At 60.0% G+C, this 54766-nt stretch carries 60 protein-coding genes and 6 pseudogenes (2 of these 66 cut by a window edge); 33 read left to right on the top strand and 33 right to left on the bottom strand.

Going from position 1 to position 54766, the window contains the following annotated elements:
- The 6 genes from OWC48_RS19315 to OWC48_RS19290 all read left to right on the top strand — a co-directional run.
- Positions 1-356 carry the final stretch of a hypothetical protein gene (locus tag OWC48_RS19315; RefSeq protein WP_282521383.1) on the top strand. The gene continues 373 nt to the left of window position 1, outside the view, so 356 of the gene's 729 nt are visible here — the last part of the coding sequence; its start codon lies beyond the left edge, outside the window; its stop codon occupies positions 354-356.
- Between the two features lie 101 nt (positions 357-457).
- Positions 458-1012: an AbiJ-NTD4 domain-containing protein gene (locus OWC48_RS19310; protein ID WP_282521382.1), complete on the top strand. Its 555-nt coding sequence runs from the start codon at positions 458-460 to the stop codon at positions 1010-1012.
- Positions 1013-1149: 137 nt separating this feature from the next.
- Entirely contained in the window at positions 1150-1332 is a 183-nt protein-coding gene (locus OWC48_RS19305) for a hypothetical protein (protein ID WP_282521381.1), read from the top strand.
- A 503-nt stretch (positions 1333-1835) separates the two neighbouring features.
- Complete coding sequence (locus OWC48_RS19300) at positions 1836-2138, top strand: hypothetical protein (protein WP_282521380.1); 303 nt, start codon at positions 1836-1838, stop codon at positions 2136-2138.
- A gap of 65 nt (positions 2139-2203) precedes the next feature.
- The gene (locus tag OWC48_RS19295; RefSeq protein WP_282521379.1) at positions 2204-2461 is read left to right on the top strand and encodes a hypothetical protein; all 258 of its coding nucleotides are present in this window, start codon (positions 2204-2206) and stop codon (positions 2459-2461) included.
- An 84-nt stretch (positions 2462-2545) separates the two neighbouring features.
- Positions 2546-3214 (top strand): hypothetical protein, encoded by a 669-nt coding sequence (locus tag OWC48_RS19290; RefSeq protein WP_282521378.1) that lies wholly within the window; start codon positions 2546-2548, stop codon positions 3212-3214.
- Between the two features lie 18 nt (positions 3215-3232).
- On the opposite strand, the gene OWC48_RS19285 is transcribed toward OWC48_RS19290, so the two are convergent.
- From OWC48_RS19285 to OWC48_RS19270, 4 genes and pseudogenes are all read right to left on the bottom strand, one after another.
- Entirely contained in the window at positions 3233-3550 is a 318-nt protein-coding gene (locus tag OWC48_RS19285; RefSeq protein WP_282521377.1) for a hypothetical protein, read from the bottom strand.
- On the bottom strand, positions 3534-3920 hold the full coding sequence (locus OWC48_RS19280) for a hypothetical protein (RefSeq protein ID WP_282521376.1): 387 nt from the start codon (positions 3918-3920) through the stop codon (positions 3534-3536). Before OWC48_RS19280 ends, OWC48_RS19285 begins: the two co-directional genes overlap by 17 nt.
- A gap of 366 nt (positions 3921-4286) precedes the next feature.
- Complete coding sequence (locus OWC48_RS19275) at positions 4287-4691, bottom strand: hypothetical protein (protein ID WP_282521375.1); 405 nt, start codon at positions 4689-4691, stop codon at positions 4287-4289.
- Between the two features lie 5 nt (positions 4692-4696).
- A pseudogene (locus OWC48_RS19270) lies at positions 4697-5061 on the bottom strand (hypothetical protein).
- A 125-nt stretch (positions 5062-5186) separates the two neighbouring features.
- Between OWC48_RS19270 and OWC48_RS19265 the strand changes: the two are divergent.
- Together OWC48_RS19265 and OWC48_RS19260 are read left to right on the top strand one after the other, a co-directional pair.
- Positions 5187-6121: pseudogene (locus tag OWC48_RS19265) on the top strand (Ku protein).
- A 136-nt stretch (positions 6122-6257) separates the two neighbouring features.
- The gene (locus OWC48_RS19260) at positions 6258-6875 is read left to right on the top strand and encodes a cell envelope biogenesis protein TolA (RefSeq protein WP_282521374.1); all 618 of its coding nucleotides are present in this window, start codon (positions 6258-6260) and stop codon (positions 6873-6875) included.
- Between the two features lie 57 nt (positions 6876-6932).
- On the opposite strand, the gene OWC48_RS19255 is transcribed toward OWC48_RS19260, so the two are convergent.
- Complete coding sequence (locus tag OWC48_RS19255; protein WP_282521373.1) at positions 6933-7100, bottom strand: hypothetical protein; 168 nt, start codon at positions 7098-7100, stop codon at positions 6933-6935.
- Positions 7100-8020 (bottom strand): non-homologous end-joining DNA ligase, encoded by a 921-nt coding sequence (ligD, locus tag OWC48_RS19250; protein ID WP_282521372.1) that lies wholly within the window; start codon positions 8018-8020, stop codon positions 7100-7102. The genes OWC48_RS19255 and ligD overlap by 1 nt, the downstream gene beginning before the upstream one ends.
- A 104-nt stretch (positions 8021-8124) precedes the next feature.
- Here ligD and OWC48_RS19245 point away from each other — a divergent pair, with 104 nt between their 5' ends.
- On the top strand, positions 8125-8313 hold the full coding sequence (locus tag OWC48_RS19245) for a DUF3606 domain-containing protein (RefSeq protein ID WP_282521371.1): 189 nt from the start codon (positions 8125-8127) through the stop codon (positions 8311-8313).
- Positions 8314-8338: 25 nt separating this feature from the next.
- Here OWC48_RS19245 and OWC48_RS19240 read toward each other — a convergent pair whose 3' ends face one another.
- A complete protein-coding gene (locus tag OWC48_RS19240; RefSeq protein ID WP_282521370.1) occupies positions 8339-8617 on the bottom strand; it encodes a hypothetical protein in 279 nt (92 codons plus the stop codon).
- 294 nt (positions 8618-8911) lie between these two features.
- On the opposite strand from OWC48_RS19240, the gene OWC48_RS19235 reads away from it, so the two are divergent.
- The 9 genes and pseudogenes from OWC48_RS19235 (at position 8912) to OWC48_RS19195 (ending at position 20675) form a co-directional block, all read left to right on the top strand.
- Positions 8912-9955: an IS110 family transposase gene (locus OWC48_RS19235; protein WP_282521369.1), complete on the top strand. Its 1044-nt coding sequence runs from the start codon at positions 8912-8914 to the stop codon at positions 9953-9955.
- A 788-nt stretch (positions 9956-10743) separates the two neighbouring features.
- Entirely contained in the window at positions 10744-12507 is a 1764-nt protein-coding gene (locus OWC48_RS19230; protein ID WP_282521368.1) for a DUF3363 domain-containing protein, read from the top strand.
- A 23-nt stretch (positions 12508-12530) separates the two neighbouring features.
- Positions 12531-14516, top strand: a complete 1986-nt coding sequence (locus OWC48_RS19225) for a conjugal transfer protein TraG (RefSeq protein WP_282521367.1) — start codon at positions 12531-12533, stop codon at positions 14514-14516.
- Between the two features lie 6 nt (positions 14517-14522).
- The gene (locus tag OWC48_RS19220) at positions 14523-14948 is read left to right on the top strand and encodes a CopG family transcriptional regulator (protein ID WP_282521366.1); all 426 of its coding nucleotides are present in this window, start codon (positions 14523-14525) and stop codon (positions 14946-14948) included.
- Between the two features lie 117 nt (positions 14949-15065).
- Positions 15066-16400, top strand: coding sequence for an MFS transporter (locus OWC48_RS19215; RefSeq protein ID WP_282521365.1), 1335 nt, complete (start codon positions 15066-15068; stop codon positions 16398-16400).
- A 230-nt stretch (positions 16401-16630) separates the two neighbouring features.
- A pseudogene (trbB, locus tag OWC48_RS19210) lies at positions 16631-17530 on the top strand (P-type conjugative transfer ATPase TrbB).
- A 1-nt stretch (position 17531) separates the two neighbouring features.
- Positions 17532-17858, top strand: coding sequence for a TrbC/VirB2 family protein (locus tag OWC48_RS19205; protein ID WP_282521364.1), 327 nt, complete (start codon positions 17532-17534; stop codon positions 17856-17858).
- Positions 17858-17977: pseudogene (locus tag OWC48_RS19200) on the top strand (conjugal transfer protein); the annotation flags it as partial. The gene OWC48_RS19205 and the pseudogene OWC48_RS19200, both read left to right, overlap by 1 nt.
- 1687 nt (positions 17978-19664) lie before the next feature.
- Positions 19665-20675 carry an alpha/beta fold hydrolase gene (locus OWC48_RS19195; RefSeq protein ID WP_282521363.1) on the top strand — a complete coding sequence of 337 codons (1011 nt, stop codon included), beginning with the start codon at positions 19665-19667 and terminating at the stop codon, positions 20673-20675.
- On the opposite strand, the pseudogene OWC48_RS19190 reads toward OWC48_RS19195, so the two are convergent.
- A pseudogene (locus tag OWC48_RS19190) lies at positions 20659-20924 on the bottom strand (hypothetical protein). The gene OWC48_RS19195 and the pseudogene OWC48_RS19190 sit on opposite strands and share 17 nt — an antisense overlap.
- 217 nt (positions 20925-21141) lie before the next feature.
- On the opposite strand from OWC48_RS19190, the gene paoA reads away from it, so the two are divergent.
- From paoA to paoC, 3 genes are read left to right on the top strand one after another with little or no spacing between them, the layout of a single operon-like run.
- Positions 21142-21711, top strand: coding sequence for an aldehyde dehydrogenase iron-sulfur subunit PaoA (paoA, locus tag OWC48_RS19185; protein ID WP_282521362.1), 570 nt, complete (start codon positions 21142-21144; stop codon positions 21709-21711).
- Positions 21708-22658, top strand: coding sequence for a xanthine dehydrogenase family protein subunit M (locus tag OWC48_RS19180; protein ID WP_282521361.1), 951 nt, complete (start codon positions 21708-21710; stop codon positions 22656-22658). Before paoA ends, OWC48_RS19180 begins: the two co-directional genes overlap by 4 nt.
- Positions 22658-24877 (top strand): aldehyde oxidoreductase molybdenum-binding subunit PaoC, encoded by a 2220-nt coding sequence (gene paoC / locus OWC48_RS19175; RefSeq protein WP_282521360.1) that lies wholly within the window; start codon positions 22658-22660, stop codon positions 24875-24877. Before OWC48_RS19180 ends, paoC begins: the two co-directional genes overlap by 1 nt.
- A 633-nt stretch (positions 24878-25510) precedes the next feature.
- Here the strand turns inward: paoC and OWC48_RS19170 are convergent.
- Positions 25511-26671: a sensor histidine kinase gene (locus tag OWC48_RS19170; RefSeq protein WP_282521359.1), complete on the bottom strand. Its 1161-nt coding sequence runs from the start codon at positions 26669-26671 to the stop codon at positions 25511-25513.
- A gap of 1230 nt (positions 26672-27901) precedes the next feature.
- Here OWC48_RS19170 and OWC48_RS19165 point away from each other — a divergent pair.
- Positions 27902-28096 carry a hypothetical protein gene (locus OWC48_RS19165; RefSeq protein WP_282521358.1) on the top strand — a complete coding sequence of 65 codons (195 nt, stop codon included), beginning with the start codon at positions 27902-27904 and terminating at the stop codon, positions 28094-28096.
- 22 nt (positions 28097-28118) lie between these two features.
- Here the strand turns inward: OWC48_RS19165 and OWC48_RS19160 are convergent.
- Positions 28119-28542 (bottom strand): annotated as a pseudogene (locus OWC48_RS19160) (Ku protein); the annotation flags it as partial.
- Positions 28543-28898: 356 nt separating this feature from the next.
- On the opposite strand from OWC48_RS19160, the gene OWC48_RS19155 reads away from it, so the two are divergent.
- Positions 28899-29156: a hypothetical protein gene (locus tag OWC48_RS19155; protein ID WP_282521357.1), complete on the top strand. Its 258-nt coding sequence runs from the start codon at positions 28899-28901 to the stop codon at positions 29154-29156.
- Between the two features lie 259 nt (positions 29157-29415).
- On the opposite strand, the gene OWC48_RS19150 is transcribed toward OWC48_RS19155, so the two are convergent.
- The 10 genes from OWC48_RS19150 to OWC48_RS19105 form a co-directional block, all read right to left on the bottom strand.
- Positions 29416-29631 (bottom strand): hypothetical protein, encoded by a 216-nt coding sequence (locus tag OWC48_RS19150; protein ID WP_282521356.1) that lies wholly within the window; start codon positions 29629-29631, stop codon positions 29416-29418.
- 112 nt (positions 29632-29743) lie between these two features.
- Complete coding sequence (locus tag OWC48_RS19145; protein ID WP_282521355.1) at positions 29744-30667, bottom strand: DUF72 domain-containing protein; 924 nt, start codon at positions 30665-30667, stop codon at positions 29744-29746.
- A gap of 3 nt (positions 30668-30670) precedes the next feature.
- Entirely contained in the window at positions 30671-31399 is a 729-nt protein-coding gene (locus OWC48_RS19140; RefSeq protein ID WP_306664386.1) for a cell envelope biogenesis protein TolA, read from the bottom strand.
- A gap of 551 nt (positions 31400-31950) precedes the next feature.
- A complete protein-coding gene (locus OWC48_RS19135; protein WP_282521354.1) occupies positions 31951-32454 on the bottom strand; it encodes a ferritin-like domain-containing protein in 504 nt (167 codons plus the stop codon).
- A gap of 62 nt (positions 32455-32516) precedes the next feature.
- On the bottom strand, positions 32517-32831 hold the full coding sequence (locus OWC48_RS19130) for a hypothetical protein (protein ID WP_282521353.1): 315 nt from the start codon (positions 32829-32831) through the stop codon (positions 32517-32519).
- Complete coding sequence (locus OWC48_RS19125; protein WP_282521352.1) at positions 32828-33466, bottom strand: cysteine hydrolase family protein; 639 nt, start codon at positions 33464-33466, stop codon at positions 32828-32830. Before OWC48_RS19125 ends, OWC48_RS19130 begins: the two co-directional genes overlap by 4 nt.
- Before the next feature lie 276 nt (positions 33467-33742).
- Positions 33743-34240, bottom strand: coding sequence for an NUDIX domain-containing protein (locus OWC48_RS19120; protein ID WP_282521351.1), 498 nt, complete (start codon positions 34238-34240; stop codon positions 33743-33745).
- Positions 34241-35950 (bottom strand): DNA polymerase/3'-5' exonuclease PolX, encoded by a 1710-nt coding sequence (locus tag OWC48_RS19115; protein WP_282521350.1) that lies wholly within the window; start codon positions 35948-35950, stop codon positions 34241-34243.
- A gap of 318 nt (positions 35951-36268) precedes the next feature.
- Entirely contained in the window at positions 36269-38161 is a 1893-nt protein-coding gene (locus OWC48_RS19110) for a PAS domain-containing sensor histidine kinase (RefSeq protein ID WP_282521582.1), read from the bottom strand.
- Positions 38162-38346: 185 nt separating this feature from the next.
- On the bottom strand, positions 38347-38544 hold the full coding sequence (locus OWC48_RS19105) for a hypothetical protein (RefSeq protein ID WP_282521349.1): 198 nt from the start codon (positions 38542-38544) through the stop codon (positions 38347-38349).
- 135 nt (positions 38545-38679) lie between these two features.
- Here OWC48_RS19105 and OWC48_RS19100 point away from each other — a divergent pair, with 135 nt between their 5' ends.
- Positions 38680-39372, top strand: a complete 693-nt coding sequence (locus OWC48_RS19100) for an HAD family hydrolase (RefSeq protein ID WP_282521348.1) — start codon at positions 38680-38682, stop codon at positions 39370-39372.
- Positions 39373-39486: 114 nt separating this feature from the next.
- Positions 39487-39816: a hypothetical protein gene (locus tag OWC48_RS19095; RefSeq protein WP_282521347.1), complete on the top strand. Its 330-nt coding sequence runs from the start codon at positions 39487-39489 to the stop codon at positions 39814-39816.
- 384 nt (positions 39817-40200) lie between these two features.
- On the opposite strand, the gene OWC48_RS19090 is transcribed toward OWC48_RS19095, so the two are convergent.
- Positions 40201-41040, bottom strand: coding sequence for a hypothetical protein (locus OWC48_RS19090; RefSeq protein ID WP_282521346.1), 840 nt, complete (start codon positions 41038-41040; stop codon positions 40201-40203).
- Positions 41041-41169: 129 nt separating this feature from the next.
- Between OWC48_RS19090 and OWC48_RS19085 the strand changes: the two genes are divergently transcribed.
- The 3 genes from OWC48_RS19085 (at position 41170) to OWC48_RS19075 (ending at position 43167) form a co-directional block, all read left to right on the top strand.
- Positions 41170-41625, top strand: a complete 456-nt coding sequence (locus OWC48_RS19085; RefSeq protein ID WP_282521345.1) for a low affinity iron permease family protein — start codon at positions 41170-41172, stop codon at positions 41623-41625.
- Positions 41625-42182, top strand: coding sequence for a DUF1003 domain-containing protein (locus OWC48_RS19080; protein WP_282521344.1), 558 nt, complete (start codon positions 41625-41627; stop codon positions 42180-42182). Before OWC48_RS19085 ends, OWC48_RS19080 begins: the two co-directional genes overlap by 1 nt.
- Positions 42183-42345: 163 nt before the next feature.
- Positions 42346-43167 (top strand): ribonuclease HII, encoded by an 822-nt coding sequence (locus OWC48_RS19075; RefSeq protein ID WP_282521343.1) that lies wholly within the window; start codon positions 42346-42348, stop codon positions 43165-43167.
- Positions 43168-43198: 31 nt separating this feature from the next.
- Here OWC48_RS19075 and OWC48_RS19070 read toward each other — a convergent pair whose 3' ends face one another.
- From OWC48_RS19070 to OWC48_RS19040, 7 genes are all read right to left on the bottom strand, one after another.
- A complete protein-coding gene (locus OWC48_RS19070) occupies positions 43199-43402 on the bottom strand; it encodes a hypothetical protein (protein ID WP_282521342.1) in 204 nt (67 codons plus the stop codon).
- 451 nt (positions 43403-43853) lie between these two features.
- Positions 43854-44474: a general stress protein gene (locus tag OWC48_RS19065; RefSeq protein ID WP_282521341.1), complete on the bottom strand. Its 621-nt coding sequence runs from the start codon at positions 44472-44474 to the stop codon at positions 43854-43856.
- Between the two features lie 36 nt (positions 44475-44510).
- A complete protein-coding gene (locus tag OWC48_RS19060) occupies positions 44511-44831 on the bottom strand; it encodes a hypothetical protein (RefSeq protein WP_282521340.1) in 321 nt (106 codons plus the stop codon).
- A 373-nt stretch (positions 44832-45204) separates the two neighbouring features.
- Entirely contained in the window at positions 45205-45720 is a 516-nt protein-coding gene (locus OWC48_RS19055; RefSeq protein WP_282521339.1) for a ferritin-like domain-containing protein, read from the bottom strand.
- A gap of 442 nt (positions 45721-46162) precedes the next feature.
- Complete coding sequence (locus tag OWC48_RS19050; protein ID WP_282521589.1) at positions 46163-46315, bottom strand: hypothetical protein; 153 nt, start codon at positions 46313-46315, stop codon at positions 46163-46165.
- On the bottom strand, positions 46312-46641 hold the full coding sequence (locus tag OWC48_RS19045) for a hypothetical protein (protein ID WP_282521338.1): 330 nt from the start codon (positions 46639-46641) through the stop codon (positions 46312-46314). The genes OWC48_RS19050 and OWC48_RS19045 overlap by 4 nt, the downstream gene beginning before the upstream one ends.
- 83 nt (positions 46642-46724) lie before the next feature.
- Positions 46725-47183 carry an Hsp20 family protein gene (locus tag OWC48_RS19040; protein WP_282521337.1) on the bottom strand — a complete coding sequence of 153 codons (459 nt, stop codon included), beginning with the start codon at positions 47181-47183 and terminating at the stop codon, positions 46725-46727.
- A 325-nt stretch (positions 47184-47508) separates the two neighbouring features.
- Between OWC48_RS19040 and OWC48_RS19035 the strand changes: the two genes are divergently transcribed.
- Positions 47509-47733 carry a hypothetical protein gene (locus tag OWC48_RS19035; protein ID WP_282521336.1) on the top strand — a complete coding sequence of 75 codons (225 nt, stop codon included), beginning with the start codon at positions 47509-47511 and terminating at the stop codon, positions 47731-47733.
- A 378-nt stretch (positions 47734-48111) separates the two neighbouring features.
- Positions 48112-48969: an SDR family oxidoreductase gene (locus tag OWC48_RS19030; RefSeq protein WP_282521335.1), complete on the top strand. Its 858-nt coding sequence runs from the start codon at positions 48112-48114 to the stop codon at positions 48967-48969.
- Between the two features lie 411 nt (positions 48970-49380).
- Here the strand turns inward: OWC48_RS19030 and OWC48_RS19020 are convergent, their stop codons facing one another.
- From OWC48_RS19020 to OWC48_RS19010, 3 genes are all read right to left on the bottom strand, one after another.
- Positions 49381-49620 carry a DUF6894 family protein gene (locus tag OWC48_RS19020; protein WP_282521334.1) on the bottom strand — a complete coding sequence of 80 codons (240 nt, stop codon included), beginning with the start codon at positions 49618-49620 and terminating at the stop codon, positions 49381-49383.
- Positions 49617-49895: a Crp/Fnr family transcriptional regulator gene (locus OWC48_RS19015; protein ID WP_282521333.1), complete on the bottom strand. Its 279-nt coding sequence runs from the start codon at positions 49893-49895 to the stop codon at positions 49617-49619. Before OWC48_RS19015 ends, OWC48_RS19020 begins: the two co-directional genes overlap by 4 nt.
- A 62-nt stretch (positions 49896-49957) precedes the next feature.
- Positions 49958-50350 carry a cyclic nucleotide-binding domain-containing protein gene (locus tag OWC48_RS19010; RefSeq protein WP_282521332.1) on the bottom strand — a complete coding sequence of 131 codons (393 nt, stop codon included), beginning with the start codon at positions 50348-50350 and terminating at the stop codon, positions 49958-49960.
- A 641-nt stretch (positions 50351-50991) separates the two neighbouring features.
- On the opposite strand from OWC48_RS19010, the gene OWC48_RS19000 reads away from it, so the two are divergent.
- The 3 genes from OWC48_RS19000 to OWC48_RS47565 all read left to right on the top strand — a co-directional run bounded on the left by OWC48_RS19000 (position 50992) and on the right by OWC48_RS47565 (position 52128).
- On the top strand, positions 50992-51306 hold the full coding sequence (locus tag OWC48_RS19000; RefSeq protein ID WP_282521588.1) for a hypothetical protein: 315 nt from the start codon (positions 50992-50994) through the stop codon (positions 51304-51306).
- A 43-nt stretch (positions 51307-51349) separates the two neighbouring features.
- A complete protein-coding gene (locus OWC48_RS18995; RefSeq protein WP_282521330.1) occupies positions 51350-51511 on the top strand; it encodes a DUF2934 domain-containing protein in 162 nt (53 codons plus the stop codon).
- A gap of 209 nt (positions 51512-51720) precedes the next feature.
- The gene (locus tag OWC48_RS47565) at positions 51721-52128 is read left to right on the top strand and encodes a hypothetical protein (RefSeq protein WP_282521329.1); all 408 of its coding nucleotides are present in this window, start codon (positions 51721-51723) and stop codon (positions 52126-52128) included.
- Positions 52129-52401: 273 nt separating this feature from the next.
- Here the strand turns inward: OWC48_RS47565 and OWC48_RS18985 are convergent, their stop codons facing one another.
- Together OWC48_RS18985 and OWC48_RS18980 are read right to left on the bottom strand one after the other, a co-directional pair.
- Positions 52402-53568 (bottom strand): AI-2E family transporter, encoded by a 1167-nt coding sequence (locus tag OWC48_RS18985; RefSeq protein ID WP_282521328.1) that lies wholly within the window; start codon positions 53566-53568, stop codon positions 52402-52404.
- A 672-nt stretch (positions 53569-54240) separates the two neighbouring features.
- Positions 54241-54766: the 3' portion of a DUF72 domain-containing protein gene (locus tag OWC48_RS18980; RefSeq protein ID WP_282521327.1), read on the bottom strand. It continues 197 nt past the right edge of the window; 526 of the gene's 723 nt are visible here — the last part of the coding sequence; its start codon lies beyond the right edge, outside the window; the stop codon is at positions 54241-54243.

The following is a 54766-nucleotide window of genomic DNA, read 5'->3' as shown; positions in this document are numbered from 1 at the left end:
GCAAAATTAAAGAAATCATCGACGCATCGTCGCTCGTCATAGCGAAGAAGGAGCGCCTGCTAGACAAACTCAATGCGTTCTTGGCCGAGCTCGACCGCGATCGCACAGCCCTGCAAAAATTCAATGATTTAGTTTTATCGTTGGCGAATACTGGTGGCGAGGCTGCCAAGGAAATGGAGCCCGCATGGAAGTGGGCCAAACTTGCCGCCGCGATCCTTGGGGTCCGTCAAGAGACAGAACAGACCAAACAGCTACCACCACCGAGCAAGAAGCCGGAGGAACCAAAGCGTCTTCCCCCGCCAGCAAGTAAAAGAGCCAAAGCCATTGCGGAAATGGACGATGACATACCGTTCTGAGCACAAACGCGAATTCGCCCGCACCTAGCAAGCACACCGCGCTACGCTTCGGCCTGCCGGTAAGCAAGCTCTCGCCAAATGCTTATCCGAGAGGAACATCGGTGACTACCGACATTGAAGAACGCAAAAGGCTCTCCTTTGAGCAGGCGGAGGGCGTTGCGCCGTTGCCGTCACAACTTCAGTTGCGCGAAATATCGGCCAAGTTGCGGGCGCTGTTGTGGGAGCGCATCCACAAATTTCTGAGCGATGTAGAGCGGCACAACGACTATGCCTCGAACTCGTTCGACAAGCCGTGGTCGACCATTCTGAGGGACGAGTTCGTTTGGCGACAGGACGGGATGGTCGATGATTTCGAAAACGACGCGAAGAAGCTCACGAAGAAGGTGCGGGCAGTTTTTGAGAAGGGCGATTACATTGCTGTCTTTGGCTGGCTGGAGTTCGTGCTTAAGCATCCAGCGTCCCCACCGGCATTTGCAGACCACATTGAGCGGGTTTTGAAGTATTGCCGTGTGGCCTATCGCGTAGTCGACAAAAAGGTGATCTGCCCAGTTGCCTCAGATGCCGAACACCAAACCATTGAAAAGCGTTCGCTGACCTCACTGCCAGTCAGTTCAACGGTGCGCGCGCCCACCTCCGCAATGCTGCAAGTCATCTGACCGCTGGGACATATGCCGACAGCATCCGCGAAAGCATTCACGCTGTCGAAGCAGCTGGCAAGACGCTGGATCCTTCCGCCGACATTCTCACCAAGGCGCTCAAGAAACTGGAGCAGAAGATTGCGATCCATCCGGCGATGAAGAACGGGTTCAACTCTCTGTATAACTACACCAGCGATGAAAAAGGTATACGTCACGCGCTGTTGGATGACAGCGCGGCAAAGGTGGACGAAACCGACGCCCTGTTCATGTTCGGGGCCTGCGCGGCGTTTGTGTCATATCTTATCGGCAAAGCGCGAGCGAATGGCCTGCTCACCTAATCGGCTCAGAAACGCTAATGCCTCGAACATCGCGAACGAGCAACAGGATGCGTGGTGCACCCAAATGCTACGTCATTTGACAGCGGGAGCTTCGGTCCTAGCCTGCCTGATAGCGAGTGCGGCTTTTGCTCAACCATTTGACCAGGCCGCAATATGCGAAGCGATCAAAAACGAATGGGTCGTTCGCCTTGTCTACCGTGCGGACGAAGGTGAGAGAACATTTGTGCCTCGGTATCTCGGTTATACCAAGCGCGGCGACGTCATCCTTAACGGGCATCAACTGGCCGGATTTAGCAAGTCCGGAAATTTGCCGGGGGCGCGCTCATTCAGACTAGATCGCACTTCAAAGATTACCTTTACGAAGGAAGTGATGCCCGGCCCACCGGGTTTGGATCGACCACACAGTGGAATCGAGCGCATGATTTGCAGTAAGCCTGTAGGCTAATCAACCTAAGAGCCTTCGATGCCGTCGAACGTGCAGGGAGAGAAGAAGGGCACAAGGAATGTCGAGCAAATGGATCGTACCGGTTTGTCTAGTCATCTCGCTGCTGAATTCAGGGGTTCTCATCTATCAATATGTCAACCCAGCGATAAACGTTAAGGGCATGACTGCAAAAAGCTGGCTTACTGACAAGCAATTCAAGAAAGCGGTCGAAAATATCGCCGCGGATGAGGTTTCAAGCAAAGGGTTTTTAGACGAAGATGAGGTGAAGGAGTTGGTCGAAAAGCTTGGATATTTGGATGAAGATGAAGTGAGGGAATTGGTTAGAAAGTGCGTCGCTACACGTGGGAGAATTGAATGCTAGTGCCTGTCCACTGAACGTGAAGATGCAGGACTAGCGAGTTACAGCCCGCGACACGGAGAGATCAAATGGCTTCCAACAAGAATTGGGACCAAGTTGAACTGTGGGTGCGAAATGGCTGGCAGGCCATCTCTCTGGATGAAGCACTCAGACTGGACAAAGACCGAAAGAAGCGATGCCCTGAATGTCACGGGCAGGTTAGAGTGCACGCGGCGGGTACGAACGGCCAAGCTGCTCATTTTGAGCACTACGAAAACAATCCTGGCTGTCGGTTCGGCCACAATTTTGACGGGACGAAACGCATGCACCGCAAGCGTTTGTCGTAACCCAATAGATCACCGACATCGAGGAGCCCCACGAGAGGTTTCACCGTCAAGGTGTCCGCCGCCCGCTCTCACAAGTTGGTCAGCATGAACAACGCGCTATTAGTGAAAGCTAAGCCCTATCTCATATGGGCAATCGTTATTGCTTTAGGCTACCTCGCGCTTGAAGTGGCCAGCTATTGGTTCGCTGTACCGAATGGCTGTGTGTGTCTGGCAGAAATCAAGCCCGAACTGGCAAATATGTCGTTGATCCATAATTCAGTCGGTGACGCGTCAAAGATCATCATCAAGACTTATGGGTTTGGTGAGGATGGGGGGATTACGCTCTGCTATCGACAGAAGCCGCGGCGTGGAAATATCGATGGTGATTTTGGTTTGCCAGAAAAAGGCTGCGAGTTTTCGAGCACATATTCAATGGATCAAGTTGACGATGCAAAAACGGATACTAAAAACTCGATCCGGTACAAAGTAATCGAGAGCACTTTGCCCGAGGTGCCACCCGGCATTGATGATAAGAGCTTGAAAGAGACTATCAAAAGACGAGAGCAGGCCGAAGCAACCGCAACAGGAGCTAGGTTGGATCTGGACCGCACTACAAACATGTGCACGTTTCAAGCAACGGAGTGGAACGGAACGGTTGCTGTCGGCAATATGAATTGCTCAGACCAGACGTTCCACTTCAATATCAAGGCATGGCAGAATTACACCCAACTGTTCTACACGAGAATCTTCTACTACCTGAACGCGTCAAAATGAATGTGAAAAGCGATCTGCTCATCGCTTCAGCGGCGCCAGCGGATCCGGGTGAAACCTCGAGATGCCCTTGGCCAGCATCTTCTTCGTCAGCAGCGCCGCATTGTAGTTCACGTCATCCTTGCCGACTGCGTCGGGGTCGTCGATCCAGACCGGCGGACTTTGCCACGGCATGAGATGTAGATTTTTGCTTTGCAGAACGTAGCAGGCGAAGTGCGCGACCGCCTCGGGTTCTTCATGAGCCAGCTTGACCTTCATCTGTTCACGGCGCTCGCGGTCGTTCAGGAGCGTCTCAAGACACAGTTGTAGGCAATCATGATCCTCAGTGCGATCCACCATTTTGCAGTTGCTCCACGAATTCGTCCAGCGGGCTCTGTTGCCGGTCGTACTGCGCACGGCCGAGCACCTTGGCATCGGCCAATGCCTGCGGTGTCAAGCGCAATCGCGTAGCGCAACTGTATTGGAGCCGCGCGAGTTCGACGAACTTTGGGTCGTCGGAAGACATCTGCTCCAGTCGCACAGTCGCCCGCGCATATGTGCAGATGAGGATTTTCTGATGTGGCGCAAAGTGCTTGCTGCTCACACTGTCCACGACCTGTTTGAAGACTTCACGCTCACGTTTTGTGAGATCAGCGGGTGCGGTCGAGCGTTGACCGTTCATATTCGCTTGCGTAGCGAGTTGCTTGTTTCCCTTGCGGCCAGTCTGCATGAACTTTTTCTCTGGTCGGTTTAATCTAAGGTCAGAAAACTCAAAACGCCCTGCGGGCCGGGAAGAGCGCGATCCGATCGCTAGGTTCCGGCAGTCCCCCCCCCGGCCGTTTACAGTCACGTCGAACACTTCCCCCGCACTCATCGCTGCTGTGTGGTGAGCTATCTTCGTTGCGTGGTAGCGCATCGCGTTTGTAGCTCGACATGCACTCGTCGAGCAGGATGCTGCTGCCGCGCACCAACTGTTGTTCACTCCATGCTTCGTAGCTCGCGGCAACTTCGTCGGCCAATCTGCGGAGCTGAACAATCCAGCTACGCACAAGGAGGTCCCTCGCTTCTGCCTGGATGAGGAGGGTCCGTTGCCTGTTCATTGCACTGCTCGCAGGCTAGGGAGGCCAACCTTGCGCTCTATGAGCGCTTCGCGCATCTCGATATTCTTCATTTCTGCGGAGGCCAATCGGGCTTCTAGATTGGTTTGCCGCTGTTCTAACTCGACGACCCTTCCGCATAGAACCTTCACGTCGTTCTGTAACCGCTCGATGGTGTCCGCCGCATTGTTCGCCATCCGCGTCATCGCCTGTAGTGCTGCTACCAAGCCTTCTTCATTCCGCTCCACTCTTGCTGCAAGCGCAGTGATGGCCTCCCGGCGAAGATCACGTTGCTGTTCACGCCGATCCCTTGCACGTTTTCGCTCAAAGCGCGCCTCTTGCTCGTCTGCTTCACGCTTCCAGCGCTCAACTGGATCAATGCTGACATCCTCCCCGGCGCACACGGAGGTTACAGGTTGATGTTCCGGGGAAGACGCCAACATCGCCGTGCGGGCAGCCGCTGCGCGACGTCCTTCCAGAGCGCGGTGACGCCATACAGTCGAACGGCATCGGCGGTCTGGATTTCCACGGTCCGCTCGAAGCGGCGGCAGGAGACGCGCAGCACGTGGCGCTGAATTTCGGAGAGACGTCGCTGCCGCATCTGGGCCCCGGTCTTGCCAGCGCGAGGGTCTCTGAGGACGGATTCCCAGTATTCGGCCGGAAGCGGCGCATCCGTGCCGCAGTGGAGGGACTTGGCCTACGGGCGGCTTCGGCTGCCAGCTTTTCCATCTGCTTCGGGGTGGGCATGCGCCAGCTTGCGGGTCGGTCAGTCATTTCTCGATTAGAACATAACATGAACAAAAGTCCGTCCAAGGACCTGGATGAGAAAAATCAGCCTGTTGGACGAGGCCCGATGTCGGAACCAAGGCGGGCCGTTCGTCTTGAATCCGACCTCAGTAATGGAGTTCCCCCGCGATGGCCCCCGCGCCAACTGGAAAGGCTTCCTGCGTCTCTCCCTCGTCGCCTGTCCGGTCGCGCTCTATCCGGCCACCTCGGAATCCGAAAAGGTCTCTTTCAACCAGTTGAACCGAAAGACCGGCCATCGGATCAAGTACGCCAAGGTCGACGCCGACACCGGCGAGGAGGTCGACAACGAGGACATCGTCAAGGGCTACAAGGTCGATACCGATACCTTCATCGAGGTGACCAAGGAGGAGCTTGAGAACGTCGCGCTGGAATCGACGCGAACCATCGAGATCGACGAGTTCGTCGACCGCAGCGAGATCGATCCGCGATATCTCATTCGCGTCCGGACGGTAAAGTTGGGCACGATGCCTTCGCCGTCATTCGGGAAACCATCCGCGAGATGAACAAGGTCGCAATCGGCCGTGTGGTGCTGACCAATCGCGAGCACATCATCGCGCTCGAGCCTCTCGACAAGGGACTGATGGGCACGCTGCTGCGCTACCCCTACGAAGTACGTCCCGCTGATGAGTATTTCGACGACATTCAGGATGTCAAAGTTGCCAAGGACATGCTTGATCTCGCCAAGCACATCGTCAATCAGAAGGCGGGCCATTTCGAGCCGGACAAATTCGAAGACCAGTACGAAACCGCCCTCATCGATCTCATCAATCAGAAGCGCGCCGGCAAACCCATCACCGCGAAAGCGCGTCCTCGAGGCGAGAACGTCGTCGACCTGATGGATGCGCTGCGCAAGAGCATCGGACGAGAGGCGACGAGCCCGACAGAGGCTCCGAAGAAGACGGCCAAGAAGCCGCGCAAGGCGGTGGCCGGGCAGAAGGAAATGCTGATGCCAATCGCCGGCAAAAAAACGGCGAAGGAGGGCGCAGCGAAAAAGCCGGCCGCAAAGCCGCAGCGAAAGTCGGCCTAGCCCGTCGTGAAGCATCCGGTGTCGCCGGGGAAGCTACTTTTACCGACTGCGCTGGTGCGCTCGCTTCGAAGAACCCCTGCTCGCGAGGTAGACTGAATGACGGATCAAATGATCGCGTCGGTAGGCGGGAAGTGTCATGGCGAGAAAACTGAAGACCTACCAGACTTCGCTCGGCTTCTACGATCTGGCGATCGCCGCTCCCTCTATGAAGGCGGCCCTCGAAGCCTGGGGCGCCAACAGCAATCTATTCCACCAGGGCGCGGCGAAGGAAAGCGACGATCCGGACGTCATCGCTGCGGCCATGAAGAAGCCTGGCGTCGTTCTCAGGCGCCCGGTCGGATCCGACGGAGCCTTCAGCGAGCAAGCCGAACTGCCCGCCGATCTCGGCGGGGACAGAAGATCGACGAAAGCCGCCCGCAAATCGAAGAGCGCTATGGCGAAGAAGCCTTCCTCGCGTCCCCTCGACAAGGCGGCGGAGCGGAAGGCCGCGCTTGCCTACGAACGGGAGGAGAGGCGCCGGGAAAGTGAGTCGGCAAGGGAAGAGGCCGCCAGGCAGAAAGAGCGTGAGCGCCGTCAGCAGGCGGTCGACAAGGCGCAGGCCGCGCTGGACAAGGCGGAGCAGGAGCACCTGAAGCGGGCCGCCGCCATCCAGGCCCAGGTTGAGGCTCTCGAGAAGAGATCGCAAACCGAAGACGATCGCTGGAATAAGGAGAGGGAGCGATTGGAAGCTGAGCTGCGGCGTGCCCGGAGTTAGTTTCTTGGCGGGTTCTTGCTCAGCGGCATCGAGAAGGCAGAGGCCGCCGTCAAGCGTTCATCGTTCGGGATCTGGTACACGCTCTGCGGCTTGGTTCACTGCGGTGCGATCGCGTCGATCCTCCGGAGCGAGATCCATGACCGCTCGATGCAACTCGGCCGGGATCGTCAGCGGACTTTCCAGCGGCTTGTTCGCCCACTGCCAGAAGCGATCGAACGCATCCATCACAAGTCCTCCCGCAGGCCTCGGAAGAAAGGGTGGCGCACCTTTCCCTCGGCCGACTTCGCGCGATACTCGATCTCGGCCAGAAGCTTGGGTTCGACCCAGATGCCCTTGTGACCGATGCGCTTGGTATAAGGCTGGGTCTTTCGGATGAGGGGTTTAAGCCGCTTCTGCAGATCGGCGGCCGAGACCTTGTCGAAGCCGTGGTCGACTTTGCCGGCGTAGAGCAGATCATCGCCCTTGCGCCGGCCGACGTAGATGCCGTCCCACTTCGTCCCATCGAGCGCGAAACCGGCAATGGTCAGGGTCTCACGCTGTAGGCAGGTCTTCTTGACCCAATCATTCGTGCGTCCCGTCGGATAAGCGCTGCCCCGGACCTTCGAAACGACGCCCTCGAGGCCGAGCTTGCAGGCGTGCGCGAACATCTCGCGGCCGTTTATCTCGAAGCTTTCGCTGAACTGGATATCGGTGCCGCCCAGGATCTTCTTGAGTTCGGCCTTGCGCTGAAAGAGCGGCAGCTTCCGGATATCTCGGCCGTTCAGATAGAGCAGATCGAACGCTACGAGCACGATGCTCGTCGACCTGCCCTTGAGTTCGTTCTGCAGGACCGAGAAGTCGGTCGTGCCGTCCGCGGCCGGTACCACGATCTCGCCGTCCACCACCGCCGAGTTCGCCTTGATCCGCCAGGCGTCATGGGCGACTTTCTTGAAGCGATGCGTCCAATCGTGGCCACGCCGGGTGAAGATCTTCGCCGTCTCGTTGGCCAGATGGACCTGAACACGGTAACCGTCGAACTTGATTTCGTGAATCCAGCGCTCTCCGGACGGCACCTTCTCGATCGAGGTGGCAAGGGCCGGTTCGATGAAGCCGGGGAAGGGCGCCTTGACGCCGATAGCCGCCGGCATTTTACGCTGAGACGCCACTGAAGAACTCCACGCTACAGCCGATTCAAATTGGCACAGTTTGAATCGTTCCGGAACCTGGGAATCCTTGTCGCGTTGCTTCGATGTCACAACAGGAGGCACAGATGGCGGTAGCGAAGAATAGCAAGACAGCGCGCGGGCGAAAACAGGACCGGGCTCGGGTGGCAGGCGGGCAGGACTACGAGGTGCAATACGAGGCGAAGAAGACGCGAAAGTCGGCGCCGGCGGTGAAAAAAGCCGTCAAAAAGGTCGGCAATGCGCGCAAGCGCGTGGAGAAACGGCTAGGCCGCTGAGGTGGAGACGGGCTGGCGTCGCTGCTCAGCGCCAGTCCTGCTCGTCAGGGGCGCATTCCGGGCAGGTATCGCCAATCGAACCCAGCGCGTCGCGAACCGCGGTCTCGGCCGCGTGAGGGGAGACGTCTGCTGGCGGGTAAAGACGGGCGATATCGAAGGCGCGCTCTCGTGCATGCGGATCGGCGCGGGCCTGCATCCAACCGTGCTCCTCGCACTCGCGGATAGCGCCCGCTTCCTGGAGCACGTGGATCGCCCATCCCGGCAGCGTCCGTGTTGTCGGCCTTCGCTTAATGGTCATCAGCATTGAAATAGACTCCGAATACGACGAATCCTGTGGCCCGTCGTTTGTTCCGGCTGCTAGCACAAGCCTGGGAATCCCAGTCAGCGGAGCGTCAAGGTTACTCCCAATTCTGAGATCACCGTGAAGATGCCATGCGGTTCTCGCAGGATTGCCTGCATCGCCTTCGCTGAGGTTTTCACTGTATCTGCGCGTGCGGCCGGGGCCGCACCGGGCTCTCGTGTTGGGGTGGACGGCCCCCTTCCGCCGGTCTGCGTGGCAGGATGGGGTCGTCGATGACCTCAAACGAAGGAGCCGCCAGTGGAGAAAATTGTTCGTATCGGTTTGGACACGTCAAAGAGCGTATTTCAGTTGCATGGCGTTGACGGGATGGAGCAGCCGGTCTTGCGACGCAAGTTGAGACGCGGCCAGGTTCTGGCGTTCTTCGGCCGTTTGCCGCCTATGCTTGTCGCGATGGAGGCTTGCGGAGCATCGCACTATTGGGCGAGGGAGCTGCGTTCGCTGGGGCATGAGGTGGCGATGATCCCGCCGCAATATGTCAAACCGTACGTGCAGCGTGGGAAATCCGATGCGGCGGACGCCGAGGCAATTTGCGAAGCTGCGAGTCGACCGAAATTGCGGAAGAACTTTGTGCCAATCAAAAGTGCCGAGCAGCAGGGCGCACAGATGCTGACTCGTGTGCGCAACCAGTTCATTGGCAGGCGCACCCAGCTCGCCAATTCGATCCGCGGCTACGCCGCAGAGTTCGGCTTCACCGCGCCCAAGGGGCTATCAAGGCTTCCGCAATTGCTGATCGATATTAGGGCTGATGCCACAGTCCCGGACTTGGCGATGGAGTTGATAGAGGCGTTGGCCGCAGAAATGGCGCGCGTCGATGATCAGATCGTTACGCTCGACAAGAAGCTCATGCAACTCCACCGGAGCAGCGAGATGAGCCGAAGACTTGCGACCATTCCAGGAATTGGTCCGATCGGCGCGACGCTGCTGTCAATCAAGGTCGTGGATGCGCGCGGATTCAAGTCGGCAAGAAACTTTGCCGCGTGGCTTGGCCTGACGCCAAAGAATCACTCGACGGCCGGCAAGAATCGGCTCGGGGTCATCACCCGCGCCGGCGACGGCATGTTGCGAACCGTTTTGGTAGCTGGCGCGACAGCAGTGATCGCGGATATGCGACGACGCGGGAGTCGCCCTTGGTCTTGGCTGAAAGACATGATCGCGCGCAAGCCGCCGAAACTGGTGGCGATAGCGTTAGCAAACAAGCTGGCGCGGATTGCTTGGAAACTGATGGTTAGCGGCGAACGGTACCGGCCTGCGAGCGCCATCCCGATGCCAACGCCGAAATAGACTTGAACGACAAATAGAGCTTGGCGTCAGACGAGCAGATCTGGCGCTGGGGCCGGAACTTGCAGGAAAGGAAGAGGTGGTACGTTCGGCGCGAGCCGGTCATGTGAGACACTCCGCTCGGTTTACCGGCAGCAAATGCCGCTCTCGTGTTTGGAGCTCACTGTCCGCGAAGCCCATCTTGGCCAGTGGTCGCAAGACCCGAAAATAGGCCGGACATATGAGCGCAAGCGATCCGAGCATGCTGCCCGAGCCAATCCTTGCAAGTCGGGGGCCGTCCACATATGAACCGAGCCGCGCGGCGTCTCGGCCTTGCGGCTTCGATCCCTCGCGCTAAAGCTTTGGTGCTCCTCGCCGGGGGCACTCGGGAAAGGGGCTCGCCTGCGGCGATCGCTATCACTGCCCCGTTCCCGGGTGCCCTCTTATGTGGGTTCGCAAGCCTTGGCGTGCTTCATCGAGCAAGTGGCACGTGCTGAGGGTGTACGGGCGATGCCTTCGGCACGCGCTCTACTCGTCGCTTCGCTCCTCACCGAGCCACCCTGCGGGTGTCTCGGCCCTTCGGGTAACGATCGCTATCGCAAGCGCTCGCAAGCAGTTGGGGGCGCCCGGGGGACCACGACGGCAGGACGGCGAGATAAAAGGGGCTCGCCGGTCGAACCGCAAGCCATTGGCATGGCTTGGGTTCTCGCGTGCCGGCCGGTCGGGGCGCGTGCCGCGCTTTGCATTTTAGCGAATGCAATCAATAGCGTTTTTGGCACCGTGCGCGCTTTTGATCGTTTGGAAGTCCTGCCGTGAGCGTGCGCGACAGCGACCTGCGTGTTCGGCCCGGGCGCATCCGCAGTACCCGCGCGCCGAAGCAAAAGAGCTTTATCAACCAGGTGCTGCGTGCCGCGAAGAAAGCTGGACACACCTCGGGTCAGGCAGTGGCCGGCAGGCGTTCCGCAGCCTATGGGCGCTCGGCGTTTGGCCGCGGTAGGCTCGCGTTTAGCCGCAGCCGATTGTTCAGCCCGACGCGGCGCGCCGTGGTAAAAGCGCGCGTTGTTCGTCACAAGGGGCGAGCATTCCGCTCGGCGCCGCTGACGGCCCATCTTTCGTACTTGAAGCGCGACGGCGTCACTCAGAGCGGTGAGAGAGCCGAGATGTTCGACGCCGGCAGCGACCGAGCCGATGCCCGGGCGTTTGCGGAACGGTGCCAGGACGATCGGCATCATTTTCGGTTCATCATCTCGCCCGAGGATGCCGGCGAGATGACCGACCTCAGGGCTTTCACCCGCGATCTCGCCCGGCAAATGGAGATCGACCTCGGCACGCGGCTCGATTGGGGCGCTGTTGATCACTGGAATACGGACAATCCTCACGTCCATCTTCTGGTTCGGGGAGTCGTTGAGGGCGGCACTGATCTCGTGATCTCCCGCGACTACATCAGCCGAGGCCTGCGCTCACGCGCCGAGGAATTGGTCGCGATCGAACTGGGTCCGAAACCAGAGCACGAGATCCGTAAATCGCTGGAGAGGGAAGTCACGGCAGAGCGATGGACGCGGCTTGATCACGAGATCCGGCGGGCGGCCGACGAAACCGGCTATATCGATCTTCGTCCCGATAGTGCCGGCAGATCGGATCCCGAGATCCGGCGCCTGATGGTAGGCCGCCTCCAGCACCTGGATAAGATGGGCCTTGCGGCGTCAGCGGCACCTGGCGAATGGATGGTCGGGCTCGAGGCCGAACGCAGCTTGCGCGACCTCGGGATGCGCGGCGACATCATCAAGACGATGCACCGCGCCTTTACCGAGCGTGGTGAGGTGCGCGGTATTGCCGACTACGTCATCGAAGGTGGAAGGCCGACATCTCAGATCGTCGGACGCTTGATTGATCGAGGATTGCATGACGAACTGACCGGAGAGGCTTATGCGTTGATCGACGGAACAGACGGACGTGCGCACCACGTCCGCCTCCCGGGGATTGAAGCCTTCGAGCATGCTCCGCCGGCGGGTGGAATCGTCGAAGTCCGACGCTTTGGTCAAAACGGCGATCCGCAACCCACCGTGGTGCTCGCGCCCCGTTCCGATCTCGATCTTGGTGAGCAGGTCACCGCGAGAGGAGCAACCTGGCTTGACCACCGGTTGGTCGAACGCGATCCGATGCCGCTCGCCATGGGTGGATTCGGCCGCGAGGCCCGTGACGCCATGGAAGCCCGGACCGAGCATCTGATTGAGGACGGCCTGGCACGGCGGCAGGGCCAGCGTGTCATCCTGCAACGCGATCTGCTGAACACGCTGCGTCGACGCGAACTGGACGAGGTCGGAGCCAAGGTCTCGGTAGACTCCGGCCTGCCTCACGTAAAGGCGGCGTCCGGCGAGCATGTGGCAGGCACGTATCGCCAGCGGCTGACGCTCGCCTCGGTCCGGTTCGCCATGATCGATGACGGGCTTGGCTTTCAGCTCGTGCCCTGGTCTCGCGAGCTCGAGAAGAAGTTCGGCCAACACGTGACCGGCGTCGTGAAGGACGGCGGTGGCATCGAATGGGGCTTTGGTCGGAAGCGAGACCTCGGCCTCTAGCAGGTTACGGAAGGACCGTCGGGATGTCAGGAACCAAGATCCTCTGGGGACAAGTGATCGTTGTCGGCCTGATCGTTTTAACGGCCATCTGGGGAGCAACCGAGTGGACCGCTTGGAGGCTTGCCTACCAGCCGGAACTTGGGCGGCCGTGGTTCGAGTTGAGGGGCTGGAAGATCTACTATCCGCCGATCTTCTTCTGGTGGTGGTTCGTCTACGATGCCTATGCGCCTCAGGTGTTTGTCGAGGGGGCCTTCATTGCGGCGTCGGGGACCTTCGTTTCGATCGCGGCGGCGATCGGCATGTCGGTGTGGCGGGCCCGCGAGGCCAAGAATGTTGAGACCTATGGCTCGGCGCGCTGGGCCGGTCTGGAAGAGGTGAGAGCGGCCGGTCTTCTCGGTCCAGATGGCGTGGTGCTGGGCAAGCTCGACGATGATTACGTGCGCCATGATGGACCCGAACACGTGTTGTGTTTTGCTCCCACCCGCTCCGGCAAAGGTGTCGGTCTCGTCGTCCCCTCGCTGCTAACTTGGCCCGGCTCGGCCATCGTTCACGACATCAAGGGCGAGAACTGGCAACTGACGGCCGGTTTCCGCTCGCGGCACGGCCGCGTCCTGTTATTCGACCCGACCAATGCAAATTCGTCTGCCTACAATCCGCTGATCGAGGTCCGGCGCGGGGAGTGGGAGGTCCGCGACGTCCAGAATGTCGCCGACGTCCTGGTTGACCCCGAAGGCTCACTCGACAAGCGAAACCATTGGGAGAAGACCAGTCATTCGCTCCTGGTGGGTGCCATCCTTCACGTCCTCTACGCCGAGGCCGACAAAACCTTGGCCGGTGTGGCCGCCTTCCTGTCCGACCCGAAGCGGCCGATCGAGGCGACGCTGAAGGCTATGATGACCACCTCGCACCTCGGCGAGCAGGGCGCACATCCCGTGGTCGCCTCGACCGCGCGCGAACTGCTCAACAAGTCCGAGAATGAACGCTCCGGTGTCCTGTCCACGGCGATGTCATTCCTCGGTCTTTACCGCGATCCCGTGGTGGCCCGGGTGACCCGCCGCTGCGACTGGCGGATTGCCGACTTGATCGCGGATACTCGTCCGACGACGCTTTATCTCGTGGTGCCGCCTTCCGACATCTCGCGGACCAAGCCCCTAATTCGTCTCGTGCTGAATCAGATCGGGCGGCGCCTGACCGAGGACTTGCACGCCAGCAACCGCCGGCACCGTGTCTTGATGATGCTCGACGAGTTCCCGGCGCTCGGGCGGCTCGATTTCTTCGAGTCCGCGCTGGCCTTCATGGCGGGTTACGGCATCAAGAGCTTTTTGATCGCGCAATCGCTCAATCAGATCGAGAAGGCCTATGGGCCGAACAACGCCATTCTCGACAACTGCCACGTCCGGGTCAGCTTCGCGACCAACGACGAGCGGACGGCCAAACGGGTATCCGACGCGCTGGGCACGGCGACCGAAATGCGCGCGATGAAGAATTATGCTGGTCATAGATTGAACCCCTGGCTGGGACACCTCATGGTATCCCGACAGGAGACGGCAAGACCACTCTTGACCCCCGGCGAGGTCATGCAGCTTCCGCCGCGAGACGAAATTGTCATGCTCGCGGGCACGCCGCCGATCCGGGCAATGAAGGCTCGCTATTACGAGGATCGCCGGTTGACCGAGCGGGTGTTACCGCCGCCCGATCCGGCGGCCTCCGGCCGATCATCACGAACGGACGGATGGTCGATGCTCGGACCGCTCAAGCCGACGACGGATGCGTCCGGCGCGGCAGGGCAGGGGGAGGACGCGGCCAATGGTGGACTCCGCCGTGAGCCCGAGCTCCCCGATCATGTCGCGATCGTCAAGGAGACCACCGATTCAACGCCGGCGGAAGAATTTGCCGTTGTTCTTGACGACGACGAGGATGCGGTCCGCCAATCTCGGCTGCTCCGTCAGCAGATGCGTGGCGTCGCCCGTCAAGTCGCGATGGACCCGGATGACGGCATGGAGCTGTGAGCCAACATGCGCGATCGCATGAATGTGTACTTTCCGCCGGAGCTTCTGAAGCAGATCGCGGATCTTGCGGATCGGAAGAATCTTTCCAGGTCTGCGATCGTGGAAGCGGCAGTTGCGTCCTTTCTGTCACCAGACGGAGCAGACAGGAAGGAGGCGGCGTTCACCCGTCGATTGGATCGCCTATCGCGTCAGATGCAGAGGCTGGAGCGTGACGTCGGCCTGACCGCCGAAACCCTGGCCCTCTTCATCCGCTTCTGGCTGACGATCACGCCGCCGTTGCCCAACGACGCGCAGGCCGCCGCACAGCTCAAGGGGCGAGAGCGCTTTGAAGGGTTTGTCGAAGCGCTCGGACGTCGCTTGCAGAAGGGTCAGAGTTTTCTGCGCGAAATTCCGGAAGACATCGTTCGTCAGGAAACGAGCAGCGATACCTGATTGAACGACGCCGGCCCTCCTTTTTCTACGCCAGCCCACGACCGCAGCAATTTAGCCAAGCCGACAAGGAGTTCGACGCGCTATCGGCCCGAATGAGCTTAGGAGCAAGGGGGCCAGATGCAGAGTTCAGCGGCATGGCGTCTTATCGCGCGCGTTTTTCTCCCGTTCGCCGCTGGATACTATCTTTCATACCTGTTTCGAACGATCAACGCTCTGATCTCCGGCCATCTGATCTCGGATATCGGACTCAGGACCTCTGACCTCGGGTTGCTTACGTCGGTCTACTTCTTCGTCTTCGCGGCGGCTCAGATCCCCATCGGTATATTGCTGGACCGCTTTGGCCCGCGTCGCGTGCAAAGTGCATTGCTCTTGGTCGCCGCCGCGGGTGCCGGCCTGTTCGCGACGTCGACGGGATTGCCGTCGCTCTTGATTTCGCGAGCAATGATCGGCCTTGGGGTGGCGGCCGCGCTGACGGCCGGGTTGAAATCCATCGTTCTTTGGTTTCCCAAGGAACGAGCGGCCTTGCTGAACGGCTACATGATCATGCTGGGTTCGTTCGGAGCGGTGACTGCCACGACCCCTGCCGAACATCTGCTCGTCTGGATCGGCTGGCGACAGCTCTTTGAAATCCTGGCGACCGCGACCGGTGCCACGGCCGTGCTCGTCTACATCGTGGTCCCTGAACGTGTCACCACCCCATCAATAGGATTAACTCCCGCCACGCTTGGTTCCGTTTTTAGCGACAAGCGCTTCTGGCGAATTGCCCCGTTGTCGGCGACTTGCGTGGGATCAGCCTGGTCTCTGCAGGGATTGTGGGCGGCACCGTGGCTGACGGACGTAGAGGGACTTGGTCGTGAGAGCCTCGTCGGACAGCTATTCATCATGTCGATCGTACTTTGCGGCGGTGCTTGGTTGTTCGGCACAACGGTCCACTGCATCCGACGAAGAGGGGGCGGTGCGGAAACAATATTGGCAGTGGTCGCGATGCTCTTCATCGCAGCCGAGCTTGCCTTGATCCTGCGCGCGCCTTTGCCCTCCATATTGCCGTGGTCTGTTGTCGCCATTGTCGGAACGGCGACCGTGGTCAGTTTTGCAGTCATAGCTGATTACTTTCCGCCAGAGCTTGCCGGACGTGCCAACGGTGCCTTGAACGTACTGCACTTCGGATGGGCATTTTTGGCTCAATACGGGACAGGCTTGATTTTGGAGCAATGGCGCACGGATGGTAGCCATGGGCCCATCCTGGCATATCAGATCGCATTTGGTGTCAACGCTGCACTGCAGATCGGGGCGTTGGTTTGGTTCGCGCTACCGTCGCTCCGATCCTTCACTAGGTGGATGGGTTCAATTGCCTTCTTCGCGCCGGCTAGCGTTTCCGAGTCAGTTGAATCGGCAATTTCATACGAGCAAGCGATCGTACTAATACCGATCGATGGCGATGCGGAGTGGTGAGCCGCGATCTGCAGCGTTGCGCGCAAACCCTTCCCGACGAACACTGATCAAAATCCATCGCTATTGAACTTGTTCATTCGAGCAGGCGTCAAATATCTGTTCCCGGTCTTTCTTTTTCTACGCCAGCCTACGATCACCGTAAGCGCTTGTTGCCCCAAATCGCTCAGTGGCTTTTCTAATCAACCCATCTGAGGACGCTCTCTAAACGTCCTCATTCGGTGGGGGCGACGGTGGTGATCCAATCCTTTCAATCGGAGGCAAATTCGCGTGGTGCGCGAATCATCGAGGTGATGCTCAATCCGGATGGACGGTTGTGGGTTGATCGGCTGTCTAGTGGCCTCACTGATACCGGCGAAACTTTGTCTGCGGCGGACGGCGAGCGTATCGTTCGTCTGGTGGCACACCACGTAGGCGCTGAGGTGCATGCTGGCTCGCCACGCGTCTCTGCCGAGCTACCTGTGACCGGCGAGCGCTTTGAAGGGTTGTTACCTCCAGTCGTTGCGGCTCCCGCCTTCGCTATCCGTAAGCCCGCGGTCGCGGTCTTCACACTCGACGACTATGTGGCCGCGGGAACGATGACATCAGATCAGGCCTGCGCCTTAAGGGCCGCGGTCGCCGCGCGCAAGAACATCCTCGTCGCAGGCGGTACGTCGACCGGCAAGACAACCTTGACCAACGCGCTCTTGGCCGAGGTTGCAAAGACCTCCGATCGCGTCGTTCTGATCGAAGATACACGCGAACTCCAATGCAAGGCGCCCAACCTCGTGGCGCTGCGGACCAAGGACGGCGTGGCCACCTTATCTGACCTTGTCCGCTCCTCGCTTCGATTGCGTCCTGACCGCATCCCGATCGGCGAAGTCCGGGGCGCCGAAGCGCTCGACTTGCTCAAGGCCTGGGGCACCGGTCATCCCGGTGGCATCGGCACCATTCACGCCGGCACCGCACTGGGCGCTCCGACGGCTCGAGCAGCTCATTCAGGAAGCCGTCATCACGGTTCCGCGCGCGCTGATCGCCGAGACCATCAACCTTGTCGCCGTGCTCGCCGGTCGCGGCACTGATCGTCGCCTTGCCGAACTCGCCCTCGTCGCGGGGCTTGGGACGACTACAGCCTTTCACCAGCAGGAGACTGACATGCGTCCGCAATTTCGCTTTCTTCGAGAAGCCGCTTCACTCGCAGCCTTCGGTACCGTTCTTCTAACGACGGCGCCGGCATGGGCGGCTGGCTCGAACATGCCGTGGGAACAGCCACTCAATCAAATCCTGCAGTCGGTTGAAGGTCCGGTCGCCAAGATCATCGCCGTCATCATCATCGTTATTACAGGACTCACGCTCGCCTTCGGCGATTCGTCCGGTGGCTTTCGGCGACTGATCCAGATCGTGTTCGGTCTGTCGATCGCGTTCGCGGCCTCGAGCTTCTTCCTGTCGTTCTTCTCCTTTGGCGGCGGCGTGGTGATCTGATGGATGAGCCAGTCGCAGGTTTCGTGGTGCCCGTTCATCGCGCGCTCACCGAACCCATCCTGATGGGCGGGGCGCCGCGATCGGTCGCAATCGTCAACGGTACATTGGCCGCCTGCGTACCCGTTCCAGACGGGTACCAAGACCGATGAGCATTGACCGAACGGTTGAAAACGACGGCCGGTTCCTTAGCCACAGGAAGCGTCTGATGGATTCAGCACGAGGCGAGAGCCGGGTTTCTTCGGATGATTCGCGGGCGGTTGCCCCATGGCGGCCCAGACCGCGATGGCGATCCCGAAGGCCGACAGTACGGCGAACGCGATCGGATATCTTTGAGTATCACTTATGGGTCAGTGCGAGATATCAAGCTTCCGCATCTCCCGCAGCCGGGGCAGGCAATAATCGCGGTAAAGGGTTTCGATGAATGTCCGCATCACCGCATCCCCATCTGGTCCAATGGCGGCAGCTTGATCCTGTTCGGTTTCAGGAATGTGTCGCGGCTTCGAAAAATGGTTTCGACGTCTACGGCGTTTCCCGGCCCGGACCAGCCGGCTACGCGCGGACTGAGATCGTAATTGCGGTGTGCTATACTGAAGCGGATAGCAGCTGGAGGGGACGGTGTCTGATCTTTCCCATTGGCAACTCGACGGCAGCGCGCCGGAGCTCTCGGCGAACGTCCGGGGAAATTTCTGCCGACAATTAAAAGGCTAGCCTCGGCACCAAGCATCACTCTGGCTGGCGCATTCGCGAAAAATTTCCGCGGCGCCCTTGATGTCCGAAAATGTTCAAATCGCCGCCAATGTGCGCTCTCTTACGCGATCGCCCTCGGGTGTTCGCATTGACGTTGCCCGTCGCACAATCGACTCTTGTCCTGTCGAGCTTTGTGTGAAGAGGAGGCCACGTGGGATACAATCGACGAGAGAAAACTAGCGGCCAACAGTCACAAGTGAGTCTATCCCCTCCGAAAACCGCAGAGCCGTGCACAGTGCCATTCGCTCAGCGGCTCTCCTGCACGATTGACGATGCATGCCAAGTGACCGGCTTAGGACGCACGAAGCTTTACGAGTTGATAGGAGCTGGGTGTATCGTCACGACCACGATCGGACGACGGCGACTGGTAGTGGTGCGCTCACTTCTGGCGCTTCTTGACTCCAACATGTCGAATTAATGGACGTACGACTTAAGGGAAAAACCTCGCTTTGAATGCGCTGTTCTTCGGCCCCTCATTTCGAAACGACCGCGCTCCCTTAGCCCCCCTGAACTCGTCCGCCCACCACCTTAATGGCGCTCCGGTCAGAACTCGGCGGCATGGGTGGATAGGCTGCTAAGAGAGAGGCACACATCGGACACAGGCTGGCTCGCCAACCCTTTCACCGAGGGATAGCGCGACTGCATGCTGGGCACGTGACGGGCGACCGTCGAAGCGATGCGGCCCATCAGTTCATCACTTCCGTGAGCAGACCCTCATGGAAAGTCTTGCTTTGAACGAGCCTTTCTTTGCTGTCTTCACCCGGTGTTGCTTGCCAAGCCATCGGATTAGGGGCCGGGTGCTGTCGTCCGACTTACTCGAACGCCCGGCCGAGCCGAGTTCCAAGTTCCATTTCGCCCTCCGGGGACGCCGGATCGGCTGAGGCCAGAAGCCCAAATAGGGTCGTGCATGAAAGCCAATGAAGCATAGGAGGCAAGCAAGTGACTAAATGCATTGATCACACCAGCGCGGCAGGAACGTACCGAAGTCGCGGGTGTTCGATCCTCTGCTCCATTCCGCACTGGCATTTTCATCGGGCAGACCATTCCGAGGCACCACACATGGCTCTATCGCGCACAAGTTCTTCATCGTTTAGGCCGGCTGTCGCGGTGGTCGCCGGCGGCGCCGTCCTGCTGGCGGCGACGGCCCTGGTAAACCGACAGCTTGCGCGGAAGGCGGAACGCGCAAATCCACATCGAGGCAAATTCATCGATGTCGATGGCGTTCGGCTCCACTACGTGGAGCGCGGCAGCGGCCGTCCGCTGCTTCTGCTCCACGGCAACGGCACAATGATCGAGGATCTGCAGTCGAGCGGCCTGATCGACCGCGCGGCTGAGAAGTACAGGGTAATCGCGTTCGATCGCCCGGGCTTCGGCCACAGCTCGAGGCCCCGGGGCGGTGTTTGGGGGCCGAACGAACAGGCGGACTTGTTCCGGAAGGCCCTCGAACGGTTGGGCATTCAGCGTGCGATCGTGCTTGGGCATTCGTGGGCGGCTTTGATCGCCGTCGCACTGGCCACAAGGCACCCCGCTCTCGTTGAAGGGCTGGTGCTCGCGTCGGGATACTATTTTCCGACTTCTCGCCTCGATCTGGCGGCGCCGTCCGTTCCGGCGATCCCCGTACTGGGAGACGTTATCAGCAACACCATCTCGCCGGTCCTTGCCCGGTTGATGTGGCCAACCCTCTTGCGCAAGGTCTTCGGACCGCAGCCGGTCCCGGGAAAGTTCGCCGGCTTCCCGGTCGAAATGGCTGTGAGACCGTCGCAGCTCCACGCTAGTGCAGAGGAGTCCGCGATGATGGTTCCGATGGCTGGGGCGGCTTCGAAGACCTACCGCGAAATCAAGATGCCAATGGTCATAATTGCGGGCGAGGACGACCGCTTGATCGACGTCGAGCAATCCGCGCGATTGCATCGCATGATCAGTCACAGCAGGCTGCGACGCATCGCTGGGGCGGGGCATATGATCCAGCAGACTAACACTTCGGAGTTGATGGCGGCCGTCGATGAGGTGGCCTCCATTTCAGTCCAAGGCGCTCGCGATCCGGCACGCGTCATCACGGCCGATCGTTAGTCGGCGGGCACTCCGGGCAAGTGTCGCCCATCGAGTCCAGGACGTCCCAGACTTCTGCGTTCGCTTCGTCTGGAGAGATGCCATCGAGCGGATCCTGACGGGCGAGACGGAGGGCGCGTGGGCGCGCGTGCGGATCGGCTGGTCTCTCGCCTCACTGTGCTCCTCGCATTCGTGGATGGCGCCGGCCACCAGCAATACGTCGATCGCCCAGCCGCGTAGCGTCCTGATCCGTAGCTTTTGCTCCTGCAGAAACGAGTCCTTCTGCCGAGCGGGTCGCCCGAAACTTACCGCTGCTTGGAACCCCGATCGGTGACGACTGCACGGCCCGAGATGATCGTATGAACCCTATGGCGACAGAAGACTTATCCTGCGTCCGTCCATGCTCAGAGGGAGATCCGCAGATGACATCTGCAAATCCACCGAACAGGAAATGTGAAGGCGAGGCGTCTTGGTGGGCGGGACGGCCATGATCGGGCTAGGTTCGGGCGGGGAAGCGCCAGCGACCAGTTCCGATGCCGCACGGCGGGGCTTCGATGTCTCGTTCGAGGTGAATGGCGAGCCGCTCAATTTTCGTCTCGACACTCGCACCACGCTACTCGATGCGCTGCGCGAGCATGCTCACCTCACCGGCACGAAGAAGGGGTGCGATCACGGTCAGTGCGGCGCCTGCACGGTCATCGTCAACGGCGTGCGCATCAATTCGTGTCTCACGCTTGCCGTCATGCACGAAGGTGACAAGATCACGACGATCGAAGGACTGGGGGAGCCGGACCACCTTCATCCGATGCAGGCTGCCTTCGTCGAGCACGACGGCTATCAGTGCGGATACTGCACGCCCGGGCAAATCTGCTCGGCGGTCGCGGTGCTCGAGGAGATCAAAGCGGGCATCCCGAGCCACGCCAGCGTTGATCTGACGTCTCATCCCGAGCTCACGAATGCCGAACTCCGGGAACGAATGAGCGGGAATATCTGCCGCTGCGGCGCCTACTCCAACATCGCCGACGCAATAGCCCAGGTCGCGGAGAGCAGCACATGAAGGAGTTTACCTACGAACGTGCCACGTCGGCCCAGGAAGCCGCCGCCAAGGCGCAGAGAATCGAAGGCGCGAAGTTTATCGCAGGTGGTACCAATCTGCTCGATCTGATGAAGTTGGAGATCGAGACGCCGGACCACCTCATCGACGTCAACGGACTGGGCCTCGATATGATCGAGACAACCCCAGAGGGCGGACTGCGCATTGGCGCGTTGGTCCGGAATACCAGTCTTGCCGCTGACCTGCGCGTCCGGCGGGACTACGCCGTCCTCAGCCGAGCGCTTCTCGCCGGCGCTTCCGGTCAGCTCCGCAACAAGGCGACGACCGCGGGAAATCTCCTGCAGCGGACCCGCTGTCCCTACTTCTACGACACGAACCAACCATGCAATAAGCGAAGCCCGGGTGCGGGCTGTGCCGCGATCGACGGCGTCAGCCGACAACTCGGGATAATCGGCGTCAGCGAGGCATGCATAGCCACCCATCCGTCAGACATGGCGGTCGCCATGCGGGTGCTGGACGCCGAGGTCGAGACCGTGGATCCGGCGGGGCAGGCGCGAAAGATTCCCGTTGCTGATTTTCACCGGCTTCCCGGAGACTCTCCGCACATCGAGACTTCGCTTTACTCCGGCGAACTCATCACGGCGGTGACGTTGCCGCCTCCGGTCAGCGGTAATCACATCTACCGAAAGGTTCGTGATCGCGCCTCCTATGCGTTCGCCCTTGTCTCTGTCGCCGCCATTCTTCAGCGCGATGGGACGGGTCGTGTGGCAGTTGGCGGCGTGGCCCACAAGCCGTGGCGGGTTGAGGAAGCCGAGGCCGAGTTGCCGAAAGGCGCCAAGCCCTTCGCCGCTGGGCTGCTGGCCGATGCAAAACCCACCCAGGACAACGCGTTCAAGCTACCTCTCGTCGAACGGACGGTGGCGGCCGCCATAAACGAAGCGAGACAGTGATGAAGTTCGATAAACCCGCTGGAGCCAACCCGATCGACCGCATGCGGGTCGTGGGACGCGCGCACCCCCGCATCGACGGTCCATTGAAGACGTCGGGAAGGGCAACGTACGCCTATGAGCATAAGGACGTGGTGGCCAACCCGGCCTACGGCGTCATCGTGGCATCGGCGATAAGCAAGGGTCGCATTGAGCACATGGATGTGCAGGCCGCGGAGCGCGCCGCGGGGGTCATCGCCGTCGTGACGGCTGATAATGCCGGAAAGCTCGGCAAGGGAAAATTCAACACGGCCAAGCTGCTCGGCGGCCCTGAAGTGGATCATTATCATCAGGCAATCGCGGTCGTGGTGGCGGAGACGTTCGAGCAGGCGCGGGCGGCCGCGGCACTGGTCGGGATAAAGTATTCACGCAAAGAAGGCAGCTTCGATCTCGTCGAAGCGTTGAAGGAGGCGCCGCTTGCAAAGGACCCTAACAGTCCCGACAAGGACGCACCTCCCGAAAGCCGCACTGGCGACTTTCAGCAGGCTTTCTCTCGAGCTCCCGTCAAGCTTGACGAACTCTATACGACCCCCGACCAGAGCCATTCGATGATGGAGCCCCATGCATCCATCGCCGAATGGAAAGGAGACAAGTTGACCGTTTGGACATCCAACCAGATGATCGACTGGGGCCGGTCGGATCTGGCGACTACGCTCGGAATCCCGAAGGAAAACGTTCGCTTCGTATCGCCTTATGTCGGCGGCGGCTTCGGCGGCAAGCTGTTCCTGCGCTCCGACGCTGTGATGGCGGCCCTTGGAGCAAAGGCGGCGGGCCGACCAGTGAAAGTCACGCTGCCGCGTCCGCTGATTCCCAACAACACGACGCATCGTCCGGCCACCCGGCAGCGCATCCGGATCGGCGCGGCCCACGACGGGCACATCATGGCAATTGCCCACGAAAGCGGCTCGGGCGATCTTCCTGAGGGCCAGCCCGAGACTGCGATCAATCAGACGAGGCTGCTGTACGCGGGGCCCAGTCGTCTGACCTCGATGCGACTGGCCGTCCTGGACTTGCCCGAGGGAAATTCGATGCGCGCGCCTGGCGAGGCGCCGGGAATGATGGCGCTCGAGATCGCGATGGACGAATTGGCGGAGAAACTCGGGATGGATCCTGTCGAACTGCGCATCGTCAACGACACCCAGGTCGACCCGGAGAAACCGGACCGGCCGTTCTCTCAGCGAAACCTGGTGCAGTGTCTGCGCGAGGGCGCAGAGCGCTTTGGCTGGCGAAACCGCAATTCGAATCCTGCGAATAGGCGCGAGGGAAGCTGGTTGATTGGAACGGGTGTGGCAGCCGCCTTCCGGAACAACTTGCTTGTTCCGTCCGGCGCGCGCGTCTATCTGGGGCAGGACGGGCTCGTCACCGTCGAGACCGATATGACGGACATCGGCACCGGCAGTTACACGATCATCGCGCAGACCGCTGCCGAGATGATGGGTATCGACATGGAAAAGGTCGTGGTTCGGCTCGGCGACTCCTCCTTCCCGGTCTCTTCCGGATCCGGAGGGCAGTTCGGTGCCAACAGTTCGACTTCGGGCGTCTACGCGGCGTGCGTCAAGCTGCGGGAAGCCGTGGCGCAGCGGCTCGGCTTCAACTCAGCGGAGGCGACGTTCGAGGATGGTCAAGTGCGCGCCGGCAATCGATCGGCGAAGCTGGTTGACGCCGTCCACGCCGGCGAGCTCGTCGCCGAAGACACGATGGAATGGGGAGCTCTCGGCAAGACCTTTCAGCAATCGACGTTCGGTGCTCACTTCGTCGAAGTCGCCGTCGACGCCTTCACGGGCGAAATTCGGGTACGGCGCATGCTCGCCGTCTGTGCTGCGGGCCGCATCCTGAATCCGACGACCGCGCGAAGTCAGGTGATCGGAGCCATGACCATGGGCGTTGGCGCGGCGCTTATGGAGGAATTGGCGGTAGACAAACGCCGTGGCTTCTTCGTCAACCACGACCTTGCCGGTTATGAAGTACCGGTCCATGCCGACATACCGCATCAGGAAGTGATCTTTCTCGAGGAGGCCGATGACAAGGTCTCGCCGATGAAGGCGAAGGGCGTGGCCGAGCTCGGCATATGCGGGGTAGCCGCTGCGGTCGCAAATGCCGTCTATAATGCGACTGGCGTTCGGGTGCGAAACTACCCGGTGACCCTCGACAAGCAAATCGCTGCGTTACCCGTGGTGGCCTAGCGCAAGGCGGTGCAGAGTAGATAACCCATGGGACGACCCACCTGCCGCCGCGTTGTCGAGTAGCATTAAGTCAGGACCGCTGGCCTGACCATCACGGCTGCCTCCGAAAGGCGGTGGTATGATCTGGTTCTCGACATTAATTTGCAAGGACACACGTGGAGCCTGTGCTGGAGTAGCTACCGCCGACGGACGACGTTTTTTTTCTGAGCGGATACGGCTCCGGCGGTGTGCCTGAATGCTCTTGGGCACCCGCCTTAAAATAGCCCTGCATAGGTGAACCGCTCAAGCGCATGATCGACATTGTGCTGACAGCGCGACTGTTCGTTAACGATCAAGACAAGCGCACTGAACCGTTGTAAAGCTCCCAGGTCCAAAGAGTTTGCCGACCATGCTCTGCGGATACGAAGCTCGGCGTGTTCGCATGCCGGGCTTCGTTTTACCCTTTAACTGCGCAATCTTCGGGTGATTGCTTTTCTTGCACCGAGATTGCTTTGTCGGGAATAAAGAACCCAGTGAGCGATGGTGGTGAGCCGCCAACTTTGCAGCCTGCATCCGTAGCGGCTCATGTACTGGCCATTAAAATGCTGGTTTTGATGATCAGTCGGCCGGCGCCGATCGAGTAGGCGCCCTATGTCACGTTATCAATGGGAATGTCAGGGTTGTGGTCGTGCCCGCGCTGGTACTGCTCTGATCGATGGCGCCGCCTATTTGCCTCGCGAGGGAGGCGATCAGTTTGAGGCCCGAGCCGTTTTGGTTTGGGTTTGCCATGCCACGTCCATTGTCGGACACCGTCAGACGGGCTTGGCTATAATCGACACCCCCGATTAATTTGACTCTGATTTTTCCTCCGCCCGAGCCGAAGGCGTGCTTTATACTGTTCATTGCGGTCTCATTGAGAATGAGTCCCACCGGGAGCGCTCGGTCGATCGTCAGTTCGAGCTCGTCACACTCAACTTCTACTTCCACCTCTTCGACCTGGTTACGGATAGCACTACAAAGCGCTCGGATATAATGGGATAGTCTGACGACCTGTCCTTCTGCCCGAGGAGCAAGTTGATCATGCGCGAGTGAAATCGCATTGATGCGGCTAGCGACGTGATCAAGGGCTCGATGCGACTCCGGGTCGCTGTACCTGCGCTTTTGTATTGAGATTGAGGATAAGACGAGCTGGAAGTTATTTTTGACGCGGTGTTGCATCTCCCGAAGCAAGATCTGCCCTCTTTGCGCTTCGGCCACGGCGGCCATTAGACGCGCTTGCTCATCAGGACGCGCATTGTGGCGCAGCACGGTACCTATCATGGCCGCCACAGCGGTCAAAAACTCCGTGGTGTCCTGCGAGAAGTCTCTTGGTGCCGTACTGTCCACCTCTAAAACCCCCCACGCAGCGCCGTTTATCAGTACAGGTACGTTGCTGACGGCCACGATGCCATGCTCGGCTAAAAATTCGGAGCGAATGAAGTCGTTTTGCTCGGCGAAGTTTCTGATGCTTACTGGCTCCCCTGCTTGAAAAGCCCGGCCGGGGGGCGAGCGCAAGTCAACGGAGAACGTCGCGGTGCGCACGACACCGTCTTTCCAGCCGACGCCTGCGACTAACAGAAGATCTGACGTCTCAGGACGATATCGAAGGATTTTTACGTGGTGAATCTCGATAGCTCTCGCGATCTGGATAACAGTCTTATCCAGGAAACGGTCCAGGTCTGCGTCTTCAACTGAAAGACGACCAATATCGACAAGGATGCGAATGTGTCGCCGGACTTTGTCGAGCACGTCGCCTTCGGTTTTACGCTCTTCCATCGGCTTCCAGCCTTCGCCAGGCCCAGGCAGCTAGGTCACTTCTGCGGATCGTCCCGGCGCTGAGCCGCTTCGGTATTCCGGGTCAAGCTGCGCGCGCTCGCCCCGGCTCAACCTTCCGGTCTGAAGCAGGCCATATAGAATGGCCCCACCGAGGACAAAGGCGCCGATAAAGAGCATCCAAACTCCGATTACCGAAGTATTGCCGAGCAGCATGCCGACGCCAGTATTTCCCATCTTCGTTCTCGCCGTTTGTCTTCGAGAACCAAACCCGGATTAGAGGGGAGGTTCCTCGACCTGATACCTGGAGGTGCACTACCGAGCTCGTTGGTGCCAGGTAGGGTGACGTCAACCGCGTCGCAGGTGAGGGTGGCAACGGGCTGCAATAGGAACGAAATAACGTGAAGCCGCTTGGTCGCTAAAGGTCTTGCGGTATGAAAGTCTCTGGGTTTGCGCTTGTCCTGGCAATTATCCTTCCCTGCGCCGCGTTCGCTCAAGGTGGCGGAGGCGGCGGAGGCGGTGGCTCCGCCGGTGGAGGAGCGGGTGGCACAGCCTCGTCCGGAGCGGCAACGGGCACAACGTCACCATCAAGCGCTGGTGCGGCCCGTGCAGGGTCAACCGCAAACCCGGGCGGAGCATCGCCGGGTGTGAACGACACTTCCAGAGCCAATCCCACTGATGCTGCGGGCTCAACCCAATCTGGCTCAAATCAGGGAACGGGAGAAACTAACGGCTCCGCAGGTGGCCGACAGGCACCCGGTACGAATGCCGCCGGTACGGCCGTGCCGTCAGGATCTTCAGGAGCCAGCGCGCAGGGTGCAGCGCCCGGAGGAATCGGGAAGCCGACGACGACGAGCGAGCAGGATAGCTATGCCAAAATCGATCAAGAGAATAACAAGCCAGACAGAACGGTAGGGAAGATTTGCAAAAATTGCTAAAGCTCATGCTTTGTTCGATCCTCATTTCGGGATTTGCGATCGTTCAAGCGACTGACGCAAAGAGCCTGCGACATGATCGCCACGCGCGGCTATCGGCCGCGGCGGATCAGCGAACCCCTGCCAGATCAGCCCAAGACCTCCGCGAGCCCGCGGACAAAGCATTGGACAAAAAAATCAAGAGTATATGCAGGGGATGTTAGGGCGGCTCATACGCGCCGTTTAGCCTTAGCAGACAGCAAGACAGTGAATAGCAATACGTAAGAACATCGCACCGCGTATCAGAAAGGACCTGGAAATGGACGACGAACGAAAATCATCGAAAGCGGGGGGACGGGCCGCTAAAGGCTTGCGCGAGGCAACGGCCAAGGAAGAGGCGAAAACCGAGAGCAAGACGGGGCACGATCTTGCCAAGAGCGCGGATCGCTTCGAAGAACGCTCGAAAAGCTCCGATGGAAAAAGCGCCCAAGAAAAACAAAAGGGCAAAATGTAGAGCCTGCGCTCTCCTGCGGAGCTTATGCTGATTTTTTGGTCTTCGCAGCTTTTCTCGCTCTGCCCCGCTCAGCCGGCGTGGGCGAAGCTTTCCCTTGTTGGCCAATGCTTGCGCGCAGCGCATCCATAAGGCTGACGACGTTGCTTGGAGGCTGTTTCTTCGCTGCCGGCAACGGGACGCCCTTCCTTTTTGGCGAGAAGTTCGGTTAAAGCCGCCTCGTAACGGTCTTCGAATTTTTCGGCCTCGAAAGGCCCGGATTTCTGTTCAACGATATGTTTTGCGAGATCGAGCATGTCCTTCGTGATCTTAACATCCTGAATGTCGCCAAAATATTCCGCTGCGTTGCGCACTTCGTAAGGATAACGCAGCAGCATCCCCATGTGGCCTTTGTCGCGGGCTTCAAGGGCTATGATATGCTCGCGGTTTGTCAGGACGACGCGGGCGATGCGCCCAGGCTTCGGACCTGGCTCTCGCCCATGCGTCGGGGTCCGAGCGGTCTTTCCTATGCCCGTGATGGTCGCACTCGGTCACGGCTCCCTGATCGATAAGCGTTCCGAGGGCCCAGCCCTGCAGGGTGAGAAACGCCTGCCGGGTGCTGCCACCTGACGATGATCGCTTGAGATTGGTCTTCATGGGAAAGCCCCGAATCAATTTGTTCCTCTTTCTTATAGCACCGGCGTCAAGAGCCTCTGCGAAGCCAGACGATATCCCCGCTCTCCCGCATGCGCGAAGTCGTTCCCATCGCTGGAACTTCGTGGAATCGCTGGCATTAATGTGCGGGAAACTTGCTGACGGAGGATGCATGGCGGTAAATAAGCCGACGGGAGACAACGCCCGCAAAGGCGCTGTGAAAAAGCGCTCTCAGACGAAGAGCACGATTGGCGGCGCAAGCGCCTGGACCAAGCGCGACAGGAAGTCGGGGGAGTTCATGGCAGTGAAGCGCCCAGGCAAGAAGAAAAAGACGGCCAAGAAGTTTAAGGGCGTACGCGTCGAGAAAAAGAAGGCCGCGAAAAAACGTACGGCGAAGAAGACCGCTAAAAGGAAGACCGCCCGGCGCTAGGCCGCGTACGGGGAACGGTGAAAAGGTTCGGGGTGGATCGGCGCTTCGTAAATCTCGGCGCCACTCTCGTCCCGTACCCGGATATAGTTCCCGCGCTTCGAGAGTTCCGGATGCGATGCGCGATAAACTTCGCGTGCTCCTGCGCCTCGCGTCGGGATACGCATGGATGTCCGACCCTGTCATGGGCGGAAACAGAGCCGGCAAGATCGAAGAAGAACTGTTTCATAGAAGCTGAAACGCCGCTTCCCCGGCAGCGTTCCTAACGCCCCGCCGACAGCCGCCGGGCATTCGCCGCGACTATTTTCCTGTAATGATCGAGGACGTGGCCGCAGTCGCCGCCGTGGATGAAGATCGTTCCGGCCGCTGAGGCGGCGTCGAGCTTCTCCGTCACCATGAGAAACATCTCGTCAGAGGTGCCGTTTCCCGCGGCCAACTGCCGGAGCCGCAAATCCATGACCTCTAGCGCATCGGCCATGAGTGTCAGCGCTGAAAACCAAAAAAGCATGTCCGCTCCGCACTGACTTTGGAAATTTCCAAGGTGCCGCAATTAGGGCGCCGAGGGTAAGCGCCCGCTGCGGCCGGGGTTCCTAAGCGGTGCGGGGTCTCCGCTGTTTCGGACGGAGAGGCGCCAGCATGCGATGCAGGGTTTTCGCGTTGGCCGGCGCATGGGCGTCGTAGTCGTTGTTAAAATAGATCCAGGCCCGCTTCGCGCCGCTCTCCCTGATCCGGTCCGCCCATTTCAAAAGCTCCTCATCCGAATAGTTATGGCGGTACCAGCGCTCGGGTCCATGGAGGCGGACGTAAACCTCATCTGCCGTCCGGACGAGTTCGTCAGGAAGGCGCGGGCCGCTGCACGAGCAGAAGATGATCCCGGCCTCGCGGAAGGCACGATAGACTTCCTCATTCCACCAGCTCTTGTGCCTGAACTCGACCGCGTTGCGCCGCGCAGGATCGAGCTGACTCACGATCGAAGTGAGGCGGGCCTTTGTGTACCGGTAGCTCGGCGGGAGCTGGAACAGGAAGCAGCCCATCTGCTCGCCGAGAATATCGGCGATGACTCCAAAATCACGGATCAGCGTCTTCGTGCCTTTGAACGTTTTGACGTGGGTGATGATTTCGCAGACTTTGACGGTGTAGACGACGTCCTTGCCGCCCGGCTGGCGGCGCCAGGCTTGAACGTTCGCGACGGTAGGCCATGAGTAAAATGACGCGTTGATCTCGACGGTATCGAATGCTGAAGAGTAATGCGGGAACCAGTTCGCCTGCGGCACCGACGCGTAAAAAGAATCCCGCCATTTCCAGTAACGCCAGCCGGAACAGCCGACGAAGATTGTCTTCTTCAAGTCAGGCGGTGGCGGAAGGCCCTCGCTCTCCATCTTGAGCCTCACGCGGTGCATCTTAGCCGCGCGCAGGATGTTATTCTCGCGCTGCTTTTCGCGGCGAAGCCGGCGCCGTTCGCGTCTTTCCTCCAGCGTCAGTTGTTTGATGGGGGCAGGAGATGAGGAAGGCACCGGTCAGTCCTTCGCCTTCCGCAAATTGCCTTCGAGGCGCTTTCTAAGCTCGCGCCAGCGCTCGTCTTCTGCCTCGGCGCGGCTCTGCGCGGCCTCCAGATCCTTCGCTATGGCGTCAGCTCTTTCCTCGTGATCGGCTTCTGACTCAAGAAGCGCCGCTTGGGCCTTCTCAATTGCTTGGTTGCGTTTCTCGCGGGCCCTGGCAGCTTCGGCCTCTTCCTTCGCGCGGCGCGCTTTCTGTGCGCGCTCCTCATTCTCGTATCTCACCGCGGCCTTGCGTTCCGCTTTCTCGTCGTGCGTTCTCGGCGAAGCTTTCCTCCCGGGTCTTTCCTTCTTGCGCGGCTGTGCGTCGAGCGATGCGGCGGATGGCAACTCCGCGTGCTCTCTGAAGGCGGAGCTTGATCCGACCGGCCGCTGCAGCACGACACCGGGCTTTGCCATGGCGGCGGCGATCACCGTCTCGTCCTCCGCTTCTCTCGCGAAGCCCTGGTGGAAGAGGTTGCTGGCCGCGCCCCATGCTTCGAGCGCAGCCTTCATCGAGGGGGCCGCAATGGCGAGATCGAAAAATCCCTGGGAAGTCTGATAGACCTTGAGCTTGCGCGGCATTCCGGTCCAATGGATCGCACCACGGGTTTGTTCCGGCGCCGGAACGTTTTGGTTCCGAAATTGGAACCGGCGGGCGACATCGGGGTTGGTCGCCGACCGCGTCCTTCGACGCAGGGAGAGCGCCATGATTCTCGGAAGCTTTGATCGCCACACACTCGCAAATATGGAAGCTGCTCTCGACCGCATATGCGATGGCCGGCCCGATTGCCAGGACCACGAGCTCCGGTCGTTTATTGCGGACAGCCTCGTGCGCTGCGCCAAGAAGGGTAAGACGACCATCGGCGCTTTGACGGAAGCAGGCGAGGCCGCTCTCGCCGGCCGGTCGATCGCGGAAGTAAGCAGGCGTGAGGGACGGTACGCGACGCCTTAGCTGCTCGGGCTTCCTAGCCGGCGCGCGGCAGCCAACGCCATACGCCGAGGATGTTGATCACAAGCAGGACCGTGTTCTGGACCACCAGTTCGCCTCAAGCACACCATCCGCTATCCAGGCAAGGACGCCGCTATGAAGATTGCGAACCCCCACACGGTAATCCGTGCGTTGAGGTTCGCTGCGACCATGGCGGCCGCGATAATCGTTATGGCCGCTGCCGCCGCCCTCAGTATTTCAAGATCCATAATGTCCTGCAGTAAATAAGGGACCGCACGCGGGGAGCGCGCGGCCCGGGACCGCCAACGGCTCAGGCGGCTTTCTGGTTGACGCTGCGCAGCGCCATCGTGTTCAGCTTCTCGTCGGTCGCCTTCTCCTCATCGAGGTTCTGCTGGAGGACGGAAGCGCAATCCGCGCGGCCCAGCATCTTGGCCCAGGCGATCAGAGTGCCGTAGCGGGTGATCTCGTAGTGCTCGACGGCCTGGGCCGCCGCGATCAGGGCGGCGTCCATGACCTGCTTGTCGTCGATATCGCCCGCGACTTCGCTCGCTTCTTTCAGAATGCCGTCGATAGCCGGGCAGTCGACGCCCTTCGCCGCAACGCCGTGCATCTCGAACATTTTCTCCAGGCGGGTGATCTGCCCTTTGGTCTCGGAAAGATGCGTCTGGAAGCCGTTCTTGAGGCCGGGATCTGTTGCCTTCTCGATCATGTCGGGCAGGTTCTTCGCGATCTGCTGCTCGGCGTAATAGATGTCCTGCAGGGTGTGCACGAACAGGTCGTTGAGTGTTTTGATTTCCTTGGTGAAAAAGCCCATGGGGTCCTCCGGGTTTGGTTTCGGACAGCAAACATTCCGCCGGGAGGACCGTTCCTAAACGTTCACAGGACAATGATTTCCTGGGCGCGAATAACGATCTCCTCCTGTGAAAGCTCCCGCTCAAAGCGCTCATGCAGGACCCGCCAGTACTCCGGTGCGAGTTTTGCTGCCATGACTTCTGTAACGGCGACATTGTCCCGTAGGGTCTCCCCGCCGCTGCGCCACAGGCCCTGGCCCGGCGCCCGGACAAAGCTCGTCGCGCCGCCGAACTTTCCGCTTAGCTCTTCGAGAAGTTCTTCAAACCAGCGCTGTGAAACCGGCTTGCCATCGCCTTTCTCCTTGGGCAGGAGAATCTGGATCAGGTAGGAGTTGTTCACGACACAAGCCTCGCCAGCGCGCTTCCGGGCCAGCTGTTCAGAAGCGTCTCGGTCGTGACGCACTCGACCTGCTGCCCGAAGCGGTTCATGTAGATATTCATCATGGAATCATGCGTCTCGTCGGCTGAACCGCACAGAGCATCGGTCACCAGAATGACGCGGAAGCCCCAGTCGATCGCGCCGAGCACGGTGGCGAGCACGCAGACATCGGTTTCGCCGCCGGTGATGATGACTGTATCGACACCGGCGCCGCGCAGCTGTTCGTGCAGGTCGCTTCCGGTCCAGGGCGAGTAGACGTGCTTGTCGAAGGTGCGCGCCGGGGGAACGAACTGCGCAAGGTCCGGAACGAGACCGATCATCTCGGTGCCGAGGCGATCGATCGTCATCGCTTCCCAGCGCTCATAATAATGCCGCCACATGCCGACGCCCTGGCCGGGCTTTTTCGCGGGGATAAAGCGGGTGAAAATGGTCCGCTCGGGATGCCCGCCCGCGATCAAAACGATATTCGGCAGCACGCGCCGCAGCCACGGCATCTTCCATTCAGTGGTTTCCGAGAACATCCTCTGCATATCGACGCAGATATGAACCGCATTCTCGCCGGGATTTCCCCAGCGCAGGTCGTCGTTCTTTGCCATGGCACTATCCTCAAACGCCAGCTCCAACGGAGCGGCGCAGATGCTGGTTCCTGTCCTTAAAAAGGGTTGCGGCCTGCAACCCGGCTAGCCATGCGGCAATGAGCGGGGGGCGGCGGAAGGGTGCGCTTCGCACGAGCGCGAGCGAGCTCGCCCTTGACGGCTGCAGGGGGGCGCGAGCCCCGGCTTCCAAGGGCGAAGGATCGGATCTGCCTCTGCATGACCGTGCAAAAGTGTACACAGCCCTCGCTTTCACGAAGCGTAGTTAGGCCTGCGTTGTCACTGGTCCGTTGAGGATTGAAGAGCGTCCTCCAGGCGGTCGAGAAAGACCAGCTGACCTTTCAGGATGCGATCCCGCGCATCGTGCACCGCGAACCAGGAAGCGCGGTCCAATTCAGGAAAATCCTGGTATTCGCCCGAATGCGGCGGCCATTCCATCTGGAAGGCATTACTCTTCAGTTTCTGGGGATCCCAGTCATCGTCGCTGGCCCAGACATGTACGGTTTTGCCGCCCGACTGTTTCGAGGCGCCAAGCGCTATAAACGCTCCCCGCGGCCTGTGCCCCGTTTCCTCGAAGAACTCCCGCTGAGCCGCCTCTAACGGCTCTTCCCCGAACGCGATCAGCCCCTTCGGGATACTCCAGGCGCCGGCATCCTTTTTCTTCCAGAAAGGCCCGCCCGGATGCCCGAGAAGCACTTCGATGATGTCCCGTGTGCGCCGGAAGAGCAGGATTCCGGCGCTTGTCTTGGGCAACGATACTGCGCGCGCGGTGCTCATCTATCGCACGGACGCGTCCCGCGCGGGCGCGCGCCGACTTTTGCCTTTCGCTATGGCCCGCTTTCGTTTCGTGAGATGCGCAAGCAGCTTGGGCAGAGGCATTGCGTTTAATACTCGATCTGCGGGCACGCCGCCCTTGCGGGCCATTTCGACGCCCCAGTGCATATGGTCGAGTTCGCGGATAGAGTGCGCGTCCGGATTGATGCTGAAGATGCAGCCGTAATCGAGCGCCTTCTGATGCCAGCGCCAGTCGAGATCGAGCCGCCAGGGATGCGCGTTGATCTCGACGGCCACGCCGTGTTTCGCGCAGCCCTTGAGAATCCTGTCAATGTCGATCTCATATCCGGGGCGGCGCTGCAGCTGGCGTCCGGTCATATGGCCGATGATCGTCGTATGCGGGTTTCTGATCGCGGCGAGAATGCGCTCCGTCTGCTCTTTTTTCGGCAGCTTGAAGCGGCTGTGAACGCTTGCGACGACGAAATCGAAATCTTCGAGAACCGAATGTGGATAATCGAGCGCGCCGTCCGCGAGAATATCCGCTTCGATGCCCTTCAGAATACGGAATCTGTCGCCATAGCGCTTGTTCAGGCGGTCGGCTTCGCGATGCTGCTCGGCTATTTCTTCAAGCGAGAGGCCGCCGGCATAATGCGCCGACTGCGAATGATCGGCCACACCGTAATACTGGAAACCGCGCTTGCGGGTGGCGTCCGCCATTGCCTCCAGAGTTTCCGTGCCATCCGATGCCGTTGTGTGGGAATGCAGAGTTCCGCGCAGGTCCTTGTCGGAGACGAGTTCAGGAATCTTATTCTTCGCCGCGCGCCCGATCTCGCCGCGTCCCTCGCGCAGTTCCGGCGCTATGAACTGAAGGCCAAGCGCCTCGTAAATATCTTCTTCCCGCGCTGACACCATCAGCTTCCTGCCCCGGTAAAGCCCGTCCGCTTTGAGATCGAAACCTTTTCCTTCCGCATATGCCTTGAGCTGATCAAGATGCGTTTGCGAGCCGGTTGCGTGAAGAAGTTCTGCGCCAAAGTGCTTCTTGTCGCTAACAAAAAGCTTGAGGCTCGAATTCCCGGTCTTGGCCGTATCTTTTCCTTGCGCGACAATAGCCAGATCGGAGACGAGTTCGCAGCCGCGCCGGAAGTCTCCTGCGATTTCGACGCGCGAATATTCCGGGTGATCTGCCTTGAGCGCGGTCACGGCATGCTCAAGGAGGGCGGCCGCTTTATGCAGATGCAGCTGTGTCTCGCCGCTGCGTGCGATGGAAAGGTTCTGCAGGATCTTTGTCTGAAGGGATGCGCCGAGCCCCTTGACCGGGCGGATGCGATCTTCTTTCGCCGCCGCTTCCAGCTCCGCGAGGGAGGTCACGCCGAGCGCCTCGTGAAGTTTCAGAATCTTGTCGGGACGGAGCCCGGGGAGCGCAAATAGCTGAAGCACTCCCGCGGGGACTTCCTTGCGCAGTTTTTCAAGGTTCGGATGCGTGCCGGTCTCAAATAGCTTCGTGACGATATCGGCGATGGCATCTCCAATGCCCGGCACGCTGGTGAGTGCGCCTGCCGAGATGATCCGGCCGATCGGCTGAGACAATGCGCTGAGGCTGTCGGCCGCGCGCGCGTAAGCTTTCGCCCGGTAAGGGTTGCCGCCGCGCAGCGACGTTCGCTGGGCGTACTCCCGTAGAAGGCTGGCGATTGTTCGCGCGTCTGCTTTGGCCATGGCTACGAAGTCAAACGAGACGATCCTTCCCAAGTTCCCGCTCGACCAGCTTCCTGACGCCGGCAGTACTGGAAAGATCAGCGGCAGGGCGGCGGGGCTAGTCCTGGCGGGGCAAGTAGCGCGAGTTGCACGCGGGAGGGACGCGCTGCAGTGACGAACGTGCGCGAAAGGCGACTTACAAGGCGCATAGAACTGCAGCGATGCAGCGCTTTTTGCGAGACGGCAGGCGTCTCTTAACCGGTCAGCGCAATGCGGTGCGCCGCTCGACTGATGATTGATTTAGACGGCCCGCCTGCCCAAGGTTAATCACGGATGGCGTCAACCGGCCTTATCCGACAAGCGCGCAATGCCGGCAATTGCGTCCGCAAGATCCTGTTCGAAGAATGGCTTTGCGAGGCGTGGAACGGAGCGGGCAGGTCCCTCCGGCAATTCCGCGTAGCCGGTCGCAATGATGACGGGGAGGTTTGGCCACTGACGGTAGACCTCTGCAACCAGTTCTGAGCCGGTCATCCCGGGCATCGCCTGATCGGTGATAAGGAGATCAATACCGCCTTTTTCGCTGATAAGGCTGAGCGCTTCCGCTCCGCTCCCCGCTGAAAAGACTGTATGGCCGAGATCCTCAAGCATTGCGAGAGTATTGAATGCGACGAGCGGGTCGTCATCCGCACTGACGATCCTGAGGGGGCGCGTAACGCGGGCAGCGGCCGGAGTGACCTGCCGATCTTCATCCTCGCGCTCCTCGGCGAGCGCGACCGGCAGGCAGATTTCAGCGATGGTGCCTTCTCCCGGTTTGCTTTTCAGATACAGCCTGCCGCCTGATTGCTCGGCCATGCCGAGCACCATCGGCAGCCCGAGCCCTGTGCCCTTGCCGACGCCTTTGGTCGTGTAGAACGGCTCGATCGCGCGTCGTAAGGTCTGTTCATCCATCCCTACCCCGGTATCCTTCACGGACAGACATAAATAGCTTCCGGGCTTGAGCCCGGCCTCGTCCGTCACCTTTCTCTCCCGCGCGGAAATGATGATGGAGCCGCCTTTCGGCATTGCATCGCGCGCGTTCATGGACAGATTGAGGATCGCAAGTTCGAGCTGGTTCGCATCGGCAGCCACTTTCGGCAAGCCAAGCGAAAAACGTGTTTCAATCTGGATGCCCGCGCCCAGAGAACTTTGCAACAGGTCGGCCATGCCATGGATAAGCTCGGTGACGTCGACGGTCTGGAGCGTGAGATCCTGGCGGCGGGCGAAGGCGAGCATGCGCTGCGTGAGCGCGGCGCCGCGCTGGGCCCCCTGCATCGCGTTGTCGAGAAACTGGTGCAACTGCACGTCGCTGACGGGGAGCCGGCGCTTCAAAAGCTCAAGGCTACCCTGGATCGCCATCAGCAGATTGTTAAAATCATGCGCGACGCCGCCGGTGAGGTGGCCAATCGCCTCCATCTTCTGCGATTGCACGAGAGCTTCCCTGGTGCGTTCGAGCTTCTCCTCCGCCGTCTTGCGCTCCGTGATATCGCGCGTGATCTTGGCAAAGCCGATCAGAGCGCCTTCCGTATCGTGAATGGCGTCGAGGACGACATGCGCCCAGAATGTCGTGCCGTCCTTTCGTACGCGCTGGGCTTCTCTTTCATATCGCCACTCGCGCCGCGCCGTTTCCAGTGCGACGCCTGGAAGGCCGGCCTCCCGGTCTCCGTCGGTATAGAAGAGGGAGAAGTGCCGCCCGATGATTTCTTCAGGAAAATAGCCTTTGATCCTTTCCGCGCCGGCGTTCCAGCTGGATACAAGCCCTTCAGGATTAAGGAGGTAGATCGCGTAATCCGTCACGCCCTGAACGAGTAGCCGGAATTGCTCCTGATTGCGGCGCAGTTCGGCCTCCGCTTCACGTCGCTCGGTCAGGTCGCGCGTAACCTTAGCAAATCCGACGAGCTTGCCGGCATTGTCGCGGATAGGGTCTATGATGACAAAGGCCCAGAAGCGCGAGCCGTCCTTGTGGACGCGCCAGCCTTCGCTCTCAAACTTGCCTTCGCGCTCCGCGGTCTCAAGCGCGCGGCGCGGGAGCTCCGTCGCGCGATCCTCATCCGTGTAGAACCGCGAAAAATGCTGGCCGATAATCTCCGCTTCCTCGTAGCCCTTGAAGCGGCGCGCACCGGGATTCCAGCTCGACACGATGCCGGTTGGATCGAGCATATAAATAGCGTAATCGGTCACCGCATCGACGAGCATGCGGTACCGGCCGTCAGCCGACTGTGAGTCGTCGAATGTCTGCTGGCGGTCCAAAACAACCCTCGATGCTTAGAATTTGCGCGGCATTACAAGAGCATACGCCGGGGTTGGGGCGAAAGTTCCTTTACACCGGGTGAGGCTTTCAGGCTTAGCTCGTCGCGCGCTCCGCGGAGGGCTCCGAGCTGTCACTTCGGCGGCTGGAGACTGGGCGAACGTAGCCAGTCTTGTATGCGCGCTGCCATATCGACATCCCGCACTTTCTTCAAAAGCTGGTCTCGCTCCTCGCCCGGCGGAAGGCTGTCCGACTTCAGGCGGATTCGCTTCGACTGATGCCGCAGGCGCTCTCCGAGAGATTCGGTCTGTTTGAAACGTCGACGATTCATGGTCATCTCCACGATTTGTCGAACGCCCTAACTTTGATTTTTAAGTTTTGTTCCGGGTAGGGTGGGAGCCTCCGTCTCCACAGGAACCCCAGACCGGTCAGGAGCTTATCCGCTACTGGCAGGAGGCTATGGCAGATGTTTCCAGGTTTCATTTTTGATGTGGAAGGGACGCTTGTTGACAGCGTCCCGCAGAATTTGCGCAGTCTGCAGGACGCGCTTGAACAGCACGGCTACCGGGTGCCGTACCAGACGCTACAGCTCTATTCAGGCCTTGACGGAGATCAGACGCTACAGCTCGCCATTCCGGAGGCGACCGAGGCTGAGCGGCATGAAATCCTGCAATTGCAGGCGGCGATCTATGAGCGGGACTATCTTCCAAGCGTACGGGCTTTCGATGGTGTGCGCGACCTCTTCCGGACAATCACCGAGCATGGCGGGCGGGTTGCTCTTGCGACCGACTGCAAAGGCGTGCCTTTCAAACGGTACCAGTCGCTTCTGAAGGCCAACGAGTACATTACCGCTACTGCGTGCGGCGATGACGTCGAACATGGTAAGCCCGACCCACGTCTCGTCGGTGTCGCGCTTCGTAAGCTCGCTTTACCTGGCTCGCAGGCAGTCATGGTCGGCGATACGCCATATGACGCCGAGGCGGGAATTGAAGCTGGCGCAAGAGCGGCCGGCGTTCTGACAGGCGCCTTCGGTAAGGACACGCTTTTGAAGGCAGGGTGCTTCGCGGTCGCAGCTGATGTCCGCGGACTGATTTCGAGCCTTCTACGGGGTGAAGCCGATCCTGAGCCGCACCAAACGGACTGGCTCCGAAGCGCCTGAGCGGCGCGGCGTTCTGGTTAAGGCTATCGCGTTGCACCCTTAAAGAATATTTGCTCGGCATTAGGAAATGTCGCCTCGAGAGTTGTCAGGCACTTAAACCGGGGAGGACAGATCATGCGGATTTCAACCTTGATGTTTTCGGCTCTGCTTGCGGTGACGGCTGTGCCCGCCTTCGCGCAGCAAACTTCCCCGGCCCAGGTGCAGGAGGAAGCGGATAAAGGCATCAAGACCAAGAATTCAGGAGCGTCCGGCGTTGTCGGTGACCAGAAGGCTGGATCTGATAACATGCCTGGTCAGATGGGCGGCAACACAGCCGGACAGCCGAGCGTGCAAAATTCGGGAACAGGTGTAAGCGGCGCCCCGGGCGGGAAGAACGGACCTCCCGCGAACGCCACGACGACGGGAGCAATCAGGCTGTGCAGCAGCAGGACAGCTCGGGCGTGAAGGGACTCCCGGGAAACAAGAGCGGCCCTCCCGCTAAGAAGTAGCGCAACTAAAGCAACTCTTCCATCGCTCAAAGGGCAGCCGGCAAAGACCGGCGCAGGTATCTTGCGGAAGGCGCGCACGAACTGAGGATGGCTCATTACATTCTGTATAACATCCGTTAATCGCGCGGCCAGAGCTCAGGCCGCGTTAGGCGCTGCCTCAACCGCTCAGTGCGGCCGGAAATCTCGGCCGCACTGAGCTCGATTTCAAAGCAATGCCGGCGGTTTTAGCAACTGCATCGGCCGCGGAATTTATCCCTCACCTCAATAGGAGGATCAGAATGATGAGCGGGATCGGGATTCCAAGTAACCATAAGAGAATGGGCATGATCTTTCCTTTCAGTTAGCGACGGAGTTTCCAGGTGCCGTCGCGAAGGCCGCCGCCTTCGGTGGCTGCAAGACTTGCGCAGAATGCGCCGAGAAGTAGCGAAGCCGTAATCCAGAAGGCGAGGGCAGCCGTAGCCTTGCGCGCGGCGTCGGCGTCCGCCTTGATCTGAGTAACCACATCATTGACGCGCTTCTCCGCATCCGCCTGGCTGAGTCCGGTTCGCGTGGCCACGACCTTTGCCGCGTACTCACGATCCGGACCCTTGAGATCGCCGCCGTTGCGGAAACTGCGGGTGAACAGGCGCGTCACCTCGCTGCGCGTGTCGGCGGGATTTGCGTTCTGGCCCTGTGCCGCGGGGTCGCCGCGCAAAAGCGTGTCGACATAGCCGTCCATCGGACCCGCGGACTGGGCGGCGTTTGATGCTGCGCCCTGGCTTGCGCCTGTCACCGCGCTGCTGACAAGGCTCGTCGCCGGGGTGGCCAAAAGCGCAGCGCCAAGGACTGACGCAAGCGCCCAGGCGACAAAACCATGGGCCGTATCCCGAAAGTAGACTTCGTCACGCTCGACGCCGTCCCAGCCCGACCTCAGCCGGCCCGCAATATAGCCCCCGAGCGACGAGGAAATCATGGCGATGACGATTAGATAAAGCCCGGTCGTGATCTTGAAGGTCGTTGCCGATATGCCGGACCCCGCCCACGGCGAGACGACGCTAAGGCCAAGCCCTGTCCCGAACGCGATGAGGACGAGCGTCATCGCGCAGGCGACGACGGCGCCAGCGACGATTGAAGGCCAGGAAACGCCTGACAGAGAAGATGCTCCCGAGTCGCCGGGCGCGACTACGACGGTATCAATCATTTTTATCCCCTGAATGGGATGACGCAAATTTCGCCATCTGCCGGGGCAATGAGCAGACAAGGCTAAGGTTCCTGTGGGATGGAACCCTAATGCGCGGTGCCGGTTAAGAAAGCGGCTGATGAGGGCGCTATGACCGGCAAGGACAAGGGCGAGCCTTCGGGCGTATCGAAGTTCTTCGGCGATCTCGCCAACCGGACATCGCTTGCGGCGGGGAGGGCATCGACCTTCATCCTTGCCGCAGGGATTGTAATTGTCTGGGCCGTCAGCGGCCCGCTCTTTGGCTATTCTGATACCTGGCAGCTCGTTATCAACACGGGGACGACCATCGTGACGTTCCTGATGGTCTTTCTCATTCAGAATTCTCAGAACCGCGACAGCGCCGCGATCCAGGTCAAGCTTGATGAGCTGATCCGGGTCAGCGAGGCCAGGAATTCTCTTGTCGGCATCGAACACCTGACGGATGACGAGCTGGAAGACATTCGCTCGAAATGCGAGGCGAGGGCGGCCGCGGAAAAGGTTGGTGACGAAGCCGTTGACAAAACGGGCAAAGCGGCGCGGCGCGCGGCAGACCGGGTCTCAGGGTAATGACGCCCGCCGGAACGGAAAAGAGCCGATCGCCGGCGGAAAATATCGACGCCATACTGCGCCTCGAAAAGGAGGAAGAGAAGGATCTCGCCGCTCACCACCGGCTTTTTCACTGGATCGGCTGGTTTGTCGGCACGACACAGTTCATCGTACTGCAGTTCGTAGGTGTCGCCGTTTGGATGGCATTCAACGTCTGGCTCCCGCACCACGCCATCGACGAATACCCGTTTCCGCTTCTTGCACTGATCCTCGCGCTCGAAGCGGTCCTCCTGGCGTCCTGCGTGCTGATCCGGCAGGGCACCATCGACCGCAGCCTTGAGCGCCGCGACCATCTCGAACTGCAGATCAATCTCCTTGCGGAACGCGAGGCGACCAGATCGCTGCGCATATTGCAACGCATCGCGAAACGCCTCGAATGCGACGATGACGACGACTGCGCGCCGGACGAACTCGCACGCGAAACGTCGATCGATGAGATCGCGAGGGATCTGAGGCAGCGGGAGAAGGAGAAGCCGGAGGCAGCGGATGACGATTGCTTCGCAAAAACACTCCGCTAAATTTCAGAGGTCCTAGGACTCTTCAAAATTGAAGCCCCTTCGGACGCTTTTGTGCGGCGAAGAAGATCGCCTTTCGAGGCGATTAAGGCCATGCGGAACCCGATTTCAGACATTCGCCACAAAGCTTGGCGACACATCCGCAGCTCCCCATACCGAGGCTGCCGTGACCCGCTACTCTCTCGAAGAACTTCGCCAGCGTTATGTCGTCGAGGCCAGGCCGCTTGAGGCGAGCCTCGAAGAAATTCTGCGCGCAGACACCCGGGCGGGAGCGCGTTCCATCCTCGCCGCGATTGAAAAGAGGCGCTTTGAAAACCGCTCCGAAGGGCAGCGGCTTCGCAAGATGCTGCGCTTTGAAACACTTCTCTGGGACCAAGGGCAGGAAGCTATCGCGGGCGTCGATGAGGCCGGGATGAGTCCGCTTGCGGGGCCGGTCGCGGCGGCGGCAGTAATTCTGAAGCCCGGCACGCGCATAGTCGGTATCGACGATTCGAAAAAGCTCCACGCGGACTCCCGCGAGGAACTCGCGATCGAGATCAAGGAAAAAGCAGCTTCCTGGTCCGTCGCGTTCGTCGAGGTCGAGGAGATCGACACCATCAACATCTACTGGGCCGGCATCCTAGCCATGCGGCGGGCGGTTGAAGGGCTGGGAATAACGCCGCAGCATCTCCTGATCGACGCGAAGCGCCTGAAAGAAATCGCCATCCCGCAGCAGGCGATTATCAAAGGCGACGCCAAATCCGCGAGCATAGCGGCCGCCTCCATTTTGGCTAAGGTCTCGCGCGATGCGCTAATGCGAACGCTCGACACGCGTCATCCCGGGTACGGGTTCGCCGATCACAAGGGCTACCCTGTGCGTGCTCACTACGCCGCCCTGGCTCAGCTGGGCGCATGCGCTGCCCATAGACGTTCGTTCGGCCCTGTGCGCGAAGTCCTTGGCTTGCCGCCGTTACCGCCCTGGCCTTCGCCATCGGAGCGCATCAGCTGAACTGCCACGCTCTGTTTTAGGTGATGCGCGTCTAGAGCGCGGGGGCGCCGGTGGCTGTTTCGCTGGCGGGGGCAGTTACAGTTACGTCATGGCCCTGCCGGAGCGCGATCGAGGCGGCTGCTATCGCGGCTTCGAAGGCGGCTTCCTTGGTGGCGTATTCATTTTCTGCCTTGCCATCGTGGCGCACCCGCCATGTGCCTTCCGTCCCGAAGATTTCGTATTTTGCGATGCCCATGAGGTGGACTTTCTGATTTTTGTGGGACAGCAACGCGCGGCGGCTGGCCGAGTTCCTGGCCGCGCCGAAAGGCCAGAGCGCGATTTCGTTCGCGCTCCTGGCAAACTTCTCACATGCATGTAGGGCGCTTAAAGCTGGCGATCATCTCGACCACGTTACCGTGACCATGCTCTCGGTGGCGACTTCCATATCCCACGACAGTTGAAGCTGGAGGAACGTGGGACACCGCCACAACTTACTATTCTCGCGTTTTACAGACGTGAAGTTCGCTTCCCATTCGCCGATAATGTGCTGACTGCTGTTTACTCTGACGGCGGACAACGCTGCAACGACCGCCCGGCTCGCCGGCATTGGGAAAGGGGCGGCCGCTTAAAAAGGGCCGCACCTCCCTGATCAAAAAAGTGCATGCAAGAAAAGGGCGGCCCCCTCTTGAGGTGGGCCGCCGACTGATTTACCGCACGCCGGTGCCGTAGAGTTGGCGCTCCCTGCGCACATCGTCCGCGCCATAAGGTTGAGCCGAGGGGTCGTAGTTCTTCCACCCAGCTTTCTGCCAAGCCGCGCTCCGGTCGCGCAAATTGACGGCTGACTGGTTCAAGATCGCTTCGTACCGCGCACGATCGGCATCGGGCACGCGGGCCGAAACCAGCGTGCCGCCCCTTCTCACGCCCTCGGCGTAGAGCGGAGCTTCCTCGTTGGACACCCCACCCTGTGTCAATGCTCCGACCACACCACCCGTGGCACCGCCGGCTGCGACGCCCAGCGCCGTCGACGCGAGCCATCCAGCGGCGACCACCGGACCCAAGCCCGGGATCGCCAACAGCCCGAGGCCTGCGAGCAAGCCTGCGGCGCCACCGAGACCTGCACCGACGCCGGCTCCCGTAGCCGCCCCCTCGGCACGATCGTCAACCCCATCGCGATCGCGATCGACCTTCTTGTCAGTGCTGTACCAGTTGTCGGAGTTGTTGGCGACTATGCTCAAATCTGAATGCGGCACGCCGGCCGCCTCCAGGCTTGTCACCGCGCGTTGCGCGTCAGAATAGTTGTCGTAAAGACGTGAAATTGTAACGGTCATCTTGAATCCCTCTTGTCTTCGCTGCTGCGCGGACAGTTACTTGGCTGCGTTCACGTTGCCCTGGAAATCAAGGCTAACATCGGTCGAGGCGCCGCCCTTGCTGGCCTTCCCGCGCCATACGCCGCTGTCGTCCTTCTTCAGAGAGGTGACATTGGTGTAGCCCGCTTGCTCGATCTTCGATTTGGCCTGCCCCTCGGTGAAGCTGTTTGCGCCTGATACCGGCTTGTTGGAATTGTTTTGGCCAGAGCTGTTGACCGCGTTGTTGTTCGGCCGATCAGTGGCCGGCGGATTCTGCGCAAACGACGGACCTGCCAAAAGCGAAGCAGCCGTCAGCAAAAGAAGAAACTTCCTGTTCATTATCGTCCTCCAGTAGTGGACCGACACAACATGTCCAGACCTACGAAGTTCCAAGTTTTCCCGTTTCTGATAGAGCCTGTCGGCCTCTCGACAGCGGGTCGTGTCGGGCCGCGGCATATCAACTTGCGCAGCCCTGGGGGCTATCCATTCGGTCTCCGCACCACGGCCATGCCGCTGCGCTTCTTCAGGTCAAATTGTCCGCTAAGGGGTCGTAAGCCGGATAGCCGGGCGGTGAATCAATGGGCCGGGGCGTAACGCCTGCACTTCCAGTGCCTCGTTGACAGCTTGGTTCGCCAGGCTGCGGTCGTCCTCAGGCGGAATGCAACAGCGGCCCCGCGATGTCGCGGAGCCGCTGAAGTCATGGCGTAAGACGTTAGGCCGCGGTCGAAGCCTTGGCATTGACGCCCTTGCGAAGCGCCACGGTGTTCAGTTTGGTGTTCGCCGCCTTCTCCTCGTTCAGATTGGTCGTGAGGAATCGGACGATCTCGTCGTGACCTAGCTCCTCAGCCCACGCGATGAGCGTCCCGTAGCGGCACATCTCGTAGTGCTCGACGGCTTGTGCGTTGGCCACGATGGCGGCGTCTAGAACTGCCTTGTCTTCGATCTCGCCAGCGGTCTCGTCGGCTTCCTTGATAATGCCGTCGATCGCGGGGCACTTCGTGCCGCTAGGCTCCTTGCCCAGCTTCGCGAACCCCTTCTCGAGCCGCTCGACTTGTCTGTTGGTTTCCTCGAGATGTTTCTTAAGTCCGGTGACCAGATCGCGATTGGTCGCCTTCTCGATCATCTTCGGCAGCGACTTAAGGATCTGCTGCTCGGCGTAGTAGATGTCCTGAAGGCCGTGGATCAGCAGGTCGTCCATGGTTTTGATGTCTTTGGTGAAGAAGCCCATAACCGATTTCTCCTCTCGCAATGATTTCAAAGGAACGCCGGAGGGCTGCCGCGGTTCCGCCCTGCGACGGGGGAAGCCCATGGCTGGCAGAACCGATGCCTTCGCCGCGCTACTCGGAAGCGTGGCCATGGACGTATGGGGCCGATTTTCCAGTGACATTCAGGAGGCCCTATTCGAGACTCCGATCAAGGACAGGGACGTCCAGCGCGAAGAGCTCGCTTGCTGCACGCCGTCACCCGCTCGCTACATCCCCGCAAGCCCTGCGCAAGACCGGCAAGGATCCCTTCGGAAATGGGCCGCCCGAATCATCAGCACAAAAATGCTCGACGCCATCCTGGTCGGGAGCGACAGCGAAGCCTCGGCTGAAACCGCCGACGTAATTGCCAGTTCTCGAAATAACATAAGCGAATCGCTGCCTTTGAAGAGATGCGAGAATGGTCGCTCACCAGACCCGAGAACCGAGTTGGCTGGCGATCAGGCGACGCGGTGATGTTTGCGCACTGACGAGCCCCGCAGCGCTGAGATCGGTATGGGTCAAATCCGCCGGGATGTGATCACTCAGCACCGTGCCGAGAACGGCCAGAGTGAGCATCATGGCGACCCCGCCAGACAGGCAGCGGATGGCCGCCGCCGTCGCATGGCAGCGCCGCCCGGGCGAGGCGGATCGTCGTCTTCACCGTCAAGGCGCCGCAGCGTTGCGAGGATGTCGGCGAGCCGAATGGGATGTCCCATGCCCGGGATCTCGCGTAGCGCCGGACAGGATTCAACCGCAAACATGTCGGACGCCCAGGACGACAAGATAATCCGTTTCTCGGGGGCGGAGAGTTTCTGGTCGTTCAGCACGTCGTCCGGAGACGTATAGTGCGCGGTGGGGTGGAAGAGGTGGTTGATGTTGCCGGAATTGGTCCTGGCCTTTGTCATCGGTCGTCTCCCTACGCTCCTTTCCAGGGGATGGTGATGGACGTCGGGCAAAAGCCCGCCGCCTTGTTCGTTCGAGAAAGCGATCAGGCAGCCTTCTGCTCGATCTGCGCCGAGGCACGGCCGCTGCCTGCGATCTGAATCCTGCGCGGTTTCATAGCCTCCGGCACCTTGCGGACGAGGTCGATGATCAGCAGTCCGTGCTGGAACGAGGCCTGCTTCACCTGAACGTAGTCGGCCAGGTTGAATACGCGCCGGAAGGGGCGCGCGGCGATGCCCTGATAGAGGTATTCGCCGGCGGCCGTCTCGGGCTTTCTGGCCTCTATGGTCAGCGCGTTCTGCTCAGCAGTCACGGAGATGTCGTCGGCGCCGAAGCCGGCCACGGCCAGCGTGATCCGGTAACGGTCTTCGCCTGATCGTTCGATGTTGTAGGGTGGGTAATTGTCTTCCGTTGCCTGGCGCAGCGCGCTGTCGACGAGCCCGGCCAGGTGATCGAAGCCGATGGTGGAGCGCCAGAGGGGCGCAAAGTCGAAGGTGGTCCTCATATCCAAGTCCTCCTAGGAGCAAGATGGTTACGGGGGAGCGCTGGACGGGGTCCGAAGACCTCTTGGCCGGCGCCCGTGTCGGGCCCGTAAAGGCACCCGGCACACCGCTCTTGCGGCGAAGGACGAATTAGAAGGACACGAGGGCGATTCAAGAGGCGGCTGAAAAATTTTGGCGCCATATTTTTCAGTACCTAGGGGCGGGGACTTCGGCGTTGCACGGCTGCCGTCTTGACAAGTTTTCTGCGCTCAATATTTTTTGCCGCGGGAGGCTCGCTTCCCGTTCTCAAACCGCAAAGGACATGGAAGACCGTCAGGAGTGGCGACGATGCTCGACGAAGATTTTGCCCGTATCCGGGCGCACCGCAGCAACATCCATCGTTATCGCAGCCTGTTGAAGACGCAGCTTTCGGACCTCGAGCGCCAGTTCATCGAACGGCGTCTGTCCGAGGAGGATGCGGCGCTAAAGGCCTTGACCTCCAAAGTATTTCCCGTCGCTTTTACTCCGCCCGAACAGGTGGCGTCGCAGGCTGGCGCGGGAGCGGCGTCATGACAGACGTCAAAGATCAGGAGCGCGAACTCTACCGGAGTCGGATCGAGCGCGAGCAGCGGCTGATGGACCAACTCCGAGGTGGTTTGCCGGGACGCTTCGCGGCATGAACCCCTGTACCGACGAAGATGATGACGTTCGTTTCGACGTCGTGGCCCAGAGCCGCGGAGGCGCAGTGGTCGTCCGCGTGGCCGGAACCCGGCCGGGCGCCAGCGAATCCAAAGCCGAGCGCGCTGTTCTGGTGCTGTGCGCAGCGCGTCCCGCGCGGTCTTAGGAGAGGGCGGGCAGCGTGCTGGGTGCCATCGCACCATCGCGGGGCGCCAGGAACCTTGGACGACGTCAGCAGGTTGTCGGGTCTCGACCCGCGGAGATCGATCTGAAATGCAGGAGTATCCGAAACCGCCCTACCCCAGCCAGGGCCAGCCGATGCCTGGTTCGACCGCGAAGATGGACCCGCGTCCTGATCACGGCGAAATCAGCTACAAGGGTTCGGGTCGCCTGCATGGCAAACGAGCCATCATCACCGGAGGTGACAGCGGAATAGGGAGAGCCGTTGCTATCGCCTTCGCCCGCGAGGGCGCCGACCTCCTGATTGCCTACCTCGAGGAGCACGACGATGCCAAGGAAGTGGCAGGCCTCGTCGAGGCGGAAGGGCGCAAGGTCGTTTTGATCGAAGGCGACCTGAGGTCCGCGGACCACTGCCGGAAGGTTGTTGATCGGGCGGTCCAAGACCTCGGCGGCGTGGACATTCTCGTCAACAACGCCGCGCATCAGGCGACGTTCGCGGATATTACCGAGATCAGCGACGAGGAATGGCGGATGACTTTCGATGTGAACATCCATGCCATGTTCTTCCTCGCCAAGGCCGCTGTGCCGCACATGCCCCCGGGCTCAGCCATCATCAACACGGCCTCGGTGAACTCGGACATGCCGAATCCTACGCTTCTGGCCTACGCGACGACCAAGGGTGCAATTCAAAATTTCACCGGGGGGCTGGCGCAAATGCTGGCTGAAAAGGGTATCCGCGTGAATGCCGTGGCGCCGGGCCCCATCTGGACGCCCTTGATTCCGTCGACCATGCCGGAAGATACCGTGAAAAACTTTGGCAAGCAGGTGCCCATGAAGCGCGCGGGGCAACCAGCGGAGCTGGCGACGGCATACGTGATGCTTGCTGATCCGATGTCTAGTTACACGTCTGGCACGACGGTCGCCGTAACCGGAGGCAGGCCCTTCATCTGATGCCAGGTCTCAAGTATCCTGTTACGCCGGATCGGCGATATTTCGTCGTCCGCGATAGACTTTGGCAGATGAGCAATCCCCATCTTGCTCCACACGATAAGGCGCGGTTGGTGAAGGAACTGATGACCGCGCGGCGTGCGGTGAAAGCGGCTAAGGCGACCCAAGACCCGGAGTCCGAAGCCATCGCCCACGGCCTCGTCAATGAGGCAAAGCGCGGTCTTGGGGAACGGGAACAGTCTGGTGGACGGACGGTGCGTGCGACTTCAACAGACACGCAGTCAAGAACACGCCCTATGCCGATTGGTAGTTCGGGTTAAGCGGCAGCTTTCAGAGCATCCAGTCGCTTGTGGAGAAACGCCAGAACGGCGCCCGTCCACGCGCTGACACTCGTGGACGCCGCTTGCCGATCGATCAATTATTTTCAGTCCTCTCGATCAACACCTTCACGGTGACCTGCGCGACTTTGACGTCGTCGGAGCGGACCTCTAAAACAACGTCGGCCGGTGGGAGAATCAATTGATCTCGCGCCATCAGAATCGCCGCATCGGCAGCTTCGAGTAGCGCTGCCTCGATGTCGGGAAATTCAATACTGCTGTCGGCAATTTCACCGGGCGCAGAAACATAGTATCGCTTTGGGCCTGATTGGGTCATTCGGTGCGTCCGCCCGGTGTAAGCTGATGTAGATACGCAGGATCGAACCCGCTGGTGACTTCCACCTTTGCAAAGTCCAAGAATACAACGTGGTTCCTGCGGATGTCCAAAAGCCCTTCGCTGCGAAATTTCTGAATGATGCGGTTTGCGTGAACCGCGCTAATTCCCAACGCCTCCGCAAGCTCGGACTGCGTCACTGGAAACTCAAACTGATCCTCGTCAACCAACCCGACAGCTGCCAATCGACGGTGTAGTTCGGCGAAAAGGTGAGCCATCCGCGCGGGAGCGTCCCGAGCACCGAGATTGACGATCCACTCTCTGAAGACCGCCGCGTCGATCAGCGTTCTCTCCACAAGGCGCGAGCAACGGATGGCCGGTCGTCGATGAGCCTCAAAATGTCGGAATGCGCGATGAAGCCCAAGGTGGCGTTGGATAGCGAAATCAGGTCGTGATCCATAGTTCTCAGAAAGAGGCTCTGGAGATCCGGAACGTCACCAGGGACATGGAAGGACAGGATTTGCCGTTTACCGGTGTCAGTGATTTTCGACCTGCATGCGAAACCTTTCACGAGTAGGCAGCAGGCATTTGGACGCTCGCCGACACGCACGATCGATGTTTGAGCTGCGACCTCACGGACAGTAACTGGCAGGTGCTCAATTGCCTTGGCGTCGTCGCCAGTGATGTGGGTGTCACTCCGCAGTTTGCGGATCAAAATGTCGATATGTGGCACATCGGGCCTTGTGGTTGTGCAGCGCAGTTCGGCTAGTTGGTAGGGACCGCTGCCAACCGAGCAGAGAGGCAGTGGTTCCTCATGCTGCCCGTGCGGATGGTTGGAACCCCCGGCGGAAATGATCTGGTTTCGCGCTCCTCAAGCTGGCCGGCGATCCTTCTTTGAGGGGGCAGGTGGCGAACTAAAGCCCCGGCTCGCCACGAACCAGTTTAGGGCATTGAGCTACGCCCGAAGTAAATGGCCATCGAAGGAGCAGGCGTACAGTCAATTTCATTGATGACGATTGCGAGCAAAAAGTTGAGATATGAGTAATTTACTCAGGCGGGAAGAATGACCGCGCCTCTAACCTTTGTTGTATCTGACCTGTGGAGGCAGGAGTAGCCTTCGGCCATCACCGCGCGGACACTTGGCAGCTATCGGTGATGAGATCGCCCCATCACAGCGCTCCCGCCTTCCTCAAACGGAAAGGAGCAGCGCATGCAAAAGCGGCGTCGTTTCAAACAGACCCAAACGTTGGAAGAACGTCTTTCAGCCGCAGCGCAATCGCTCAGGCAAAGGGCGAAAGAACTAGCGCCCGGAAAGGAGCGTGAGCATCTTTTACGCCAAGCTCGTCAAACGGAGACCGCCTCCCATATCGAGGAGTGGTTGAGATCGCCGGGCTTGCGTCCTCCCCAGTGATAGCAACAAGTCGCGTTCTGATCGATTTTGTCGTGATGGCAGAGTCGTTTGGAAACTCTTTCACGTTCGTTGAAGTTACGCCTGATGACGGGTCGGAAAAGCAGCTTTGGATAGCCTACGCCAAACCGTCACAGGCAGTGACACTTGTGCTTGCGGAAGTGTCTGAGGGATGGACGGCAGAGATCCTGCCAGCAGAGATTACGGACGACCAGCAGGATACTTTCGAAGAGTTGGAGCTTATGCCGGGAGACGTCTATCGGCTGACCCCCAAATATTAGCACCACGCGTTCCCAGCCGCCGTTCGACAACCGGAGTAGTCCAATGAACAACCGTATTGACGAAGCTGTTGCCACCCGCGCCTACGAGCTTTGGGAGAAGGCCGGGAAACCGGAAGGGCGAGACGAGGACTTCTGGCGCCTGGCAGAGCAGGAGTTGCTCAACGAGGATAGAGGCTCGCCCATGCGGACGCCCGACACGTTATAGGATAAGTACGTGGAAATACATGGCGAGGATTATCGCCATGCTGAGGATAATGATGCCGATAAAGAATCGGCCCATCAATTCTCCTCCCGGACGCCCTTGAACTTCTTCGCGCTGGTCTTGACGGCAAAGAACTTGAGAAACCAGCGAGGTCGGCGGAAAGGCCTATTGGGAGGCCACCAACGATGTGGCGCTGATCAACAGGCTGGCGGGTGAATTTCCAGGTTACACTTCTGAAGATCTTGGTGAGCTACCCCAACGGGTTTGCCACGATTGTCGATGTGAAGCGTGACATGGCGATCCTGGCGACCAGTGGACGAGAATGGACAGAGCGGACGAAGCGCCTTGGAGCGCGGGTGCCCGATCTAGACATCTTTTCGCAGCGCCTCGTCATACGCGATAACGGTGGCTGGAGGATCACTGACGAGGGCCGCTCCGTGTTGTCTTTCATGGAGGGCCGCGAGCCGGCCGCAAAGCCAGTATTAGAAGTTCTCGCTCGCGAAGACGCTCCCGCCCCAATGCCGCCATTCCCGCGGCTCGCCGACAGGGCCTTGCGCCGACGTCAACGCCGGGAACGACGACGAGAGGCGCAGCAGCGTGCTCGTGCGAACGCCTCGTAGATAGCTCGTCATGGCGCGCTCGCTCGACGACAAGTTGGTGAAGATCGTCAGATGTGCCTGGCAGACGGCCGGCAACGCGTCTGCGGCGGTGAAGCACGAGATAGCGAATGCACTGGAAAAACTTTGGAGAGCAGGGCGCCTTGAGCGGCAAACCCAGGAAATAAGAGTCGGTGCGAAGGAGGAGGCGGGGTCTGCGTCGTATCCGATGTCGCCTGAATCAGCGCTCGCTGTGAGGCTTATGCGAAAGCCCTTTCGGGGCCGCATGTAGTGCAATTAGTCAGAGGTGCTTTGCTCTTCAGGCCGAAAAATCCACCCTCGCCAGACCGTCAACAGCACGGCCATGATGACGGGTCCTAAAAACAAGCCGAGTAGACCGAAGGCAGCCAGCCCCCCGAATATGCCGACGAACGCAAAGAGGAAAGGGAGCCGTGCCGCGCCCCCGACCAGAGTTGGCCATACAAAGTGGTCCCCCGCGAGCATGACGATTCCGCCCCAGACAAAGACGCATGCGGCCGCGATCCCGCTGCCACCGCTGGACAAGAGCATTGCGGCAGCGGCCGTGAACACTGCCCAAGCACCGAACGGAAGCATCGCAAAAGCCGTGGTTATAATGGTAAACATTATGGCATTTGGTACGCCTGCAGCAACGTATCCAACGCCGATCAACAGGCCCTCGCCGATGGCGACGATCACAGTACCGTTCACCGTCCCTCGAATTGAATCCACGATCTTCTGCACCACGCCCTCGCCGGGGTGCCCCAGGATACGATCGCACGTCTCGACGGTGCGGTTAGCGACCGAGCGGCCGTTGTTGAGTAGCACGAACAAGGCAAACAATGAGAAGAAGAGCATGAACAGGCGACGCATCAGCTGACCGCCGAGCGTGTTAAACAGACCAGACGCATCATCCGCATTGACGGTCTTAAGCCAAGCCGTCGCGGCTTTCGGATTCGATAGGTTATCGCGCCACCATTGCTGCACGATTTCTGCTACGACCGGCAGGCGAGCGATCCAGTCGGGCACTTCGATTCCGCTCTCCCTGGCCTTCTTCAGCCAGTTCGCGATATCACCGCCTTGCTCGGCAACCTGGTAGACGGCAAGCGCCATAGGCGTAAATAGGATAAGCGCGACGATCGCCGTGAAGGCGACGGCTGCCAGCCTTGTTGGGCCTGAGGTGAGCCGTGCCGCAAACTTAATGTAGAGAGGCCACAAGGTGACGGCTAGAATGGTCGCCCAGATCAAAGGTGGCAGAAATCCCCCGGCGGTCCACAACGAGAGCGCTACCACCGCTACTGCAAAGATCACCCGGGCATTCATGCGCGCGCCCGAACCAAGGGGCAGTGGCTTTTGCTGTGCCGAGTTGCGAGACGCTTCGCGATCCGATGCTGTCGGTGTGCCGGGCTTGGCTATCCGCTTGCTAACCGCGTTCGGGTGACCCACTTAGTACCTCGCTTGGCGGCCCGGCGCTCATCGATCCTACCGGTGTCGCAAATCTGATGGCGGCAAGCAGGCACCGCTCGCCGGAAAACACCCGAGGCTTGCTCGGGGTTCCATTCAAGGTGCGGCCTTCGCTCTTGCAGGCAGCCGAAGACCATTCTTCACGAAAAGGGCTGGCGTCGGTCTTACAGGTCGGGCTGCCGATATGGGATGTCCGGTTTTTCGGAATCTGCGTAAGCCCATATAATTGCGGTTCTTGTTGACGCCATTCCGAGATGATGCCGCAGAACGGCCAGGTCTTGCTCGCCAATCTTTCAGTTTCGGATCGGCCCCGCCTTCAGCGTAACGTTCAGCGCAACGTTGAAAAAAGGATTCGGCGCCGAAGTGCTGCAGTTGATCGAAGCCAAGTCAGGCCACCTCAAGAAATGGATGCTGTCCGCGAGGTCGGCGCTCCCGACAAAGGCGTGGATCGGCAGAAGCTCGGCAGTCGTAATCCCAAGCGAGCGCAAATAGGCGGGAACGTCGGCATGGGCGAAAGCCCTTCACGTGCATCTCATAAACGATCTAAACCGGCCGCAATCGTTGAAGGTCGAAGGCTCCGACGAGCTGATCGTCAACGGCAAGATCGATCTGGCCGACCGCCGGCTCCGTGGCTGGCGGCCCCTAGCTCAATCGCTACAGCATCTCTCGCAAAGCCTGCGCGTCGGCCGGCGCCGCGCTTTTCTGGTCGTTGTCGAAATAGACATAGACGTCACAGCCTTGGCGCTTCCAGGACTTGAGTCGCTTGGCCCATTGGGCGAGCGCTGCCTGCGAATAGTGGCCGTGATAGCGTCCGCTCGGGCCATGGCCACGGACATAGACGAAGTCCGCCGTACGTTTCCAAGGCGCCGGCGCATCGTGATGGTCGGACAGGCAGAGCGAAATGTTCTCGTCGGACAGCATTCTGAGAATGCGCGGCTGATACCAGCTCGGGTGGCGAAATTCGAAACTGTAGCGGCGTTTCCGGGACAGCAGCTTGAAGAACGAGCCGAGCCGCTCGGCGTCCACCTCGAACTGAGGCGGAAGCTGAAACAGGATCGGCCCCGCCTTGCCGCGCAACAGCGACATGCGGTCCTCCAGCAGCTCGAGGCTGTTTTCGGAGCGATCTGAAAGACGCTTCCAGTGCGTGATGAACTTCGACGCCTTCCAGGCAAAGACAAAA

The organism is Bradyrhizobium sp. Arg816 (assembly GCF_029989365.1).
In the GTDB taxonomy this organism is placed as follows: domain Bacteria; phylum Pseudomonadota; class Alphaproteobacteria; order Rhizobiales; family Xanthobacteraceae; genus Bradyrhizobium.
The sequence above is the reverse complement of the archived record's forward strand: the minus strand, read 5'-3'. Positions and strand labels throughout refer to the sequence as shown.

Coding starts and splice junctions, on each gene's coding strand:
- OWC48_RS19305 (WP_282521381.1), top strand. CDS start 1,150: ATGAAGAACGGGTTCAACTCTCTGTATAACTACACCAGCGATGAAAAA.
- OWC48_RS19300 (WP_282521380.1), top strand. CDS start 1,836: ATGTCGAGCAAATGGATCGTACCGGTTTGTCTAGTCATCTCGCTGCTG.
- OWC48_RS19295 (WP_282521379.1), top strand. CDS start 2,204: ATGGCTTCCAACAAGAATTGGGACCAAGTTGAACTGTGGGTGCGAAAT.
- OWC48_RS19290 (WP_282521378.1), top strand. CDS start 2,546: ATGAACAACGCGCTATTAGTGAAAGCTAAGCCCTATCTCATATGGGCA.
- OWC48_RS19285 (WP_282521377.1), bottom strand. CDS start 3,550: ATGGTGGATCGCACTGAGGATCATGATTGCCTACAACTGTGTCTTGAG.
- OWC48_RS19280 (WP_282521376.1), bottom strand. CDS start 3,920: ATGCAGACTGGCCGCAAGGGAAACAAGCAACTCGCTACGCAAGCGAAT.
- OWC48_RS19260 (WP_282521374.1), top strand. CDS start 6,258: ATGGCGAGAAAACTGAAGACCTACCAGACTTCGCTCGGCTTCTACGAT.
- OWC48_RS19255 (WP_282521373.1), bottom strand. CDS start 7,100: ATGGATGCGTTCGATCGCTTCTGGCAGTGGGCGAACAAGCCGCTGGAA.
- OWC48_RS19245 (WP_282521371.1), top strand. CDS start 8,125: ATGGCGGTAGCGAAGAATAGCAAGACAGCGCGCGGGCGAAAACAGGAC.
- OWC48_RS19240 (WP_282521370.1), bottom strand. CDS start 8,617: ATGCTGATGACCATTAAGCGAAGGCCGACAACACGGACGCTGCCGGGA.
- OWC48_RS19225 (WP_282521367.1), top strand. CDS start 12,531: ATGTCAGGAACCAAGATCCTCTGGGGACAAGTGATCGTTGTCGGCCTG.
- OWC48_RS19220 (WP_282521366.1), top strand. CDS start 14,523: ATGCGCGATCGCATGAATGTGTACTTTCCGCCGGAGCTTCTGAAGCAG.
- OWC48_RS19215 (WP_282521365.1), top strand. CDS start 15,066: ATGCAGAGTTCAGCGGCATGGCGTCTTATCGCGCGCGTTTTTCTCCCG.
- OWC48_RS19205 (WP_282521364.1), top strand. CDS start 17,532: ATGCGTCCGCAATTTCGCTTTCTTCGAGAAGCCGCTTCACTCGCAGCC.
- OWC48_RS19195 (WP_282521363.1), top strand. CDS start 19,665: ATGGCTCTATCGCGCACAAGTTCTTCATCGTTTAGGCCGGCTGTCGCG.
- paoA (WP_282521362.1), top strand. CDS start 21,142: ATGATCGGGCTAGGTTCGGGCGGGGAAGCGCCAGCGACCAGTTCCGAT.
- OWC48_RS19180 (WP_282521361.1), top strand. CDS start 21,708: ATGAAGGAGTTTACCTACGAACGTGCCACGTCGGCCCAGGAAGCCGCC.
- paoC (WP_282521360.1), top strand. CDS start 22,658: ATGAAGTTCGATAAACCCGCTGGAGCCAACCCGATCGACCGCATGCGG.
- OWC48_RS19170 (WP_282521359.1), bottom strand. CDS start 26,671: ATGGAAGAGCGTAAAACCGAAGGCGACGTGCTCGACAAAGTCCGGCGA.
- OWC48_RS19165 (WP_282521358.1), top strand. CDS start 27,902: ATGGACGACGAACGAAAATCATCGAAAGCGGGGGGACGGGCCGCTAAA.
- OWC48_RS19155 (WP_282521357.1), top strand. CDS start 28,899: ATGGCGGTAAATAAGCCGACGGGAGACAACGCCCGCAAAGGCGCTGTG.
- OWC48_RS19150 (WP_282521356.1), bottom strand. CDS start 29,631: ATGGCCGATGCGCTAGAGGTCATGGATTTGCGGCTCCGGCAGTTGGCC.
- OWC48_RS19140 (WP_306664386.1), bottom strand. CDS start 31,399: ATGGCGCTCTCCCTGCGTCGAAGGACGCGGTCGGCGACCAACCCCGAT.
- OWC48_RS19135 (WP_282521354.1), bottom strand. CDS start 32,454: ATGGGCTTTTTCACCAAGGAAATCAAAACACTCAACGACCTGTTCGTG.
- OWC48_RS19125 (WP_282521352.1), bottom strand. CDS start 33,466: ATGGCAAAGAACGACGACCTGCGCTGGGGAAATCCCGGCGAGAATGCG.
- OWC48_RS19120 (WP_282521351.1), bottom strand. CDS start 34,240: ATGAGCACCGCGCGCGCAGTATCGTTGCCCAAGACAAGCGCCGGAATC.
- OWC48_RS19115 (WP_282521350.1), bottom strand. CDS start 35,950: ATGGCCAAAGCAGACGCGCGAACAATCGCCAGCCTTCTACGGGAGTAC.
- OWC48_RS19110 (WP_282521582.1), bottom strand. CDS start 38,161: ATGCTCGTCGATGCGGTGACCGATTACGCTATTTATATGCTCGATCCA.
- OWC48_RS19105 (WP_282521349.1), bottom strand. CDS start 38,544: ATGAATCGTCGACGTTTCAAACAGACCGAATCTCTCGGAGAGCGCCTG.
- OWC48_RS19100 (WP_282521348.1), top strand. CDS start 38,680: ATGTTTCCAGGTTTCATTTTTGATGTGGAAGGGACGCTTGTTGACAGC.
- OWC48_RS19095 (WP_282521347.1), top strand. CDS start 39,487: ATGCGGATTTCAACCTTGATGTTTTCGGCTCTGCTTGCGGTGACGGCT.
- OWC48_RS19090 (WP_282521346.1), bottom strand. CDS start 41,040: ATGATTGATACCGTCGTAGTCGCGCCCGGCGACTCGGGAGCATCTTCT.
- OWC48_RS19085 (WP_282521345.1), top strand. CDS start 41,170: ATGACCGGCAAGGACAAGGGCGAGCCTTCGGGCGTATCGAAGTTCTTC.
- OWC48_RS19080 (WP_282521344.1), top strand. CDS start 41,625: ATGACGCCCGCCGGAACGGAAAAGAGCCGATCGCCGGCGGAAAATATC.
- OWC48_RS19070 (WP_282521342.1), bottom strand. CDS start 43,402: ATGGGCATCGCAAAATACGAAATCTTCGGGACGGAAGGCACATGGCGG.
- OWC48_RS19065 (WP_282521341.1), bottom strand. CDS start 44,474: ATGACCGTTACAATTTCACGTCTTTACGACAACTATTCTGACGCGCAA.
- OWC48_RS19060 (WP_282521340.1), bottom strand. CDS start 44,831: ATGAACAGGAAGTTTCTTCTTTTGCTGACGGCTGCTTCGCTTTTGGCA.
- OWC48_RS19055 (WP_282521339.1), bottom strand. CDS start 45,720: ATGGGCTTCTTCACCAAAGACATCAAAACCATGGACGACCTGCTGATC.
- OWC48_RS19050 (WP_282521589.1), bottom strand. CDS start 46,315: ATGATGCTCACTCTGGCCGTTCTCGGCACGGTGCTGAGTGATCACATC.
- OWC48_RS19045 (WP_282521338.1), bottom strand. CDS start 46,641: ATGACAAAGGCCAGGACCAATTCCGGCAACATCAACCACCTCTTCCAC.
- OWC48_RS19040 (WP_282521337.1), bottom strand. CDS start 47,183: ATGAGGACCACCTTCGACTTTGCGCCCCTCTGGCGCTCCACCATCGGC.
- OWC48_RS19035 (WP_282521336.1), top strand. CDS start 47,509: ATGCTCGACGAAGATTTTGCCCGTATCCGGGCGCACCGCAGCAACATC.
- OWC48_RS19030 (WP_282521335.1), top strand. CDS start 48,112: ATGCAGGAGTATCCGAAACCGCCCTACCCCAGCCAGGGCCAGCCGATG.
- OWC48_RS19020 (WP_282521334.1), bottom strand. CDS start 49,620: ATGACCCAATCAGGCCCAAAGCGATACTATGTTTCTGCGCCCGGTGAA.
- OWC48_RS19015 (WP_282521333.1), bottom strand. CDS start 49,895: ATGGCTCACCTTTTCGCCGAACTACACCGTCGATTGGCAGCTGTCGGG.
- OWC48_RS18995 (WP_282521330.1), top strand. CDS start 51,350: ATGAACAACCGTATTGACGAAGCTGTTGCCACCCGCGCCTACGAGCTT.